Consider the following 55,977-nt stretch of genomic DNA (forward strand, 5'->3'; position numbering starts at 1 on the left):
ATATGGAGCATATATTTTCCACCCCTCTGGCCGAGCGCCCGAAAAAGCCCGAGTAAGTCATGGCTGATATTTTTGAACTGGAAGCCCGCGATCCAGATACCTATCGGCAGCAAACGCGTAAAAGTACGCTGGTTCTGATTGTGATTTTTGTCGTGCTGGCGATGGGGTTGTCAACCTTGAGCGTGTCCTGGTTTGGCCATCCTGAAGGCAATAATTTTGTCTGGAATGTGGCCGGAGTCTTTGCCGGTTTTGTGTTGACCACAATTATCTTCAAACAGCTGCTCTGGCATCATCCACTGATGAATGCATCTGTCTATGGCTGGAAACTCAAGCGTAGTTTGATGAGTATTACCAATAATATGCATCATATTGAAGCGGGCGTGGCGCAGGACAATATAACGGCGATCCAATTGCTGCGCTTCTACCATCTGGCGCTGTCGCAGATGCACAAGCTGGAAGGCAATGATACGGGGATCAGTGAACTTCAGAAACCGATTCAGGCGCTGTTGCTGAAAATTGAGGCGCAGGGGCTGGACCCGCAACAGAACCGCTTTGATCCGGAATGGATAGATGCAGTCAAGCAGCAGGTCAGTTAGACTCAGGGATCTGAGTATTTAACCTGCCTATGACTGCACGGAGTGACCAGTGACCTCTACCCCTCATCCATTTGAAGCCCTGACGCCGGATTTTATTCTGGACGCCATTGAGGCCCAGGGCTTTCTGTCGGATGGTCGCATCCTGGCGCTGAATAGCTATGAAAACCGAGTCTATCAGGTTGGCATTGAGGACAGTGTGCCTCTGATCGCCAAGTTTTATCGACCTGGTCGCTGGTCTGATGCCCAGATTCTGGAAGAGCACCAGTTCTGCTATGAACTGGAAGCCCAGGAGCTGTCAGTCGTGACCCCCCTGCGTAATACGGAGGGGGAGAGCCTGCTGCATTATCAGGATTTCCGGTTGGCCTTGTTCCCACGGCGTGGTGGGCGTGCGCCTGACCTGGATAACCCCGACCATCTGTATCAGTTGGGCTATACCCTGGGGCGCATGCATCTGGTGGGGGCGGCGCATCCCTTTGTCGAGCGCCCTGTGCTGGATCTGGCGTCGTTTGGTTACAACAGTATCGAACTGATCGCGCGTGATTTTATACCTGCGTCATTGCGTGAAGCCTATCTCTCCCTGACCCGTGATCTGATGCTGAAAGTTGAAGCCGCTTTCTCTCTGTTTGATGACTTGCGTTACATCCGTGTACATGGTGATTGTCATGGCGGGAATCTGTTGTGGCGTGATGATGTCGCACATTTTGTCGATTTTGATGATTCGCGTATGGCTCCCGCCGTACAGGACCTGTGGATGTTGCTCAGTGAAAGTGAGCGCTCACAAAGGGAGTTGCAGCTGGCCGAGGTGCTGGCGGGTTATCAGGAGTTTGCTGATTTTGATCCCCGTGAGCTGCATTTAGTCGAGCCGCTGCGGACGTTGCGCATGTTGCATTACAGCGCCTGGTTGGCACGGCGTTGGCAAGACCCGGCCTTCCCGCTGAGCTTTCCCTGGTTCAATACCGAGCGCTACTGGGGGGAGCATATTCTTCAATTGCGTGAACAGTTGTCCGCACTGGATGAACCCGTGTTGCGGATGTTGTAAGGATGAAAACGCTGCAGTATCCGGTCGAGTCGGATTTCGAGATTAAAAAATCCCGCTTTATTGGGCGGGTAGAAACGATCCACAGTCATGCCGAGGGGCTTGCCCGCATTGCAGCACTGTGGCAGCAGCACCCGGAGGCCCGGCATGTCTGTTATGTCATGCTGGTAAGGGGCCAGGTACGTCAATCCGATGATGGTGAGCCGTCCGGGACCGCAGCGCGCCCTATGCTGAATGTATTGCAGCACAAAGGTCTGGATAATGTCCTGGCCAGCGTGGTGCGTTATTTTGGGGGTATAAAGCTGGGTGCCGGTGGACTGGTCAGGGCGTACTCTCAGGCGATCAGCGATCCATTAAATACCGCCGAGTTGATTGAGGTGCGTCCTCAATCAACGGTGGTTATCCATTTTCAGTATGAACATGAATCGCTGGTCAGGCATTTAGCTGATCAGTATGGTCTGAACCTGGATGTTCAGTACGCTGAAAGAGTTACCGCACAGGTCTCTGGTGAGATACAGGCACTTGAGCCATTCCTGGAGATGGCCAACAGCCAGCTGCGCGGTGAACTGATTCATGACGGGGCTTGTCTTAACGCCCCCTGATCCGCTCCAGCACAGTCTGGGTGGCAAAACCGTCAGGTACTAACCCCTGGTCTCTCTGGTAGGCACTCAAGCCTCTGCGTGTATTTGGTCCCAGAATACCATCTGCCTCACCGACGTTATAACCCAGCGCATTGAGTGCCTGCTGAAGTTCACGTACCTGGGCGCGGGTCAGTGGCAACTGATCACGAGGCCAGGGTTGCTGAATGCCTGGGCGTCCGGCAATTGCATCACTCAAGGTGGCTACCGCCAGTGCGTAACTGGTGGCGTTGTTGTAGCGCAGAATAGCGTGGAAATTGGGTCCGACCATAAATGCAGGCCCTTGAGCACCCGCTGGAACGATCACTGTCGCGCTGGAGAAATCCGGCAGAGTGCCGTTCAAAGCCTGTACCCCTTGAGCGGCCCATTCAGCACTGCTGCGGCGCTCGGTCTGGCTATAGTCAAAACCGGGTGGCAACTGGACCTCTACGCCCCAGGGCTCCCCTGTCTGCCACCCTGATCTGGCCAGGTAATTGGCAGTTGATGCCATGACGTCGGGAATGCTGCCCCAGATATCGCGGCGGCCATCACCATCGCCATCTTTGGCAAAGGTTTCAAAACTTGAAGGAATAAACTGGGTGTGTCCCATGGCGCCTGCCCAGGAGCCAATCATTTCTTCTGCTGCAATTTCACCACTATCAATAATCCGTAACGCGGCCAGTAGCTCGCCACGGGCAAAGGCAGCACGCCGACCATCATAGGCGAGTGTGGCAAAGGCGCTCAGTGCCGAAAAACTGCCAAAGTTGCTGCCATAATTGCTTTCAATTCCCCAGATAGCGACGATGATTTCAGCAGGTACGCCATAACGCTGCTCCATCATCATCGCTGTCTGGCGATGTTCGGCCAGCTTGGCCTGGCCGTTGTTGATGCGCGCTTGCGATACGGCGCTATCCAGGTACTCCCAGATAGGACGCACAAATTCCGGTTGGAAACGGTCGAGCTCGATCACACGTTCCAGATAGCGCACCGTGTCCAGTGCCGAGAGCGCTCGTGGGCTGATGCCTTGAGCTGCAGCGTCGCGACGGAAGTCCATCAGCCAGGTATTAAAGTCCGTATGTTTTGATTGTTGCTGAACTTGCTGCTGGCGGCTTTGTTCCGCCACCAGAGGTGCTTCCTGGTGGGTGTCGGTTGCCGCAAGGGTTGCCTGCGCAGAGGGTGTCGAGGCGCAGGCCGGGAGCAAAGCAAGTGGTAGTAACAAACTTGTGCCCAGTAAGAATGACTGGCAGGAGCGCAGAGTGTGAGTATAACGTGTCATGCTGAAGTCCTTTGATAAGTCGGTACCATTCTACTCTCCTGAGCGCAGGGTTTGTATGCTGTTATTTAGGCGCACCATGCCGTCTTTTGGTGCATAAATCTACTGCTTGTATCCAGAATTCGGGCTCAGATTACCGAATAGTCCAAATTTATTTTTTCACTTCATTGATCTTAAAGATGTTTTTGTTATTTATCTTTCCGGTTGGTTTTTTGGCACTTTTGTTGCAGAAAAGATCACGTGTGAATCAAAAGTTGCAATAACGACCAACCTGACTGAGGATAGATAGATGAAAACAACCTTTAACACCTTAAAACGTGGATTGCTGGCCAGCATCGCGGCGGTAGGGGTCACCCTGTCATTGAGTGCTCAAGCGAATCTGCTGAGCGAAATAGAGGATCGTGGTGTGATTCGTGTGGCAGTACCACAGGACTTTCCTCCATTTGGCTCAGTGGGTACGGATCTGCAGCCACGTGGTTATGATATCGATATGGCTAATTATATCGGTGAACAGTTGGGTGTGTCTGTTGAGTTGATTACCGTGACCAGTGCCAACCGTATTCCTTATCTACAGACGGGGCGTGCCGATCTGGTGATCTCCAGTCTGGGCAAGAATGAGGAGCGTGAGCGTGCCATCGACTTCAGTAATGCCTATGCGCCATTCTTTCTGGGCGTGTTTGGCAATTCGGACATAGAAGTATCTTCCCCTGAAGATCTGAGTGGCCACACGGTGGGTGTAACACGTGGTGCTGTCGAAGATATGGAGCTGGAAAAGGTTCTGCCAGCAGATGCAATGCTGCAGCGGTTCGAGGATAACAACACCACGCTGTCGGCTTATCTGTCTGGACAGGTCCAGCTGATTGCAACCGGGAATCTGGTTGCTACTGAAATCGCCGAGCGTCGTCCGAATCAGGCTCCGGTGACCAAGTTCATGCTGCGCGACTCTCCTTGCTACATCGGTTTGAAAAAAGGTGAGGCCGAGCTGCAGGCGCGAGTGAATGAGATTATCGCTCAGGCACTGGAAGACGGTACGCTGAACCGTATTTCAGAAACCTGGCTGCGTGCGCCTTTACCTGAAGGTTTTGGTAGCTGAGGTCACCCGGATGTTGAATTTCAGTGACCTGTTGCCTTATAGCCACCTGTTGTTGCAGGGGTTGTGGGTCACCGTGGTACTGACCTTGTATGCCACACTTGGCGGTGTGGCAATAGGTACGGCCTGCGCAGCAGGTCGTCACTACGGTGGCAAAGCGTTACGGGGTGTGATTGGTGGCTACGTGGAGCTGATTCGCAACACACCTTTTATTGTGCAGTTGTTTTTTATCTTTTTTGGACTTCCGGCTATCGGCATCAAGCTGACCGCCTGGGAAGCAGGATTGTTAGCCATGCTGATTAACCTGGGCGCCTACAGTACGGAAATTATCCGTGCCGGTCTGGCTGCTACACCTAAAGCTCAGGTGGAGGCCGCTCGGGTGCTGGGACTGAACCCACGCCAGGTATTTTTTCGGGTGGTGCTCATCCCTGCTTTTGAAAAGATTTATCCGGCACTGACCAGTCAGTGCATTATCGTGATGTTGGGGTCTGCTGTGGTTTCGCAAATATCTGTGATGGATTTGACCTATGCGGCGAATCTGATTCAGTCACGTAACTTCAGAAGCTTTGAGGCCTATCTGGTGGTAGCAGCGATCTATCTGCTGTTTGCTATCCTGATGCGCCAGGTGTTTGAGTGGATCGGACGGCGAGTATTTCGTCATCGGAGGAAGGCCTCATGATTGAGTTCACTAACTGGGACCTGCTGCGCAACTTGTTGCTTGCCACGCGCTGGACGATTGCACTGTCTTTGACCGCCTTTATCGGAGGGGCATTGGTGGGGTTGTTGCTGACTGCGATGCGTTTGAGTGGGCGACGGCCGTTACAGTGGCTGGTACGCGGTTATGTCGAGGTATTTCAAGGTACACCGTTATTGATGCAGCTGTTTCTGGTCTTTTTCGGTCTGTCATTACTTGGGCTTGATATATCAGCCTGGAGTGCTGCTGCATTTGCACTGACCTTTTTTACCAGTGCGTTTCTGACGGAAATCTGGCGTGGCTGTATCGATACCCTGCCGAAAGGGCAGTGGGAAGCGTCACGTTGTTTGGGGCTGAGTTTTCAGCAAACCCTGGGTCGGGTGATTCTGCCGCAAGCCATACGGGTAGCCCTGGCACCGACAGTCGGCTTTTCTGTACAGGTGATCAAGGGTACGGCGCTGGCATCCATTATTGGATTTGTCGAGCTGACCAAGGCTGGCACCATGCTTAACAATGCCACTTTCGAACCGTTTAAAATATTTGCCATGGTAGCGTTGATCTATTTTGCCCTCTGCTATCCGCTGTCCCTGGCCAGCCAACGTTTGGAGAAAAAATTCAATGGCGCTCGTTAATATTGACCAGGTCCATAAGTATTATGGTGATCTGCATGTGCTGAAAGGTGTTGACCTGAAAATTAATGCCGGAGAAGTCGTGTCGATCATCGGACGCAGTGGCTCCGGTAAAAGTACACTGTTGCGGTGTATGAATGGTCTGGAGGCCTATCAGGAAGGCGCAATTATTGTGGATAACAAGGAAGTCAGCAGTGATGAAAAACAGGTGCGCCTGCTGGCCCGGAGCGTTGGCATGGTGTTTCAGAGCTTTAATCTGTTCCCTCACCTGACGGTGGGCGAAAACATTATGCTGGCACCCAAGCTGGTATTGAAACTGTCCTCCAAAGAGGCGCGTGAGTTGGCGCTGGATAAGCTGACAAAAGTCGGATTAGCCGAAAAAATAGATGAGTATCCAGATTGTCTGTCAGGTGGTCAGCAGCAGCGTGTAGCTATTGCGCGGGCGCTGGCAATGTCGCCCAAAGTGTTGCTCTGTGATGAAATTACATCAGCGCTTGATCCTGAACTGGTCGGCGAAGTGCTACGTGTTCTGGAGCAGCTGGCCGCAGATGGCATGACCTTGATTCTGGTGACGCATGAAATGAATTTTGCCCGGGATGTCGGGGACCGCGTAGTGTTCATGCATCAGGGAAAAGTCTGGGAAAGTGGGCCTGCTAAGGCTGTGTTTGCCCAACCGTCCACACCGGAACTACAAAGCTTTATCAGCGCCGTGTTATAAGGAAACGCCATGCGTCGGATCACCGAGGTCATACGTCAGCATTATGAACACCTCTCGCCCAGCGAGCGCCGGGTTGCCGGGTTTATTATCGATCACCTGGATGATCTGGCGACCTACAATTCAGTAGAGCTGAGCCGTCAGTGTGATACCTCCAAGGCGACGATCAGCCGGCTGTTCCGGCGTCTGGGTTACAGCAGTTTCAAGGAAGCGCGTGAAGAGTTGCGGCGTCTCCGGCAATCCGGTGTCCCCATGCCCGGACCCGGTCTGCAGGCTGGTGGCAGCCTGATTGAACGGCACTTTGCCAGTGAGTCGCAACATCTACAGCGTGTGATGCAGCTGGCACAAACACCCTTGCTCGCCCAGGTGACCGAGCGCCTTGCTGATGCGCAGCGGGTGGCCGTGATCGGTTTTCGTAACAGCTATCCGGTGGCGCTGCATTTGCGGCAGCAACTGATGCAGATACGTCCTGCCGTACAACTGCTACCGCAGCCCGGGCAAACCCTGGCCGAAGAGCTGGCGGACCTGACTGACCGTGATCTGGTGGTCCTCATGGCATTCCATCGACGACCGGCAGGTTTCAAAACGCTGCTGAAGACCTTGCTGGATCGCAATATCCCGGTGTTGCTGCTCTGTGAACAGGATAGTGGCCTGGTAACACTCAAACCGACCTGGATGCTTGAATTGCCCTTGAACAGTGTCTCGGCCTTTGACAGTTATGCGTTGCCGATGAGCCTGGTCAGCCTGATCAGTAATCTGTTACTACACTACCAGTTGGATCACGGACGTGCGCGGATTGAGCAGATCAATCAGCTGTATGAGCAGACCGGAGAACTGGATCTGAACCTTAATGTTTTGTAACCCATAATGAGAGATGATGATGCAAGCCGCCGATAACCCCTATAAGCGCAGTATTAACCTGGCCGATGCCCGTTTGGGAACGCGTGCCATTTTTGTCACCGATGACTGGTTTGCCGAGGTGAACCGAATGCTGCAACCTGAACCTCCGGTATGGAAAGAAGGGGTGTTTGACGATAACGGCAAATGGATGGATGGCTGGGAAAGTCGTCGCAAACGTTTTGAGGGCTATGACTATACGGTGATTCGACTGGGTGTGCCGGGATATGTTCAGGGTGTCGACATAGATACTGCGTACTTTACCGGCAACTATCCCCCCTCGGCATCGCTGGAGGCCTGCTTCTGCGACAGCGGCGATCCGGATGAACGCACGCGCTGGACACAAATACTACCCTCGGTTGATCTGCAGGGTAACAGTCATCATCTGCATGCAACCTTGCACAGTGATCAGCCCTGGACGCATTTGCGCTTTAATATCTACCCCGATGGTGGTGTTGCCCGGCTGCGTGTTTATGGTGTGCCTTACCGGGACTGGTCTGCTGTGAGTGATACCGAGCAGCTGGATCTGGCATCTGTTCTGAATGGTGGCCGCGCACTGGCGTGTTCCGATGAGCACTATGGCAGTATCAGTAATCTGATTAATCCGGGGCGTGGTATCAATATGGGTGATGGCTGGGAAACTGCACGCCGCCGGACCCCCGGGTATGACTGGGTGATACTGTCGCTGGGGCATCCAGGCGTGGTGGAAAAAATTGTTGTGGATACGCTGCATTTCAAAGGAAACTATCCTGACAGTTGCTCAATTCAGGCTGCCTATGTTCAGGGAGGCACTGAAAGCCAGATTGAAACCCAGAGCCTGTACTGGAAAGAGTTACTGCCTTCACAGAAGTTGCAGATGCATCAGGAGCATCACTTCGCCGCAGAGCTGCAGGATTTGGGCCCCATTACCCATGTACGTTTGAACATTTTCCCGGATGGTGGTGTCAGCCGCTTACGCCTGCTGGGGCATATCGTGAGGCGTTGATCATGTCCAGACAACTCAAGGCAACCCCTTTAACTGCTGAGCAGTTTGCGCCCTTTGGCCAGGTCATTGATCGCTCCCAGCACAGTCATTTCCTGATTAATTCAGGCACGACTGAGCGCTATCACCGGATGGCCCAGGTCGATACCGGTCCTGACGATGGGCAGGCGATTATCAGTATTTTTCGCAAACCCAAGGCAGATCAGTTTCCACTGTCGATTGCGATGCTGGAGCGTCATCCGCACGGCTCTCAGGCGTTTATCCCTTTGCGGGGAAAACCGTTTTTGATCGTGGTGGCTCCGGCCGGTGATCGGCCTGACCCGCAACAGATGCGCTTGTTCATCAGCAATGGTCAGCAGGGGGTCAATTATGCGCCAGGGGTGTGGCATCACCCGCTGATTGTGACCTGTGATGAAGATGAGCTGCTGGTGGTAGACCGTGCGGGTCAACTTGCCAATTGTGATGAATATGCCTTTGACGCTGATCAGATCCATTGGATCGATTGGCCGTAAGCAGGAGACGCTATGCGAAATACTCAGCCTTACCCCCGTGACCTGATAGGCTATGGTGCACAGCCACCACACCCACGCTGGCCCAATCAGGCACGTCTGGCATTAAACTTCGTGCTCAATTATGAAGAAGGCGCCGAAATGTCGGTGCTGCATGGCGATGCGCATGCCGAGACGTTCCTGTCTGAAATTGCGGGAGCTTCACCCTATTCGGATCGCCATCTGAGCATGGAGTCGATCTACGAATATGGATCGCGTGCCGGTGTCTGGCGTATTTTGCGCGAGTTCGAACGTCGCGGATTACCGATGACCATTTTTGGGGTGGCCATGGCAATGGCGCGTCATCCCGAGGTCACGGCAGAATTTCAGCGGCTGGGATATGATATCTGTTGTCATGGATTGCGCTGGATTCACTATCAGGAGATGCCTGAAGCCAAAGAACGTGCTCACCTTCAGGAAGCGATCCAGATTTTTGAATCCTTGACCGGGCAGTCACCGCTGGGCTGGTATACCGGCCGCGACTCCCCCAATACCCGTCGCCTGGTGGTGGAGCAGGGTGGTTTTCTCTATGACTCTGACTATTACGGAGACGACCTGCCGTTCTGGACACAGGTGGAAACAGCGGCAGGTGAGCGCAAGTCACATCTGGTGATTCCGTACACGCTGGACTGCAACGACATGCGTTTCTCTTCACCCACCGGGTTTGCTGAAGGTGAAGATTTCTTCAACTATCTGCGCGACAGCTTTGATGTGCTTTATGCAGAAGGGGCAGAGGCTCCGAAAATGATGTCTGTTGGGTTGCATTGTCGCCTGGTCGGCAGACCTGGGCGCTTTCGCGCGCTGCAACGTTTTCTCGACTATGTGCAGCAGCACGAAGGGGTGTGGATTACCCGTCGAGAAGATATTGCACGCCACTGGATCACAGAGCACCCAGCATCCTGACCGGCTTACGCATTTGCTGGCTTGCGCATCCAGTGCCAGGCCAGCATGCCCGCCAATAATCCCCAAAAGGCACTGCCAATACCGAACAGGGTCATCCCGGATGCCGTTGCCAGAAAGGTAATGAGTGCTGCTTCACGGGTATCCGCATTGCCAACAGCAACGGATAGGCTGTTGCCGATAGTGGATAGCAGCGCCAGACCTGCCAGCGTCAGTACCAGCGCCTGAGGGAAAGCAAAGAGCAGTGTGGCGACCGTGGCGGCAAGCAAACCGCTGATGATATAAAAGATACTCGCTGCAATGGCGGCCGTGTAACGTCGTTGCTTATCCGGATGGGCTTCTTCGCTCATACAAATAGCGGCTGTGATCGCGGCCAGGTTGAGCGCAAATGCGCCCAGTGGGGCCAGAACTAATGTCGTGACACCGGTCCAGCTGATCAGAGGTGACAGCGGGGTTGAGTAGCCGGATGCCCGGATGACAGCAATGCCGGGCATATTTTGAGACGCCATGGTGACAATAAACAGCGGAATGCCGATGCCGATCAATGCGGTCAGTGAAAAACTGGGCAGCGTGAACACAGGAGTGGCCAACTGCCAGCGCACATTCTCCAGTTGCAGCAGGCCGCTGAGTGCAGCGATCAGTGTGCCGCCTGCCAGTACCAGCAAAATGGCATAGCGGGGTAGCCAGCGCTTAGCCAGCAGGTACAGCACAAACATGCCCAGAACCAGTAGCAGCTGTTCTTCGGCTGAGCTGAAGGCTGCCAGGCCGAACTGCAACAGGACGCCTGCCAGCATTGCTGTCGCCAGCTCCTGAGGCAGGTATTTCATTATCCGCTCAAACAGCCCGGTGATGCCAAAGATGATCATCAGTAATGCACTGAACATGAAAGCACCAATGGCTTCAGCCATACTGAAACCCGGCAGGCTGGTGACCAGCAGAGCGGCACCGGGGGTCGACCAGGCAGTCAGAATGGGGGCCCGATAGCACAGCGTCAGTCCCAGCGTTGACAGACCCATGCCAATACCGAGCGCAAAAAACCAGGATGTCACCTCTGCCTGAGAGGCACCTGCTGCTGCGGCTGCCTGGAAGATAATTACGGCGGAGCTGGTGAAACCGACCAGAACAGCCACAAATCCAGCGGTGATGGATGACAGGGAAAAATCTTTGATCAGGTGCATCAAGCCGCTCCAGCGTGAAGGTACAGGTATCAAATGCGATGTGACAACGTGCGTTAAAACGCACAAATGGCAAGCATAGCACTCACTGGTTATACTGTATAGCGTCAATAAACAGCTGGGTGATAGCGAATGGTGACAGTCACGCAACAACTGGGAAATCGACTTCGAGAGCTGCGTCAAGGGCGTGGCTGGAGTCTGGATCAGGCGGCTGAGGCCACTCAGGTGAGTAAGGCCATGCTGGGGCAGATTGAGCGTGGCGAGTCGAGTCCAACACTCGCTACCCTGTGGAAAATTGCTACTGGATTTCGGGTGTCGTTTACCTGGCTGGTCAGTGGATTGTCCTTTAATCCGGGGTTGCTGGAGAAAGGGGAGCGCTTGCAGCACCTGTCAACGACCCAGGATCTTGAGCTGGTGGTACGCTTTCCGTTTGATCCTGCGGTTGGTTTTGAATGGGTCGAGTTAACCTTGGCACCGGGTGCGCAATCCATGTCTGATGCACATGAACCTGGCGTTACTGAGCATTTGCTGGTTATTCAGGGTGTACTGGAGTTACAGCTGGATGGTCAGTGGCACCGGTATGAAACAGGTGATACCGTCCGTTTTGATGCCAATCAGCCACACGGTTACCGAAATCCCGGTCCGGATCTGCTGGTGTTTGAGGATGTGATCCATTATCGGGGTGTTTAGTCAGTTATCCTGTGGGCGATGTTTTATCTGAGCTTGACGCAGGTGTGATGGTGGAAACCCGCGGAACTGACGAAAGCGGTTTGAAAAATGACTGGATGAGCTGAATCCGCATTGTTGGGCAATGTCAGTCAAAGACTTGTCTGTCTGTTGCAGTAACCTTTCTGCATTGAGTAAGCGCCGCTGCAAAACGTATTGATGTGGCGAAATCCCCAGACTCTGGCTGAACATTCTGGAAAAATGGTATTCGCTCAGGCATGCCTGCTCGGCCAGGTCGCGCAACAGTAGAGGTTGATCCAGACAGGCTTCGATATGCTCCTGAACACGCCGCAGTTGGCTGGGTGACAGTCCGCCGGTGACGCGTGGCAACTGCCATTGGCATTGTGTATAGGTTCTGAGCAGGTGTATCAACAAAAGGTTGCTGGCACTGCTGAGCGCCAGCTGATGGCTGGATTCCTGCCAGTCAAGTGTCAGTAGAAACTGCTGGTAGAGTGCTGTAATACTGGTATCTTCAGCAAAGTAGTGTTCATTCAGCTGCAGGGTGGAGGGTACTTTGTCCCATATTTGCTCTGCCAAATTGAGCAGGTGCTGGTCGGTGAAGTACAGGTGAACAAATTCCAGCGGTCCCCGTACATCCCAGGCGCTTTCGAGTCCCTTGGGCATCAGGCAGAAACGTCCCGGTGCTCCACCATTCCGCCAGCCGCCGGGTGTACGTCTGTAGCACTCCAGGCCATCGGCAACATACAGGCTTAACGTATGATGGCTGGGACACTCCAGCTCGATCAGATCATGATTGTTGTGCCAGTGTGCCAATCCCAGGTCATTACTGAGCTTGGCATCGGCCTTGAGAACGGGCTTGTGCCTGAGCATTTGCTCAATGACTTGGTAATGGGCTGACATATTTCCTCCTGATCGTCATCTTTGGATAGTAATCAGCCGCGTACGTCTTGCCAAGTCAGCAAAATGGAGCTGCCGTAAAAATGCGCAAGAATGTGCAAGTACCTGCTGAGAAACTGCAAGCGGTTAAGCGTTTCTCCGGGCAAAATGCTGAGCTGCAACAGATAACTGGCAGTTCGGGGAAGACGAATGAATGCATTACTGTACATCACCACGGTACTGATTTGGGGAACCACCTGGATAGCCATAGCTTTTCAGTTGGGTGAAGTGCCTGTGACCTTGTCGGTTTTTTATCGCTTCGCACTGGCTGGTGCGATACTGCTGGCGTGCCTTGCCCTGCTGGGCAGGCTTCGGCGGATAGCTGGTAAGGACCATCTTTTTTGCGTGCTTCAGGGAATGTGTGTCTTTTGTTTTAACTTTTTGTTGTTTTATACCGCGACCCACTACGTCACCTCGGGATTGATCTCAGTGGTGTTTTCGATGGCAGTACTGTTTAACGCAATCAATAGTGCACTGTTTTTTCGAATCGCGATTACACCACGTATCTATCTTGCAAACGGGATAGGTTTGTCGGGCATGCTGTTATTGTTCTGGCCAGATTTGATTAGTGACGGGTTTAATCCTGAGGTGCTGTTTGGGATGGCGTGCGCCTTCCTCGGCACCTACGGTTTCTCTCTCGGTAATATGATCAGTTTGCGTCATCAGCGTAAGGGCCTGGATCTTTTGTCCACCAATGCTTATGCCATGAGTTATGGGGCCTTGACCCTGCTGTGTATTGTATTGGTCAGTGGAACTCCCTTCGTGCTGGATACCCGGATGAGCTATTTGGGCGCATTATTCTATCTGGCCGTGTTTGGTTCTGTTATAGGGTTTGGGGCTTACTTTGCGCTGGTTGGACGCATAGGTGCAGGTCCTGCCGCTTATGCGACATTGCTGTTTCCATTGGTTGCACTGAGTATTTCGACTGTGTACGAAGGCTATGTCTGGAGCTTTTCTGCACTGACTGGTCTGGTCATGATCTTGCTTGGCAATGCAGTGATGTTTGTTAAGTGGCCTGTGCCAGTAAACGTCGCGAAGTGATCGCGTAGAAGTACACATAGCGAACAATGACGTATCCGACCACGAACGTGGCAATTGTCAACTGAGTACTGGCCAGAATTCCGGACAGCTGTATGACGGTTGAATCCAGTCCCCACGCGATACACTGGGCCTGTAGCTTGAACATGGCAGTGGCACCTATGACCAGCGGGAAGGTAAACGCAGCATAGCCCGGGCTGAATGGCAAGCGTAACAGGCGTCGTCCCAGGCGATAAATGGTGGCCGTTTTCAGCAGTGACAGGGCTGTCAGCAGTGCGACGAATCCCGGAGCGGGAGTGTCTGTCACCGTCAGGTATCCGGCTAGACAGACACTGGCAGGTGCGGCGAGGATCGCCAGAGTTGGCTTGGCGTTGTCTGGCAGTTCACTGCAGCCTAGCAAGCGATAGAGCATCCAGGGCAACAGCGCCGCATAGCACACAAGTCCGAACCAGAAAATGGCGTGTGCCAGTGGCTGAAACGCGGCTGTTGGATAACAGATGGCGGCAACGATGATACCGACAGGTGGTACAAACCAGCTGGGAACCATATCCGTCAGTGAGAAGGATTGGCATCGGTGGTATATAAAAATCACCAGAAAGGTCAGATGTATCGCTATGGCCAGCAGCCAGAGTGTCATGGCAAATCGGGGCAGAGCCGTCTGCAGCGACAGGGTGATCACCATCAGGGTCATGGCAAAGGTTGGTGTCACACTGCCGACCACAGGGTGCTGCAATTCCTGCAGCAGTCGTTTGGGGTACAGCGCAAACTTTCCGCTCAGAAGCAGTAGTAACGCCGTGGCCAGTATGGCTGCCGCTGCAGGTATCAGAGCCTTGTCCGGAACAACAAAGTGCCAGCTATACCCCAGGCTGGCGATGCCCAGGGCGAGTCCTGCCAGAGGTGTCGGTACGGCGGCCAAACCCTGGCGCAGTCTGTTTCGCATAGCCTGACTCCAGATTGCCGGTTAACAGTCAGACTATGGTAAAAACAATGGTGTGATTATAAAATCTAAATGTTTTTTACATATTGTTTAGTTTTTATAAACACCTTCTCATCAGCAGCGATAGCGCCACTTAACGTATTGCTGCCAGCAGGGTTTACAGCGTGCGAATTACATTACAGCAGATTCGGGTGTTTGCGGCGGTTGCCCGCCATGGCAACTTAACGGCCGCGGCGGCAGCGTTGTACCTGACCAAGGGCGCAGTGTCCCAGTCACTGCAGCAGCTTGAAAGCCATCTGGATACCCCGCTGTTTGATCGTGTACACCCCCGGTTGCAGCTAAATCAACAGGGCAGGCGTCTCTTGCCGATGGCCGATGAGTTAATTGAGCGGGTGGGTGATATTGAGCATCTGTTTGGTCAGCGGGCGGATAATTTGGGTGCGCTGCATATTGGTGCCAGTCAGACTATCGGTAATTACCTGCTGCCGCACCTATTGGCTGAGCAGGGTGTCAATCAGCATCAGTCCACCCAGGTTACCGTGACCAATACACAAAACTTGTGTCAGATGCTGATGAATTTTGAGCTGGATATGGCACTGATTGAAGGGCAACACACCTATCAGGAACTGGTCACGACCCCCTGGATTCAGGATACCATGATCATGATTGCCGCGGTTGACCATCCGTTGGCCCAGCGCCAGTCGCTGAGTCTGGATGATCTGAATCATCAGGCCTGGGTCTTGAGAGAAGCGGCATCGGGCAGTCGTCAGCAATTCGAGCGACGTGTGCGACCAGAGCTGCAACAGATTGACTCGGTACTGGAACTGAGCAGTCTGGAGTCGGTGTTACTGGCGGTGGAGCGCGGACTGGGGATCAGCTTTATTTCCAATCTGGCCGCTCAGGACAAGTTATCGATGGGGCGTATTCGTGCCTTGAACATCACTCAGCGCTTTCCGCGGCAGTTGCACCTGGTCTGGCACAAACAAAAATACCTGACTGGGCGATTGCAGTTTTTTTGTGAGTTTCTTCAGCAGTGGGGTGCCAGTCAGGGTCAGGGTTCATCGCCTGAGTGAACGGGCCCAGCCGCTGTAGACTTTGGTGAGTGGCGGCGCATAGCTTCCCTGTTTCCCGGTTGAAAGTCCGCAGCGTATCAGCATTTCGGCCAGGCCCAGAGCGCTGGCGACGCCATCAATAACTGGAATGCCCAGTGCATGAGTCAGGTTTTTCTGTAGATCTGCCATCCCGGCACAGCCTAGCACAATAGCGTCGGCCTTATCTTGCTGCACTGCTTTATGGCAGGCTTCCAGAATACGGCGATAGGCATCGGATTCCGGGTTGTGCAGATCAAGAACAGCGATATCAACCGCGCGTACGCTGCTGCACTGGTGTTCCATGCCATATTTGACCAACAAGTGTTCGGTCATTGCCACTGTGCGACAGAGGCTGGTGACAACGCTGAATCGGTGGCCCAGCAGAGTGGCAGTATGCATGGCCGCTTCCGCGATACCGATGACCGGGGCCTGTGCGACTTCACGTGCAGCGTCCAGGCCAGGATCACCGAAACAGGCAATGATGTGGGCCTGGCATCCTGCTGCTTCTCCCTGACAGACCTGTTCAACCACACCGGTCGCCGCGACCAGTTCATCCAGATAACCTTCAATTGAGGCAACACCTGTTTCCGGGTGTACACAACGTAGTTGTGTGTCCGGTGCTGCGACTGCCTGAGCGGCATTACCAATGCAGTGTGTCATGGAACTGGATGTGTTTGGGTTGATGAGATTGATCAGCATTGTTTCTGCCTTTTGTATACATTAATTAAATTTAAGATATACAAAAAAAATAAAAGTTCCTAGTGTCTGGGTTAAAAATCTCTTGGGGATAGCTAGTCTGATAGTGCTTCAATCAGCGAGTTTATGCACGGTTTTTGTGCGTTTCAGCCAGATTGGAGTCTGAAGTGGTGCAATGTTTTGAGATTTTTGCCTGGGTTTTAATGTATTTTTTTGTATTCTGTTTTGTATACAGCATGAGTAAATCAATGTTTTTATTGTGTACAGATGAAAATACAAAATTGATTACGGTTTTTGGCACGTAGTATGCAAAAGATTCTGTAACTCACACACAGGAGCGTCGTTATGAAATTCAGTTCAACTTTTGCACACAACTCCAGAAAATCGTCTTTCCCACTAAAATCGCTTGCTGTTGCAACGCTGGCAGCACTGATCCCGATTACGGCGATGGCACAGGGTGGCACGGTACGAATCGGCATGACAGCTTCAGATATTCCACTCACCTCCGGAGCGCCCAACTCAGGTTTTGAGGGTGTGCGTTTTACCGGTATGACACTCTATGATGCATTGGTCAGCTGGGATCTGTCTGTCGAGGATCGAGTCGCACCGCTGGTACCACAGCTGGCGTCATCCTGGCATGTTGATGAAAGCGATCCGCGCAAGTGGATCTTTCAGTTGCGTGAAGGAGTGAAATTCCACGATGGCTCCGAGTTTAATGCCGATGCGGTGGTGTTTAACTTTGACAAGGTATTCAACGACCAGTCACCCCAGTACGATGCGCGCCAGGCGGCACAGGTGGTTGCACGATTACCTGCCTATGAAAGCATTCGCAAACTGGATGACTATACGGTAGAGATTACCACCAAAACGCCGAATGCCATGTTTATCAATCAGCTGCCCTTTATGTTCATGTCCAGTCCCGCACACTGGGAAGCCTTGAATGGTGACTGGGAAGCGTTCGAGAAGAACCCGTCCGGTACCGGTCCATTCAAGCTGGATGTGCTGGTGCCGCGAGAGCGTGCTGAACTGGTGCCGTTTGCTGAATACTGGGATGAATCCCGTCGAGCCAAGGCGGATCGTTTGGTGCTGATTCCGATTCCGGAAGCCAATACCCGAGCCAATGCACTCTTGTCCCGACAGGTTGACTGGATTGAAAACCCGCCTGCGGACACCCTGCCGATGCTGCAAAGCCGTGGCTATCAGATCACCAGCAACGGTTACCCGCATATCTGGCCTTGGCAGTTCAGTTTCCTGGACGGCTCACCCTGGCTGGATCAGCGCGTACGTCAGGCAGCCAACCTGGCAGTAGATCGTGAATCCATTCAGCAACTTCTGGGTGGCTATATGGTGCCAGCACAGGGTCTGTTGTTGCCGGATGACAGCGCCTTTGGTGAGCCTGCATTCACCATTGGCTATGACCCGGATGCTGCCAGAGCCCTGCTTGCCGAAGCTGGCTATGGGCCCGGTAATCCGCTGAAGGCCAAGGTACTGATCTCGGCTTCCGGCTCTGGCCAGATGCAACCCCTGCAGATGAATGAATTGATTCAGCAGCAACTCAAAGAGGTGGGTATCGAGATTGAGTTTGAAGTACTGGTTTGGGAAACCCTGTTCAATAACTGGCGTCAGGGTGCTGCTGATCCGGCTTCACTGGGGGCACATGCCACTAATATCACCTTTGCCACGCATGATCCGTTTGCAGCGATGATCCGTTTCATCGACTCTAAAAATGTCGCACCTGTCTCGCTGAACTGGGGGCATTACAGCAATGTTGAAGTCGATGGCTTGATCACTGAGCTGCAGACCGCCTTCGATCCGGAAGAGAATCTGCGTATTTACCGTCAGTTGCATGAAACACTGGTGGAGGATGCACCCTTCCTGTTTGTTGGCCACGATACAGGCCCCCGTGCCATGGGACCGAAGGTGGCAGGTTTTGTGCAGGCTAAAAGCTGGTTCCAGGATCTGACACCTGTCTACATGGCGGATTGATCCCGCTTGAATGAAGGCGGTCAGTGGCTGTTTGGCTGACCGCCTCGATAACTGCAGGTAACAACTATGTTTGTATTCATCATCCGGCGTTTTCTCTACGCCATCCCTATCGCGCTGGCGGTTGCAGCGGTTTGCTTCTCTCTGGTGCATCTGGCACCAGGTGATCCGCTCACGGCGATTATTCCGGCAGATGCTCCTGCGGAGGTTGTGATTGCGATTCAACAGGCCTATGGCATGGATCGACCCCTGATTGTGCAGTTTGGCAGCTGGATTCAGCGTGCGTTGCAGGGAGACCTGGGGGTTTCAGTGGCGACTGGGCGTCCGGTTATGGGTGATATTGCCCTGGCGCTGAGTAATACGCTGTTACTGGCCTTTGCTGCTGCATTACTGGGATTTTTCGGTGGTATTCTGCTGGGAGGTCTGGCTGCCATCTACAACGGCACCTGGATCGACAAGCTGGCAACAGCACTGGCGATTACCGGTGTGTCGATTCCACACTACTGGCTGGGTCTGCTGTTGGTGATCATTTTCTCGGTACAGCTCGACTGGCTGCCTTCCATGGGGGCTGGTCCGGGTGGATCGTCAGATTGGCGTCTTGACTGGGCCCACCTGCGTCACCTGGTATTGCCTGCTGTTACCATGTGCTTTATCCCCATGGGTATTGTCACCCGTACTGTCCGTGCCACCGTGTCTGAAATTCTCAATTCCGAATTTGTGACTGCACTCTACGCCCGTGGCTTGCGCGGTCGCCGTATTGCCCTGCATGTCGCCAAGAACGCCGCGCCGACTGTGCTGTCCGTGATGGGGTTGCAGTTTGGTTACCTGTTGGGTGGCTCCATTCTGGTGGAAACCGTGTTTTCCTGGCCCGGTACCGGTTACTTGTTGAACACCGCTATTTTCCAGCGTGATATTCCCTTGTTGCAGGGCATTATTCTGGTGCTGGCGATGTTTTTTGTTGGCCTGAATCTATTGGTGGATGTACTCCAGACACTGATGGATCCACGCATCAAGCGAGGATAAGCGGATGACTTCCATGACATCTCCGGGCGCAAAGGAAAACTTTGCCCTGGCGGCTGAAACCGCCGCTGTTTCCAGAGGCTACTGGACAACTGTCTGGACACGCCTGGTCCGTGATCCGGTATCGGTTGGCTGTGCGCTGGTATTGCTGTTGATGGTGTTGATCGCCGTCTTCGCGCCCTGGCTGGCACCCTATGATCCGAGTCAGGGCACCATGCTGAAACGTTTATCCCCAATTGGCACTGAAGGCCATTGGCTGGGGACTGATGAGCTGGGACGTGACATGCTTTCACGCCTGATGCATGGTGGCCAGATGAGCCTGCTGATGGGGCTGATGCCGGTATTTATCGCGTTTCTGGTGGGCACGTCACTGGGGTTGATTGCCGGCTTCTTTGGTGGCTGGATCAATTCGTTGATCATGCGCACCACCGATGTGTTTTTTGCATTTCCGGCGGTACTGCTGGCGATTGCGATCTCTGGCGCGCTGGGTGCAGGTTTCGTCAACGCCATTATTTCGCTCACCCTGGTGTTTATTCCGCCGATTGCCCGTGTGGCAGAAAGCGTTACCACCTCTGTACGTAACCTGGACTTTGTTGAAGCAGCGCGTGCATCCGGTGCCGGTAACTTCACGATTATCCGGGTGCATGTATTGGGTAATGTGCTGGGGCCAGTGTTTATCTATGCCACCAGTCTGGTCTCGGTCTGCATGATCCTGGCGGCAGGTCTGAGCTTTCTCGGACTGGGTGTCCGTCCACCGGTACCGGAGTGGGGGCTCATGCTGAATACCCTGCGGCAATCCATTTATATCCAGCCCTGGATTTCGGTACTGCCGGGTCTGATGATCTTTATCACCTCTCTGTGTTTTAACCTGCTGTCTGACGGGTTGCGCAGTGCCATGGATATCAAGAGGTAGTCACCATGAGTGCATTATTACGTGTCCAGGATCTGAAAAAGTACTTTCCCGTTGGTAAAGACCTGCTTGGACGTCCGACCCAGGTGGTACAGGCTGTGGATGGTGTCAGTTTCAGTGTTGAAAAGGGGCGGACTCTGGGAATTGTCGGTGAGTCAGGTTGTGGCAAGTCCACTACGGCACGTTTGCTGATGCACCTGATTGAGCCGGATGAAGGACGTATCAGTATTCGAGGCAAGGAGTTTGGCCGTATCGGCGGACGTCATCCGGTTGCCGAGCTGCGTCGACAAATGCAGATGGTGTTCCAGGATTCCTATGCGTCACTTAACCCGCGCCTGACCATTGAAGACAGTATCGCTTTTGGACCACAGATTCATGGCGTCAGCGAGCGTGAAGCACGTCAGCAGGCGCGGGATTTGCTGGATAAGGTTGGCCTGAATCCGAATATTTTTATCCGCCGCTATCCTCATGAACTCTCAGGTGGTCAGCGTCAGCGGGTCAATATTGCCCGGGCGCTGGCGATCAAGCCGGAGATAGTGATTCTGGATGAGGCGGTGTCCGCACTGGATAAGTCGGTGCAGGCACAGGTATTGAACCTGTTGGCAGACCTGAAGAAAGAGTTCGGTTTGACCTACCTGTTTATCTCCCATGACTTGAACGTGGTGCAATATATCAGTGACGACGTCATGGTGATGTATCTGGGGCAGGTGGTTGAATCAGGTCCGGTGGAGCAGCTGTACCAGAATCCTTCTCACCCCTACACCCGCGCGTTACTGAGTTCAGTGCCGTCGCAGACACCGCATCAGCGCAAGCAGCATAAAGTACTGGAAGGTGATCCGCCAAATCCCATAGCACCACCGTCAGGCTGTCGTTTCCATCCGCGTTGCGAGCTGGCGCGTCCCATTTGTGCAGCCAGACAGCCGGATAATGTGCGGGTCTCCGGTGCGCATCAGGCGGCCTGTTTTGCGCTGCCTGACAGCAGTGGCTACAGCGAATATATCCAGTTGCAGGAGGTGTGCGCATGAGTGCTGAAAAACTGGTGGAAGTCCGCAATCTGAATGTCACCTTCAAGGCAGAAGAAGGGCCTGTATATGCTGTCTCTGATGTCAGCTTTGATCTGGCTGCCGGTGAAACCCTGGCATTGCTGGGTGAGTCCGGGTGTGGCAAAAGCGTTACCATGAAATCGCTGATGCGCCTGCATCCTGCACATAAGACCCGTATAGAAGGCCAAGTCAAAATTGATGGTGTTGACCTGTTGGCGATGCGTCCGGCAGCCTTGTCTGCCCTGCGTGGTAAAACAGTCTCGATGGTGTTTCAGGAACCAATGCTGGCGTTTGACCCGGTGTTTACCATCGGTGATCAGATTGCTGAATCGGTGCGTCGCCATGAGGGGTGTAGCTATGCGGAAGGACGCAAGCGGGCACTGGAAATGCTGGAGCGGGTGCGTATTCCCTCTGCTGCCAAGCGCCTGGACGCTTATCCGCATGAAATGTCAGGCGGCATGCGTCAGCGTGCCATGATTGCACTGGCGTTGGCGTGCAAGCCGAAAATTCTGCTGGCCGATGAGCCCACGACGGCACTGGATGCCACGGTGCAGATTCAGGTACTGCTGTTACTGAAAGAGTTGCAGCGTGAACTGGGCATGAGCATGATTTTTGTGACCCACGATGTCGGCGTGGCGATAGAGGTCGCGGATCGAACAGCGGTGATGTATGCCGGTCGTATTATAGAGGAAGGACCTGTGGATCAGGTGTTGTCTCAGCCCTGGCATCCTTATACACAAGGGCTGCTGGCCGCCACAGTACATCCCGGCATGAATCGCAGCGAAGCCTTGCCCGCCATTCCGGGATCACCACCACAGCTGACCCGGCAGATACAGGAGTGTGCCTTTGCGCCACGCTGTCGCTACCGCAGTGACGCCTGTCTGGAGCCAATGCCAGCAGCCTATCAGGCTGATAACCGTGCGGTGCGCTGTATCCATGCATTAACGGCAGAAGCCGTGTAAAAGCTATTAAGACCTGGCCCGTCTTGGTGTATTCTGAACGGGTCGTCTGAAGAAGGAAATCATGTGTGGCCAAGGTAAAAAGCGTCAGTGATAACCAGAGTATTTATGATCTGATGTTTGCTGCGATTGCCAATCGTAAATTGCCGCCTGGACTGAAGCTGTCTGAAGAGCGGCTCTGTCGGGTATTCGGGGTCAGCCGCACCCGTTTGCGTGAGGTGTTTTTCCGTTTGGCCCAGGACCGGATTATCACGCTGAAGCATAACCGGGGAGCCTATGTTACCCGGCCTACTGCACGTGATGCTGTTGAAGTCTTTGCAGCCCGGCGTGCGATTGAAGTGTCGGTGGTTGAGCAACTGGCCAGCACAGCGGGTACTCAGGTGCTGGCGCGTTTGCAGCAGCATCTGGCTGAAGAGGCTGCTGCCCGGGCAGATAAGGATCATGCCCGTCTGACCCAGCTAACCGGGGATTTTCACCTGCTGCTTGCCCAATTGACGGGTAACACTCTTTTTTGTGACATTGTGCGCCGCCTGACCGCCTTGTCCAGCCTGATTATCTGTCTGTATGACTCACCTTCAGCCTCGGCCTGCAAGGATGATGAGCATGCGGCCATTGTGGATGCAATTACCTCAGGTGATGCGGCGAAAGCACGAGCGTTGATGCTGGAACATCTTGAGCATGTGGAAAAGTCCCTCAAAATCGATGATGAAGAACAGGACGATTTTGATATCGAGTCAGTGTTCAAAGAGATGATTGGTTAGCATTTTCCTCAATGGGTCAGGCAGTTTTTCATGGTGTCCAGCACCCATTGGCAGCGTCGTGGCAGCGGCCATTCGGCACGGTGGATGACCCAGAGTGTATCTACGACAGGGCGTTGGCATTGGCAAACAGCTATTTCATCCTGACGCAAAAAGGCTTGCCGGGCATAGCGTGGCAAAATGGTAAAGCCCAGACCTCGCGCGACCGGTTCCAGTAACAGGCTGACCTGGTTACTGTAGCCTTTGCTGGGCAAGGTGGCAGCCCCGGGTTGGCCTGGAAAATGTCGACTGAGAAGCTTGTCTGCCATGGCACGTCCATCCGGGTGATCAATAAAACCCAACTCTACCAGGTCCTGCCATTCCTTGACGCGTGTACCGCGTGGGTGAACCAGCTCCAGGGGTTCCTCGGCAATTGCCTGAGCCTTCAAACGTTTATCCTGTGGAGCAAACGTCAAGAGTCCCAGCTCGTACTGATTATTCAGAACAGCTTGCAGCACCTCCTGATCCGGTGCAAAACGGTGACGTATTACCAGACCGGGATGCTGTTGTTGCAGTGCCAGCAGAGCGGGGTAGATCAGCAAGCCGCTACTGCCGGGGGTGATCAGGCTGACCTCTCCTTCAAGGCTGTCAGACAGGTTCAGACGATGCTGAAACCGGGCATCGGCTTCGGACAGTTCCAGCGCATAGCAGAGCAGTTCCTGACCGATCGGTGTCAGTTCCAGGGGGCGTGATTTCCTCACAACCAGCAGGCCATATTGATCTTCCAGAAAACGTACGTGCTGACTGACGGCTGCCTGCGTGAGTCCCAATGCATCGGCTGCCCGGGTAAAGCTGCCTTGTTCGGCCAATGCACGGAAGCTTTGAAGCCAGTGAGGATTGATCATAATGATATATTATAAAGCCTATAATGATTTTGCTGTGTTTATTATGATTCATTGCACCTAAACTGCCAAGCTATCAATCACCCGATCATCGGAGATGTCATGAATCACCTGTTTACCCCTTTTACATTAAAGTCGATTACCCTGCGTAACCGTATCGCCGTGCCACCCATGTGTCAGTACAGTGCTGAAGATGGCTTTACCAATGACTGGCATCGTTCTCATTATGCTGGTTTGGCGCGTGGTGGTGCGGGTCTGGTCATTGTAGAGGCTACCGCTGTATCGCCCGAAGGACGTATCTCACCGGCCTGTACCGGACTCTGGAAAGATGAACAACAGGCGGGTATGGCTGACATAGCCCGCGAGATCAAGGCAGCGGGTGCGGTGCCCGGTATTCAGCTGGCGCATGCGGGCCGCAAGGCCAGTGCCAATCGTCCCTGGGATGGCGATGATCATATTGCCAGTGATGATCCCCGTGGCTGGTCAACCCTGTCGCCTTCAGCCATCGCGTTTGGTGGCGGCCTCTGGAAGGAACCCGAAGCCATGACATTGGCTGATATTCAGCGAGTGCAGGCAGACTTTGTAGCGGCAGCCCGTCGTGCCAGAGAGGCTGGCTTTGAATGGCTGGAACTGCATTTTGCTCATGGGTATCTGGCGCAGAGCTTCTTTTCAGTGCATGCCAATCAGCGAACCGATGCCTATGGCGGTGACTTCGACGGACGCAGTCGCTTCCTGCTGGAAACCCTGCGTGCCGTGCGTCAGGAATGGCCTGAGCATTTGCCACTGACAGCCCGTTTTGGTGTCATCGAATTCGATGGTCGTGATGAACAAACCCTGCAGGATGCCATCCGTCTGGTACAGTTAATGAAAGCCGAAGGATTGGACTTCCTGAGTGTCAGCATCGGATTCTCGACCCCTCAGGCCAAGATCCCTTGGGGACCTGCATTTCTGGCACCCTTTGCTGAGCGGGTCAAACAGGAAGCCCAGCTACCGGTAGCATCTTCCTGGTATATCGATACCCCGGAACTGGCAGAGCAGGTGCTGGCTGCAGGGCAGATGGATCTGGTCATGGTGGGGCGGGCGCATCTGGTTAACCCCCGATGGACCTATGAGGCGGCCAAAGCACTAGGGCAGCCTGATGCTGCGTGGGTGTTGCCAGCTCCTTATGCACATTGGCTGGCACGTTATACGCCCAGCCAATGATGCGTTTTCAGGTCGCCCAGATCCTCGGCAGACAGGCGCTCCGCCCCATTACTTGAGGCCTGACCGCCTGCCAGATGGCGGTCATGAGCTGCAGTAAAGGCTCGGTCTGGGGGCCCAGCAGCCGGACAACAATCAGCTGCTCAAGGCGAGTGGCGCCACTGAGGATATCCATGTGCCCCGGTTGTTGCAGGATGTCTCTGATCTGCTCAAGCAGTGCGTCATCTGCCGGAGTGATCAGCAGTGTGGCCTGCATCGGATAATTGCGTAACCCGGCACGGGCACGTTGTAAGTGGTCTGCATCTGTATTGAAATGCTCGATCAGGAGTGGCTTGCCATCCAGATTCAGTTGCAGTGATGCACGAATCTGGCCCTGATCGAAATGTTCCTGAATCACCGGGCGTCCCAGACATTGCATTTCCCAGCCGATAAAGCGCGCGCCCTGGCTGAGGTGGATGTGGGTTTGCATGCGTAGTTGGCTGTCAGGGAAAAAAATATTCTCCTGTGGCAGCCATTCCAGTGCGCCCTGAGCATCGACATTGAGAATTTGCTGATACGTCGCCAGGCGCCCACCGGAACGGTAGAACTTGGTTGCACCCGGTGTGGTGATCAGCGCATGGGCATGGGCTTCGACATCGACCTTTACCTCCAGACGATCACCACCGACCACACCGCCCGGCGGGTGCAGCAAGTAACTGTGACAGACAGGTCCTTCAGGGTAAAAGGCTCGCTGCACCGACAGCGGGCCGAGGCGTTGTGAAGCGATGACCCGGGTTTTTTCCCGACGCACGCCAAAGCTTAGTGCAATACGCGCACGCCAGCCCTCTGCTTGCTCAGTGTCCTTTGGGGTGATGCCGGAAAGGTGCATGTCGGTCATTCTAAAGTCCCGGTATCAGGCGGCATCCAGCATGCCTTGTTTCACCACGAAATCGATGATGACATCCAGGCCGATCCCTTCCTTGAGATTGGTAAACACATAGGGACGATTGGGTCGCATGCGCTGGGTATCGGATTCCATGACTTCCAGGCTGGCGCCTACATAGGGAGCCAGATCTATTTTGTTAATCACCAGCAGGTCGGATTTGGTAATTCCCGGACCACCTTTGCGCGGAATTTTTTCACCTTCGGCCACATCGATCACGTAAATGGTCAGGTCAGCCAGCTCCGGGCTGAAGGTCGCACTGAGGTTATCGCCACCGCTTTCGACAAACACCACATCCAGATCCTTGTGCAGCTTGGCCAGTTCTTCGACAGCCGCCAGGTTCATGGAGGCATCTTCACGAATAGCCGTATGTGGACAGCCGCCGGTTTCCACACCGACGATGCGATCGGCGGGCAAGGCTTCTGCACGGGTCAGAATCTTGGCATCTTCCTGGGTATAAATATCGTTAGTGACCACGGCAATGCTGTAGCGGTCGCGAATGGCCTTGCATAATACTTCCAGCAAGGCTGTTTTGCCGGAGCCGACCGGGCCGCCGACACCGATACGTAAAGGAGATTTATAGTCACTCATGAGGCAGATCCTGTTATCAGATTAAGAGCGGAATAATCGCGTATATTGGGTTTCATGTTGTGCACTGGCGATGGCCAGAGCCGGGGTGCAGCCAGCAACATCGGCGTTGGGTGTCTGCAGGGCTTGCTGTTGTAAGGCAGGCAGAATCTCTGACAGGGACAGCAACAACTGTTGTCCCTGGGTTTGTCCCAAGGGCACCAGTTTTACCCCCGCCATGACGCTGTTTTCCAGCCAGCTCCAGAGGTAGCCGCTGCAGAGTGCATCCAGCGGGATCTGCCAGCGATGGGCCGCCAGTGCCATACCGGCCAGCTGGGTACGCTGCAGTGCGGCAGCATAACTGGCGGGGATGTCGACTTGCAGTGCTGGCAACAACACCGCCAGCGCCTTGCCTCGTTGACGTTCTTCTGCACGCAGCTCGGCGGTTTCACGACTGGCATACAGGTAGGTGGACCAATAATCCAGTTGTTCTGCATCGGCTGACGCACAGGCATGATAGAGCCTTGCCAGTACTGGAAGCTCCAGCGTGGCGACGCTGTGTTGCAGTACATCCCGTAGCCACTCCTGCAGTTCGGCTGCCGTGTTGACCCAGCCAGCCTCAATCGCCCATTCCAGCCCTTGCGAGTAGGTGAATGCGCCTACCGGCAGGGATGGACTGATCAGCTGAAATAGACGCAGGCTGGGTAACATGCGATTAACCCAGCAGTGTAATCAGTAGGGCAGCCGCACCACTGCCAGCACCCAGCCACTTGGGCTGGAAGGTTTTACCCAGTGCATAGCCTGCCGTCATGATCACGGAGGCCATGATCAGCATGCCGGGCATAAAGGTGAACACGCCACCCCCTGGCATTTCCAGGCCATGAGCCCAGCCGTGGAACATCACCAGTGCCAGTGCTGCGAGCATGGGCAACAGGCCACGTGCAGAGAAAAACAGTGCCACGGCGATCAGGAACATCGAGGCCAGAATCATAACTTCAATACCGCTTTCAAAACCGGTCAGCAGCCCCAGAATTGCACCAGCGAACAGGATGCCCAGCGTACCAGTATAGAGTTGAGAGCGTTGTTTGGCCGTTTGCCAGGCTCCCAGTGCGCCAATACCCAGCAGCATCGCCAGATGATCCAGGCCTGTCAGAGGGTGCAGCAAACCCGAGATAAAGTTGCTCTGGATAGGATCATGGCCGGGATGTGCCAGTAGCAGGGGAGAACAAAACAGCAGTGCCAAACCGGTCAAGTAAACATTACGAGTCTTCATGGTCAGTTCCTTATCATGTCTTTAAAATCAATGCGCGTGTGGGTGGTCATGATCATGGTCGTGGTCATGACTGTGGTGATGACCGCCGCCTTCACTGCTGTAAGCGCCGGCTTCCGGTTCAAAGGGTTGCTGCTCGCATACCACCTGAGCACCCAGTCCCTTAACCATGGCGTCGAGTACATGGTCGTGCTGGTAACGGACAAAGCCCGGCGCAATTTGCAGCGGTACATGCCGATTACCAAGATGGTAGCTGACCCGTGCTAACAGCAGGGTGTCTTCACAGTGCACCGTTGAAACGGTTTCGGCAGAGGCCTTGATTTCAACAATCAGGCCGCAGTCACTGCGTAAACAGTCGCCACCACGCAGAATCAGGCCGCGTGGCAGAAATACACCGGCATCACGACCATCATCCAACGTCACTTTCAGACGGCTGCGAATGCGTTGGTCGATGGTCAGGCTCAGGCTGGCATCAGCGACCTGGGGAGTGTCCAGTTTTTCGGTTAAGCGAATCATGGGGCATTTCCAGTTATAGTGGTTATGACAAACAGTTAGAACAGATAGTAACGCTGCGCCAGCGGCAGTTCGGTAGCTGGCTCGCAGGTTAACAGCTGCCCATCAGCCAGAACTTCGTACGTTTGCGGATCAACACTGATCTCGGGCTGATAGCTGTTATGGATCATTTTGTCCTTGGTGGCTGTGCGACAGTCGCGGACTTCGCCTATCAGACTCTGCAATCCGAGCTGCTCCGGTACGCCTGCTGCAATGGCCGCTTTGGACAGAAACAGCATGGATGTTCTCTGACACGCCTTGCCATAGCTGCCAAACATGGGTCGGTAATGTACCGGCTGAGGGGTCGGAATCGAAGCGTTCGGATCACCCATCGGGGCCATCGCAATAAAACCGCCCTTCAGAATCAGGCTGGGCTTGGTACCAAAAAATGCCGGTTTCCAGAGCACCAGATCGGCCAGCTTGCCCGCCTCAATCGAACCCACTTCATGGCTGATGCCCTGTGCAATGGCAGGATTGATGGTGTACTTGGCGATATAGCGCTTGATACGGAAATTATCATGTTCTGCGGAGTCTTCCGGCAGCGGACCACGCTGGCATTTCATCTTGTGAGCCGTTTGCCAGGTGCGCGTGACCACTTCACCGACACGCCCCATCGCCTGAGAATCCGAAGAGATCATGGAGAAGGCCCCGAGGTCATGCAGAATATCTTCCGAGGCAATGGTTTCACGACGAATCCGGGATTCAGCAAAAGCGACATCTTCTGCAATCGACGGGTCCAGGTGGTGACACACCATCAGCATGTCCAGATGCTCATCAACCGTATTCACGGTATAAGGACGAGTCGGATTGGTTGAAGAGGGCAGCACATTGTTCTCACCACAGGCCTTGATGATATCCGGGGCATGACCGCCGCCAGCACCTTCAGTATGGTAAGTGTGAATCACCCGGCCATTGATCGCTGCCAGTGTCGATTCGACAAAACCGGATTCATTCAGCGTATCGGTATGGATGGCGACCTGCACATCCATCTCGTCGGCCACCGTCAGACAGCAATCAATCGCTGCTGGCGTGGTACCCCAGTCTTCATGCAGTTTCAGCCCCATGGCACCGGCGGCAATCTGCTCACGCAGTCCTTCCGGCAAACTGGCATTACCCTTGCCAAGAAACCCAAGATTCATCGGCAGTTGATCACCCGCCTCGAGCATCCTGTGGATATTCCAGGGGCCGGGCGTACAGGTGGTGGCATTGGTGCCGGTGGCCGGTCCGGTGCCGCCACCAATCATTGTGGTTACCCCGGAACAGAGTGCCTCCTCAACCTGCTGCGGGCAGATGAAATGGATATGCGCATCGATACCGCCTGCGGTGAGTATCTGGCCTTCACCGGCAATTACTTCAGTGCCGGGGCCGATGACAATATCGACGCCGGGCTGGGTATCCGGGTTACCGGCCTTGCCGATATGCAGAATACGCCCATCCTTGACGCCAACATCGGCTTTGATAATGCCCCAGTGATCGATAATCAGTGCATTGGTGATCACCAGATCCGCTGTTTTGGCGCTGGGACACTGTGCCTGCCCCATGCCGTCGCGAATGACCTTACCGCCACCGAACTTGACCTCATCACCGTAAACGGTCAGATCATCTTCTACCATTAGCCACAGATCGGTATCGGCCAGTCGTAGCCGGTCACCTGTGGTCGGGCCGAACATTTCGGCATAGGCTTGTCGTGAAATCGTTGCCATGAGTTGCTCCTGCCTGCTTAAAGGTCGCCCTGAACCTTGCCCTGAAATCCGAATACCCGTCGTGAGCCCGCATAGGCCACCAGCTCTACCGTGCGACTCTGACCGGGTTCAAAACGCACCGCAGTCCCTGCAGCAATATTCAGACGAAACCCGCGCGTTGCCTCACGATCAAAGATCAACGCCTGATTGGCTTCATAGAAGTGATAGTGAGAACCTATCTGGATGGGTCGATCGCCTGTATTGGCAACACTGACCTGACAGGTTTCACGCCCGGCGTTCAGCTCAATTTCGCCAGGTGCTACCTTCATTTCTCCGGGAATCATGGTGGGCTCCTTCAAACGATAGGGTCGTGAATGGTGACCAGCTTGGTGCCGTCTGGAAAGGTGGCTTCAATCTGCACTTCTGGCAGCATATCGGGAATACCATCCATCACATCATCACTGCTGAGCAGCGTCCGGCCATAGTCCATCAGCTCGGCAACAGTACGTCCATCACGAGCACCTTCCATAATCGCCGCACTGATATAGGCAACAGCCTCCGGATAGTTCAGCTTGACGCCACGCGCCTTGCGCCGCTCAGCCACCAGTGCAGCGGTAAACAATAACAGCTTGTCTTTTTCGCGGGGTGATAATTCCATCGTAGCGATTCTCTTGAACGTATGGCGCTCTGCAGGTGTTTGCATCACGCGAGGTAACTGTTCCGCTGAATTTTGCAAGGAGTGTGCCAGCTATCCTGTCCGTACAAACAGGGCGGTCACGCTCGGAAGAGGTGCAGAGTGTGCACCTTGTTGGTTCCATCTGGGTGTTATTGCACCGTAATGGTGCTTTTGGCATTCAGAGACGCTTGAGAACTTGCACAGTGATGCGTGTTATCGCACTTTATCTGGCGTAACAGGTAACATGCTTTGGTTTATGATGAAATCATTCCATCCCAAAGTGCGGTGGTTGATTTGGGTGGATGTATATGAGAGACCTGATTCCAGGTAGTGATGGGTGCGGTTTGTCAGTTACTGCACGGTGTATTAAATACAGGAAGGTGTATTGATGAAAATTTACGGCGATCTACAGTCCGGGAACTGCTATAAAATCAAGCTGCTGTGTTCGCTGCTGGATATAAAGCATGAGTGGATTCATGTGGATATCCTGGCAGGAGATACATCGAGCGCTGCATTTTTACAGAAGAATCCTGTTGGAAAAATCCCACTTCTTGAACTGGCAGATGGCCGGTACCTGTCCGAGTCCAATGCGATACTTAACTTTTTGGCTGCTGGCAGTGAGCTGTTACCGGCAGATAGTTTCGACCTTGCCAAGGTACAGCAGTGGCAGTTTTTCGAGCAGTACAGTCACGAGCCATACATTGCGGTTGCACGCTTTATTGCCAAGTATCTTGGTTTGCCTGAAGAGCGTAGGGCTGAGTATCAAGCCAAGCAGTCTGGCGGGCATAAGGCACTGGCGGTGATGGAGAAACAGCTGTCCGTGACCCCTTACTTAACCGGAAACACTCTCACCACCGCAGATATCAGTCTGTATGGCTACACCCATGTTGCGCATGAAGGAGGCTTTGATCTGCGGGATTACCCTTCAGTGATGGCGTGGCTGGACAGGGTGCAGGCGCATAAAAAGTACATAGGTATGGCATAGACGAGTACTTAAGAGTTTTCTGCAAGCATCAAATATAACGGATCGCTTTATCAATAAACGCTTGATACTCCTCCCTCGGGACAAAAGACCCGCCGGTTGTCCAAATCAGATGTGTACTCTTGTCCATTACTTCATCCAATTGATGATCCCGAATCCATGCCCTAGCCTCGGGTGTATTCAGCATCTGAGGCCCTAAGCACCCAATCGCCGCTGACGGCTCCACCTCGATATTTTCAAGCCTCTTCAATTGCAGTAAATGTTGGTACAAAGCGGCATCCTCCGCCGTATAGACACCTGCCAATTGGTCTCGAATCGCATCACAAACCCATTGAGACGCCTGCCCTACGGCCAAGCCATCGGCTTCGGTATCAATCGTTAAGTCGAACTCGTACACACTGACGGGCTCCGCGCTTGGTCTGCCCGCCATACCCAGCAACATACAAGGAGCCTGAACGGGCTCAGCAAAAAAGCAATGCACATGCTCACCAAACATTGCTTTCAAACCAAAGGTTATTCCTCCTGGTGCTCCACCCACACCCGCGGGGAGATAGACAAACAAAGGATGATCCGAGTCAACCGAAATCTGCTGCTCCTCCAACTGTGCCTTTAAGCGCAATGCGGCAACAGCATATCCCATAAATAATCGTGGTGAGTTCTCATCATCCACAAAATAACTGCGAGGGTTTGCGTCTGCCTCTGCCCGTCCGGCGGCAACTGCAGCTCCGTAGTCTGCATTGTGCTCTATTACTTTCACCCCCCGCTTGCGCAGGCGTTCTTTTTTCCACTCTTTTGCATCTATCGACATATGCACGGTTGCCTGAAAACCGAGGGCAGCACCAATAATGCCAATGCTAAGTCCAAGATTTCCCGTGCTACCCACCGCAATTTCATACTGACCGAAAAGCGACCGAACCTCTGGCTGCAGTAATTTTTGATAATCGTCATGGATGTCTTTTAGGGCTTGATGATCTAGCGCCAACTGTTCAGCAAAACACAGCACCTCATGAATACCGCCTCGCGCTTTTATCGAGCCTGCAACGGGCAAACTATGATCGGCTTTAATCAGGGTGCGTGCCCCCATGGGCGTTATTGCCTGATGTAAATGAGGCGCAGGCATCAATGGCGACTCGATAATCCCGTCGCTAACGGCAAGCTCAGGAAACAACTGGGATAATAAAGGTGCAAAACGCGCTAAACGTGCTTCTGCTTCATAAATTGATAGAACATCTGGTTTTGCAGGTGCAGACGAAGAATCTTGATACTGTCGGTTTAGCCAGAGTAATGGCTTACCCTGTCTGATCAGGCTTTGCTGTTCTTGGGTTATCGAGAGGTGAAACATGAATACTGGCCTACATTTAGAGAGTTAATACACCTAGTATTGCTTGATTTAACGTGATCATCAAACGATAGTTATTAAACCAACTTTTAGTTTTTCTAAATCGAATAGTGGCCTAAAAAGGCTTTACTCACACGGATGGCCTACGAATTATTGGAGCCAATTGAATGTTAAACGCCAGAACCCTAACCGCATTAAGAATTTTTGAGGTAGTGGGGCGTGTAATGAGTTTTTCTCGCGCGGCTGACGAGCTTTTTGTGACCACAGGGGCTGTCAGCCAACAAATTCGTAAGCTGGAGGAAGAATTGGGTTCGCCTTTATTTGTTCGTGGTGCTCGTTCGCTCAGGATGACAGCAACCGGAGAAACCCTATTCGCAAACATTGTGCAACCGCTTAACAAACTCTCTCTTGCGGTCGAGTCTGTTAAAAGCCAGGACACCGAACGTATCCTTCGCCTTAAAGCTACGCCCTCCTTTGCGTTTCATTGGCTGATTCCTCGTTTAACCGAGTTTCATCGGACTCATCCCTTAATCAGGGTAGAAGTACTCGCTGCTCTCAGTGTTTTAGACGATGCACCCTTAGACTACGATATCGCGATTGACTACAGCCCAACCTATCGAGGGGCTGAACATAACGTACGGTTTATGATGAATGAATATTTACTTCCCGTTATGTCACCCCATTATCGCGGCAACCGGGATTGGGCTGCATCAGAGTCTTGGCAAGATATTGCCTTCCTCCACGACACCGAAGCATGGGCGAATGCTGATCGACATAGCGAATGGAACGTCTGGCTTACACAAATGCAAATCCAGCCACTTCAGAATGCAGATCATTACTACTTTAACCGTGTCGATATGGCTATTGAAGCCGCTGCTGCAGGCCTTGGCGTTGCAATGGCTCGCTTCTCTCTTGTACAAGATAACTTGAAGTCGGGTCGACTAATCGCACCCTGCGAAAGCGTAATATCACCCGCCAGTTATTGGCTAAGAATTTCTGAAACTCGAATGGAAGATCCTCATATACTTGCCTTGGTTCAATGGATTAAGTTGCAATGTGAGATGTAGAAGCTGCTCGATTGCAACAGAGCAACGAGTCCATCATGAAGCGATACATCACCCCGCATGGCACCCTTATACCGTCAAATACTGCTTAATCAGGGTATCGTCCAGGCCCGCCATGTCGCCCTCAGCCACCTTACGCCCCCGGTCGAGGATACAGAAGCGATCTCCGACTTTGCGGGCAAAGGGCAGTTTTTGTTCGACCAGCAATACCGTGAGTCCCATCTCCCGATTGAGTTTGCGAATGATGTCGCCGATCTCCTGCACCACATTGGGCTGAATCCCTTCGGTGGGTTCATCGAGGATCAGCAGCTTGGGGTCAACGACCAGTGCGCGACCGATGGCCAGCTGCTGTTGCTGGCCACCGGACAGATCGCCGCCACGGCGGTGCATCATGTCTGCCAGCACCGGAAAGAGTTCGAAAATATAGTCTGGAATCCTGCGCTGGCCTCGCGGCAGAACCGGCAGGCCGATTTGCAGGTTTTCTTCGACTGTCAGCAGGGGGAAGATCTGTCGCCCCTGAGGTACGTAGCCGATCCCCAGTCGTGGCCGCTGTTCCACCGAGGTTTTGACCAGGTCCTTGTCTGCGGGGTTCAGCTGAATGCTGCCGGAGGCCACTTTCTGGTGACCCATAATGCATTGCAGCAGGGTGGTTTTGCCGACGCCATTACGCCCCATGAGAACGGTGCATTGTCCTTCAGGTATCTGCATATCAATATCCCAGAGGGTGTGGCTTTCACCATAGAATTGATTGAGGCCCTGAATACTGATCATTGTGACTCTCCCAGATAGACTTCAATCACTTTTTGGTTGTTTTGTACCTGATCCATACTGCCTTCTGCCAGTACACTGCCCTGATGCAGGACGGTGACCGTACGCTCTTTGCCAGCCAGCTGACGCACGAAGTCCATGTCGTGCTCGACCACCACCACCGAATGGCTTCCTGACAGAGACACCAGCAGTTCTGCGGTGCGGTCCATCTCCTGATGTGTCATGCCGGCGACGGGTTCATCGACCAGTAGCAGGCGGGGTTTCTGCATCAGCAGCATGCCGATCTCCAGCCATTGCTTCTGCCCGTGTGACAGGCTGCCTGCACGCATAGCCGAATGATCTTGCAGTCCGATCAGTGTCATTACTTCATCGATGCGATCCCGCTGTTCACCCTTGAGCCTTGCAAACAGCAGGCTGAATACCAGGCGTTCATCCGGCATGGCCAGCACCAGGTTGTCGTACACACTCAGCGACTCGAATACCGTCGGTTTCTGGAACTTGCGGCCAATACCTGCCTGGGCAATGGCCGGTTCGTCCAGCTCCAGCAGATTGATGGTTTGTCCAAACCAGGCTGAACCTGTGTCCGGTTTGGTTTTGCCGGTGATGATATCCATCATGGTGGTTTTACCGGCCCCGTTCGGGCCGATAATGCAGCGCAGTTCACCATCACGGATATACAGGTTGAGATCATTGATGGCCTTGAAGCCATCGAAGCTGACCGACAGACCCTCGAGGTAGAGCAGTATCTGTTTATCCACATTCAGCACGGGTGACGCTTGCGACTGCATGAAGGAGAACACATGGTGCTTGTCTTTGATTTCAGACAGCAGGGATGGCTGGCTCATGCGTTACCCTCCTTGCGACGTAGCAGTCCGACAATACCTTTGGGCATGAGTACTGTGACCAGTATAAAGATGGCACCCAGAGCGAACAGCCAGACATCCGGCAGTTCGGTGGTAAACCAGGTTTTTGCGTAGTTGATAAAGATGGCGCCTGCCACAGCACCATAAAGTGTTGCACGGCCACCGACAGCGACCCAGACAACAATTTCGATGGAGTTCAGCGGCGAGAACTCGTTCGGGTTGATGATGCCGACCTGAGGTACATAAAGTGCACCGGCGACACCGGCAATCATGGCCGAGAGGGTAAACACCCATAGTTTGACGTTTTCAACCCGGTAACCCATAAAACGGGAGCGGGATTCGGCATCACGTACTGCGACACAGACCTTGCCGAGACGGCTTTGGGTGACAGAGCGGCAGAGCAGATAGCCCAGCGCCAGTGCGATAGCCGAGGCGATGAACAGGCCAACACGGGTTTCACGGGCTTGCAGATTAAAGCCGAGCAGGTCTTTAAAGTCAGTCAGGCCGTTGTTACCGCCAAAGCCCATCTCGTTGCGGAAAAATGCCAGCATCAAGGCAAAGGTGAGTGCCTGGGTGATAATCGACAGATACACGCCGGATACACGGGAACGAAAGGCCAGTGCGCCAAAAATGAAGGCCAGCAGGCCCGGCACCAGGACGATCAGAATGGCAGCAAACCAGAACTGGTCCAGTCCCTGCCAGTACCAGGGCAGGCTGTCCCAGTTCAGAAACACCATGAAGTCTGGCAACTCCGGATGCCCGTATACACCCCGGTCACCGATCTGACGCATCAGGTACATTCCCATCACATAGCCACCTAGTGCGAAGAAGGCACCGTGACCCAGCGTGAGGATACCGAGATAGCCCCAGACCAGGTCAACCGACAGTGCCAGCAGGGCCAGTGTCAGGTATTTGCCCATGACTGCCACCATATAGGTGGGGATATGCAGAGGGTGATCGGATGGCAGACCGTTCAGGATCGGCACGATGATAATGGCCAGTGCCAGCAGTGCCAGTAATATCTGTCCGCCACGGTCTTGCTTGATAAGATTCCATAACAACATGTCTTAATCCTCGGCGGCACGGCCACGTTGCGGGAAGAGCCCGCGTGGCTTTTTCTGAATGAAAAAGATGATAAATACCAGTACCAGAATCTTGGCCAGTACCGCGCCAGTCCAGGGTTCGACCAGCTTGGTGGCAATGCCCAGTGTCATCCCCGCGACCAGGGTGCCCCAGAGGTTACCGACACCACCAAATACCACCACCATAAAGGAGTCGATGATGTAGGACTGACCCAGATTGGGGCCAACGTTGGTGATTTGTGACAGTGCTACCCCGGCGATTCCGGCAACCCCGGAGCCCAGACCAAAGGTCAGCATATCCACACGCTCGGAGCGTACCCCCATGGCACGCGCCATGGCACGGTTCTGGGATACGGCACGTACCTGCAGACCCAGCGCGGTGCGTTTCAGAATCAACAGCAGGGCGAAAAACACCAGGAAACAGAACAGGATGATATACAGCCGGTTCAGGGTGATGGCGAATACCGGGTTGAACTCCAGCATGCCGCTCATCCAGCCGGGTGTTTCCACGGTGCGGTTCAGTGGTGAGAAAATGGAGCGTACGGCCTGTTGCAGTACCAGACTGATACCGAAGGTGGCCAGCAGGGTTTCCAGCGGTCGGCCATAGAGAAAACGAATGACGCCGCGTTCGATGGCAATGCCCACCAGGCCCGAGACGACAAAGGCTGCGGGGATGGCAACAAAGATCGACAGACCAATGTGATCGGGCATCAGCTGTTGAATTACAAAGGTGGTATAGGCGCCGATCATGATCAGCTCACCATGCGCCATGTTGATCACCCCCATCACACCAAACGTGATGGTCAGGCCGATGGCTGCCAGTACCAGTACAGAACCCAGACTGATACCAAAATAGAGCGTTTCCAGTCCTTTATAGAACTGTACCTTGTGGTCGATCTGAGTCAGTGCACGCTGGCTGAGTTCCTGTAAGGCCGGGTTCTCGGTGGATTGGGCAAACTGTGCCAGGCTGTTGCGTGCGCGAGGTTCCAGCGATTCAGACAGGGTGTCGATGGCATCACGTTGCAGCACTTCGTTATCACTGTCGGCCAGGGTGTGAATCGCCAGGGCGACCGCCATCAGTTCACGTACCCGGTTATTCTCTTCGGTGGGGTAAGCGTCCTGTATCAGGGCGATGGTGGCGCTGTCGGCATCTCGCATCAGTTGCCGCACCGCCTGAAGTCGGATGGCCGAGGACTCGGCATTGAGGCCGGTCAGAGCCATCACACGTCGTATCTGGGTGCGCTGGGCATTGTTGACAGCAACCCGGCGGAAGTCGCGGACACGTTCAATGGTCAGTGTTTCGCCATCCAGCAGACGTTCGGCAGCACGCCCTTCTTCATGTCGTGGTACACGATAGAGGTGGCTGTCACCACGGAAGGTATAGAGCTGTCCCTCCAGCAGTTCAGCGAGTAATGACAGGGTGTCAGGGTGCATCGAATCGGCGAGAAGACTGATGGCTCGCGCTCTATCCGGTGCAGCGGAAGAGGATAACAGCGCTTCAAACTCTGCCAGGACGGGGTCACTGTCAGCGGCCTGTAAACTGGTCAGGCTGCTCAGCAGAATCAGGGTCAAGAGTCCCAGGCTGCGCAGTTGGCGCATGATTCGGCATATCATAATGGTGTTTCCTGAAGCTGGACTGGAAGTGACCGGCCTGGCTGAATCCAGGCCGGTATTTCAAGCGATGTACTTACTCGTAGCTCTGCCCGGAACAGGTCTTGGTGACGACGTTGTAGTTACCGCAGAGCAGCGGTTTGCGCCAGTCAGAGATGATGTCCTTGGAGCCTTCCAGGTAGTCAGACCAGGCATCACCGACCACGGTGCTGGGGGTTTGCCAGACTACTTCGAACTGACCATCTGCCTGAATTTCACCAATCAGCACCGGCTTGGTGATGTGGTGGTTTGGCATCAACGCAGCATAGCTGCCAGTCAGGTTGGGTACGGTGACGCCAATAATCGCTTCCTGTACCGCTTCGGTGTCGGTGGTACCGGCTTTGTTCACTGCCTCAACCCAGAGGTTGAAACCGATGTAGTGTGCTTCCATCGGGTCATTAGTGACGCGATTGGTGTCGCCGATGAAGTCATGCCATTTTTCGATAAAGGCATCATTTTCTTCGGTGTCGACGCTCATGAAGTAGTTCCAGGCTGCCAGGTGCCCGACCAGCGGAGCCGTATCGATACCGGAAAGCTCTTCTTCACCTACGGAGAAGGCGATGACCGGAATATCTTCAGCAGAGACACCCTGAGCACCGAGTTCACGGTAAAAAGGTACGTTGGCATCACCGTTGATGGTGGATACAACGGCTGTTTTCTTGCCTGCAGAGCCGAAGCGACGGATATCGGAGACAATAGTCTGCCAGTCAGAATGACCGAAAGGCGTGTAGTTGATCATGATGTCATCTTCAGCCACACCCATCTGCTTCAGATAGGCTTCCAGAATACGGTTGGTGGTACGCGGGTAAACATAGTCAGTACCCGCCAGCACCCAGCGCTCGATACCGAGTTCGTTCATCAGGTAATCCACTGCCGGGATCGCCTGCTGGTTAGGTGCTGCACCGGTATAGATGACGTTGCGTGAGGATTCTTCACCCTCATACTGGACAGGGTAGAACAGCAGACCGTTCAGCTCTTCCACAACCGGCAGTACGGATTTGCGTGAAACCGATGTCCAGGTACCGAAAATCGCAGCAACCTGATCACGCTCCAGCAACTCACGTGCACGCTCTGCAAATAACGGCCAGTCGGATGCCGGGTCAACCACAACGGCTTCCAACTGTTTGCCCAGCAGGCCGCCTTTGGCGTTCTGTTCTTCAATCAGCATCAGCATGGTGTCTTTGAGCGTGGTTTCACTAATCGCCATGGTGCCCGACAGCGAGTGCAGTACACCCACTTTGATCGTATCCGCCTGAGCGGTGATGGCAGCAATGGACAGTGCAAGTGCGCAGGAAGCGGTTGCCAGTTTGGTCTTGATCTGTTTCATCGGTCTGATCCTATTTGATTGATACGTCGAATCAGATCAGAGCAGAATCTGTGCCAACTCCTGAAACGCCAGTTTTATCAGGGTGTCGTGGATGTCGCTCAGACTTTGGCAAGGGTCGTTTTCAGTGAAGGGGCGGGGTGTGCTGTGCAAAAATGGTGCGGCGCAGCAGCGTTAAGCGCACCGTCAGGCATCATGCTGGTGCATTAAGGCAGGCTGGCTTCCAGGTAGCTGCCGATCTGGATGTCGCGTTGGCTGAACCAGCCCTGATGCGTTTCCAGGGCGAAGCTGGCTGTTTGTTCGGCACAGTGCAGTTCGTCCGACAAGGGGGTCATGTCATTGAATTGCAGAATACGAAAATCCTGATCGAGGAACGCCAGTGTCAACGGAATATAGGTATTGCGCATCCAGAAACACTGGCGAGGTTGTGGGTCGAGAATAAACAGCATACCGCCGTTTTCCGGCATTTCGGTACGCCACATCAGCCCTTGTGAGCGTTGGCTGGGTGTCAGGGCGACTTCGGCAAGCAGTTGATGTTCGCCCTGTTTGAACACAATGAATTCGTTGGCCAGCAGGGTTGCAGGTAACAGCCAGAGCCATAACCAGAGCAGTCGTTTCATTCTGTTTTCCGTTTCGCTGCAGCTTTACGTGCCAGTTTTTCTGCCCGGTGGCGTGCTGCGGCAGCAACCGCTTCGGCACCCAGATGGGCTTCTCCGCGCGCCTTGGCCAGCTGTATCTGCTGCTGACGAGCGGCATGGCGCTGACGTTGCGCTTCACTTTGCTGATCATGACAGTGATGACAGCTGACACCTTCCTGATAATGCGGATGCTGACGGTCCGCTTCGGACAGCGGCATGCGGCAGCCAGCGCAGAGTGCATAGTGACCCGGTTGCAGCTGGTGGTCAACGCTGACACGGTTATCGAATACAAAACATTCACCTTGCCACAGGGATTCGCTTTCCGGTACTTCCTCCAGGTATTTCAGGATGCCACCCTGCAGATGGTAGACCTCTTCAAAACCCTGCTGTTTCAGGTAGGCGGTACTTTTTTCGCAACGGATACCACCGGTACAGAACATGGCTACTTTTTTATGCTGTGCCGGGTTGAGCTGTTGCGCGACGTATTCGGGGAACTCACGAAAGCTGTCTGTCTGCGGGTCGACAGCGCCTTTAAAAGTACCCAGGGCAATTTCATACTGATTACGGGTATCTACCAGTACTACATCCGGGTCCGAGATCAGCGCATTCCAGTCAGCCGGTTTTACATAGGTGCCTACGACCTGACGCGGATCGATACCTTCAACCCCCAGTGTCACGATCTCTTTCTTCAGCTTCACTTTGGTGCGATAGAAGGGCTGGTTGTCACTGACGGATTCCTTGTAATCGATTCCGTCAAAGCGTGTGTCTGCTGCAAACCAGTCTTTCAAGGCTGCAATCGCCGATGCGGAGCCTGCTACTGTGCCGTTGACGCCCTCTTGAGCCAGCAGCAAAGTGCCGCGGATCTGTTGCTGTTCCAACAAATTCAGCAGCCTTGGACGCAGCGTCTGGTAGTCATCCAGACGGACAAATTTATACAGTGCACAGACAAGAATTTCGGACATGGAGCTACTCGTGGTTGATGATACCGGCAGGATCCTGGGCCGGATCAAATAGTTGATCATTTCTGTCTGCTATTATATCACGCTGTCAGCCAATTGTGCGGTTTGTGCCTGGTGCCAGAGCTGGTCCAGTTGTGTCAGCCAGATGCTGACCTGCATCCAGGGATCGGCATGCGCCAGCCTCGGGAGCTGGCCTTGCAGTAGCCGCTTTTCTGCCGGACTGAGTGACAGCATGCGGTCCAGTGCCACGGCATCAATCCAGGGGTTGCCGCAGACGGCATATTCCCAGTCGATCAGTTGTATCCCCTGGTCGGTCAACAACAGGTTACCTGGATGAATATCCTGATGAATCAGACAGAAATGCTGAGGGTTCCAGTGTTGAGCAACATCAAGGAGTGCTGCTGTCACCGGGCAGGCGAGGCGATCTGCCAGGCTGGCATAGTGCTGGATCAGTGCCGGGTAATCCTGTGCCGGAGCCTCAATGGGCTGTTGCCAGAGGGTCAACACGGCGCTTAAAAGCTGGCTGCGCTGTGTGCCGGAAAGCGGTATTTGCAGTGGCTGTGCGCCGGGTGAGGCACGGAACAGTAAACCCTCCGGCAGGTCGAGCAACAGCTCCGGTACCCAGGTATGGCCCTGGAGTTGCGCCAGCACACGACGTTCCAGATTCCGGTTGGCACCGGGAGGTGTTGGGCCAAACTCTCGCCAGATACAGGTCATGTCGGCTGTGCTCAGGCGCCAGTGTCGGTTACGGCTGCCTTGACCCAGATACTCAATGGTTATCGGTGCCGACAGATAGTGGTGCAGGGCATTGGGCAGTACTGCAGCAGGGGTCGTGGAGGAAAGATGGTGACTCAGTTGGGTCATGCTATACTCTGCCAATCTCATCGGGGTGCCGTCAGGCTGAGAGTTTACCCGTTGAACCTGATCCAGTTAATACTGGCGTAGGAAATGAGGCGGCTGTCATTGGACAGCTCATCCTGTGCCAGTATCTGATGATACCGGAGTCCTGAGTGAATTACCTGACCTCTGCTGTTTCTGTTGTGAGCCTGATGGCTCTGCTGTTGTTTAGCGGCACTTTGTCTGCAGGTACCCTGAATGTGTATACCTACAGCAGCTTTACCAGTAGTTGGGGACCTGGTCCTGAATTGAAAACGCGCTTTGAAGCCGTCTGTGACTGTGAGCTGCGCTTTACCAGCAGTGATGATGGTGTTTCCCTGCTAAACCGTTTGCAGCTGGAAGGGGACCGTACCCGTGCAGATGTGGTACTGGGGCTGGATACCATGCTGATGCCTCAGGCACGTCGGCTGGGTCTGGTGCAGTCACATGGTTTAATACTTGAGGACTGGCCACTCAAAGCATCGCTGGATTGGCAGGATGCCCAGTTTATTCCGTTTGACTATGGTTACTTTGCATTTATCTACAACCGTCATCAGGTGGATGATCCGGTCGACTCACTGGAGGCGTTATTGTCCAGTGATGCCAGTGTGTTGTATCAGGACCCGCGTACCAGTACACCGGGACAGGGGCTGATGCACTGGATACAGGCTGTCTATGGCGATCGTTCTGCCGATGCCTGGCAGCGTTTGGCGCGGAACACTGTGACGGTGACCAAAGGCTGGTCTGAGGCCTATGGCATGTTCCTGCAGGGTGAAGCAGATTATGTGCTCAGCTATACCACCTCTCCGGCGTATCATCAGCTGGTTGAATCCAGTGATGTCTATGTTGCCACCCGCTTTGCTGAAGGCCATATTGCCCAGGTTGAAGTGGCTGCGATTTCTGCTTATAGCCAGAATGTAGCGCTGGCACAGGCTTTTCTGGCATTTTTGCTGGAGGCCGAGGTGCAGGCTGTTATTGCCCAGCATAACTGGATGTTGCCGGTGCGTGATGATGTGACGTTACCGGAGGTTTTTCAGCAAGCGGAACGTGACGTGATTCAGGTGTCTGCAGATCTGGCTGACCGTCAGCGACGGGAATGGTTACAGGTTTGGCGCAGTGCTGTCAGCCGTTAATGTGACGACTGCCCGACGTCTGGGGCAGCAATGGCCCGGTTTGCTGAGCCTTGGACTGATTCTGTTGATCAGCCTGCTGGCTTTTGGTGCCCTGGCAGGCTGGGGGCGCAGTGATGTTGCCACCGAGCTGTGGCAAGAGCCCTGGTTTTGGCAACTGTTGCGCTTTTCGCTCTGGCAGGCACTGCTCAGTGCGCTGTTCTCAGTGGTGCTGGCTTTACCTCTGTCCCGTGCCTTGGCGCTGGATAGTGCACTGCCGGGCACCGAGCGTTTTCTGAGCTGGTGTCTGCTCTGCTTCGTCATGCCTTCCTTGATTTTGATAACCGGTCTGGTGGCGCTGTTTGGTCGTTCAGGTCTGCTGACTCCCTGGTTGGGAGACAGTTGGCGCTTGTATGGGTTAAACGGTATTTTGCTGGCGCATGTGTTTCTCAATCTGCCGTTCGCCGTGCGGGTACTGACTTTCCAGTGGCGCTCGATCCCCCCCTCAGCCTGGAAGCTGGCGTCACAGTTGGGCATTACCGGCTGGCAACGCTTTCGGCTGGTGGAGTGGCCTGTGTTGCAGGGGGTGTTGCCTGCGGTGGCCGGATTTATTTTCCTGCTCTGTTTCAACAGCTTTGCGGTGGTGTTGGCACTGGGGGGTGGGCCTGCTGCCAGTACTCTGGAAGTGGCCATCTATCAGGCACTCAAGTATGACTTTAACCCATCTGAGGCGCTGTTTCTGGCCTGGGTTCAGCTACTCCTGGCTGGCAGTATCTACCTGTTGTTCAGTCGTTTGGGGCGGTTTCAATGGCTGGCCCCGGTTGAAGCGCCACAACAACACTGGTTGCCACGTCAGCCCATCTGGTTGATCTGGGGTGGTCGCTGCAGTTATCTGTTGATCGGATTGTTTCTGATGCTACCGGTCTGGGTGCTGGTACCGCTTGCGTTCCGGGCAGATATTGGCTTTTTGCTGCAGACCGGGTTGCCTGGCATTATAGGGCGTTCTTTATTATTGGCGTGTGGTGCCGCGCTGTTGTCGCTGCTGCTGTCCTTGTCGTTGCTGTCGCTCTGGCGTGCATTGCCGCAGGGTTTTTGGCGACAGGGGGTGGCGGCTGCGGCCTTGTATCCATTGATTGTTCCGGCGATGGTACTGTCGGTGGGGCTTTATATTCTGTTGATGCCACATCTGGACTGGCAGGTTTGGGGCTGGCTGGCCATTATGCTGATCAACGCACTGATAGCACTGCCTTTCGCGTTTCAGCAGTTGCGCCCGGCTGTATCCAATTATCAAGCCAGCTATGCCCGACTGCTGGCAGACCTGCATCCTGGACGGTTGACTGAGTGGCGGTTGATCTATCTGCCCTATCTGCGTCCGGTCTTGCAGCGTGTGCTGGCTATCTGCTTTGTACTGGCTCTGGGGGATATGTCTGTCTTTGCAATTTTTGGCAGTGATACCTGGCGCACTTTGCCCTGGTTGATCTACAGTCTGGCGGGCAGTTATCGCGTGGCGGAAGCAGCGCTGGCCTCTCTGATGTTATTATTCCTGGCATTTGCCGTATTACGATGGCTGGAGACACGTCATGCCTGATTGGCAGGTTGAACTCAGGGTCAGGCAGTTGGCTGTGCGCCGTGGTGAGCTACAACGGCAGTATGATTTTACGGTGGCATCGGGAGAGCTGCTGGTGTTGATGGGGCCGAGCGGGTCGGGCAAAAGCAGTTTGCTGGAGTGTCTCGGTGGTTTTCTTCCGGCAGATCAAGGCAGTATCTGGCTATCGGAACAGCGCCTGGACAGCCTGACACCTGAGCAACGCCCGGTATCGTCACTGTTTCAGCAATATAACCTGTTTGAACATGTGGACGTGGCGACAAATCTGCGTTTGGGATTTACGCGCGGCTCGCCGACGCCGCTGCAGTGGCAGAAGGTCGAAGCCGCCTGTGAACAACTGGGTGTCGCGGGCCTGGAGCAGCGTTTGCCTGCAGAACTGTCGGGTGGGCAGCGTCAGCGTATTGCGCTGATTCGGACAGTGTTACGGGAGCAGCCGATACTCTTGCTGGATGAGCCCTTCAGCGCACTGGATGAGCACTCTCGGTATCTGGCCGGTGACTGGATAGGTGAATGTCTGAAGCAGACAGGACAGTTGGCACTGTTGGTAACACATCAGCCGCTGGATGCTGAGCGTTGGGCCGATCAGACCTTGAAGATCTGACCGGCCGGAGGATTACTTCAGTTCTACACCAACGCCGAATTCAATACCGGCACCGTCAATACCGATCCAGAACTCGGTTTTTTCGTAGAGTTCAGCCATGTACAACAGTTCTGCTGTATCCAGGCCATCGGTATTCGGCAGCTGAGTGCTTAACTCTGCCAGAATGGCAAAAATTTCACTGCCCAGGTGTCCATAGGTCAGCAGGCCGGAACGACCATTGGTGTTCTTCAGCTCAGACTTCAGTTGCTCAGGTGTGTCCAGGCCAACACCCAGGATAATGGATTTATCCGACATCGCGGCATGCACGCTGGGAACCTCTGGTGGAAGCAGCTGAGGATCAACCTGCTTCACATCACCATTGCTCTGCAGATTCAGAGTGGCAATTTGCGGAACGAACATGCTGACCGCAGAAATCAGGCCCTGTGCGTTTGGTGAAGCAAAGGTCATGACGCCACTGCCACCCGGTTGCATGGGATCAGCCTGAAGACTGTCGATACGAATATTCATACCGCTCAGCGCCGGGCCGAGCATCATGGTCATGGGATGGTTGGTCAGCAGACCCAGTTCATTCCAGGCTTCATTGATACCCTGCAGTTCCGGACAGGTAAAGGGTGTGGTGCGAACCTGGCCTGCGTATTTTTGCAAAGCACGGGTGACCGCCTGTACATCCAGAGCGATACCCAGGCTGGCAATCCCCTGACCGCTGCCCAGTCCAGGAACGGCTGTGGTGAAGGTAGTCAGATCATCGGCCAGCTCGGCACCGGTGGCCAGGCGCATGCTGCCGGTAATACGATCCGTCGACAGTTCATGAACGCCCATGACCAGTGCCGGGAACAGAGCAGTCAAACGGTCAATATCGGTACGGCACGCTTCAATGTCCAGAGTTTCCGGGCCGCCCAGCGCCATTAATGCACGGCTGGCCGGGTGTTCCGGTGCGATCACTTCACGCACTATGGCTTTGGTAGAGAAACGACCACTGCCGTAGGGGCTGTAATTGTAACGCTGCTCCAGTTGTTGCATCTCGCCACTTTGCAGCAGGCTCATGGTGGGTGGCGTGATACCGAACAGCTGTTCCAACAGTGCCTGCTCGGCGGTGCTGGGCAGCATCCCCATAATCACTTGCTCATCGCGAATGGTGATCAGGGTTTGCATCGGTGATTCAACAGAGGTGTACCAGTATTCCGTATCACCCAGTTGCGCGCGCTGCATCTCGACTGGCAGCTCTGTCAGCAGGTTTTCGAAGAAGGCCTTGAACAGCGCTTCATCATGCAGTTCCATACGCGCGGCAGGTAGCAGACCTAAACCATATATAGCGGAACGTGCATTGGGCAGCATGCCCAGTCGGTGGTAGTCCTCGACAGTGCGTACTTCATCCAGCGTTTTCAGCAGGGTGGTCATAATGTCGAGGAACTGATGCATGGCCTCGTCATCGGTCGTCTGGCGCAGCTGTTCCAGATCAGCCAGTTGGGTCTCAATGGAATCCAGGGTACCGAGCTTTTCAATCAGCAGCATCGCATCGTCTTCAGACAGACGCTCACGACTGGCGAAAAAGTAGGGTGTATCTGCCGGAATCAGGCTCAGCAGACGATCTTCGACAACCGCCGGTGGGCTGCTGGGAGTACTGGCTTGTTCTGGTTCATCATTACTGCAACCCGTCAGCAGCAGTGTTGCGCTGAGCAAGGAGGTTGCGGCGTAGGTCGAAAATTTGAGGGCTGAGCGTTTGCTAGGCATGAGAGGTCTTCCTGTGATCCCTGTCCGTGGTTCAATGTAAGGCGGATAGTAAACCACCTCAGCATAAATCTGGCAATCCGATTGGCGCAGTTAAGCCGAATTTAGTTGACTTTAATGCAATATCTGACTCTGTTTTTGAGTCACTCCGTGGCTGGACAATGCATCTCTATTCAAGGATTATGCAGGCTGTTTTCCTTCAGTTAATGGCGTGGCGTCATGGCAATCCTGCTTTCAATCAGTTTCAAGTTTGTGTTTCTGTTTGCACCCTTCTTTGTGGTATCGATGTTCCTGTCGCTGACCCGCAGTGACAGCCGTCGTACGCGACAGTCGATAGCCAACCGTGCGGTGTTTGCTGCACTGTGTATCAGTCTGATCCTGTTCTTCTTTGGGGCGCAGCTGTTTGAGGTGCTGGGCATTACACTGGATTCTTTTCGTATCGGTGCAGGCATTCTGCTGTTTCTCTCCGGGGTCAGCCTGGTTCGGGATGGTGTGAGAGCCAATGCCGAAGTCCCTCAGGAGCAGCGTGATGATATTTCAGTCGTGCCTTTGGCCATTCCGACCATCATAGGGCCCGCTTCAATTGGTGCGATACTGGTATATGGTGCCGAGCTGGAAGGTATGGATCTGTTGTTTGGGGTCATCGGTCTGGTGCTGGCGCTGCTGTTTTTACTGGCCTGTTTGCACCTGGCCTCCTGGCTGGAAAAAATCCTGGGTCGTACCGGGCTGAATGTGCTGAGTAAGGTGACAGGTCTGGTATTGGCGGCGATGGCGTCACAAATTATCCTGACCGGTATCCATGGCTTTATGGCGAGTATGAACTGATGAAAATCGGTGTATTGGGCGTTGGCGCACTGACGGAGGCATTGATACGCGGTGTGCAACAGTCTGCAGCACCCTTCGAATGGGTATTGTCGCCCCGTTCAGCGGAACGTGTTGCCGGATTGCGGCAGTTGCCGGGTGTACGTGTGGCGCCGGACAACACCTCAGTCGTGGCCGAGTGTCAGACGCTGATTATTGGCGTGCGCCCGGAGCAGCTGGGCACATTGCTGGCCACAGTGCAGTTGAGAGCTGAGCATCATCTGATCAGCCTGGTTGCCGGTGTGAAGCAGTCGGAACTGGCTGATCGCTGTTATCCTGCTCAGGTGACACGCATGATGGCAAGTATTGCGGTGGCGTACCCTGGCGCCAGTGTGTTTTTTTATCCACAGCAATCAGCGCTGTCGATTCCGTTTCAGCAAGCCGGGTATGGTGTACAAAGCTTTGCAACGGAACAGGCTTTTGAGGCATCCATGTTGAGCGTCTGCGTGAATGCCTGGTGGCTGGAACAGATTCAGGCGCTTGCGGATACACTGGTTGCGCAAACCGGCATGCAGCTGCAGGAGGCGGTGTCGTTGCTGGCAGCTGCGCAGCAGGAATCCGCTGTGTTGTTGCAGCAGCATCCCGATCGAACTCCTGCTGCATTGGCTCGTGAGATAGGCACACCGGGTACCTATACGGCGCGTGGTCTGGATTATCTCAAAGCGCAGCAGGCTGAGCAGCCCTGGGTGGAGATACTCAACCAGTTACTGGGCGAACTCAAGCCGCGCCCTTGATGCCTGCTACTGAAACAGGAAGTTACTGATCAGCTCTTTGCCACCTTCGGTGGCAAAGGATTCCGGATGAAACTGGATCCCCTGAATGGGATGCGTTTTATGCCGGACCCCCATAATCTCGAACTCTCCACCCTGACGAATAACACTGTGGTTGGTGAAGGCGCTGCTGGGCAGGTCGCCAACACTGGCTGTGACTTCCAGACAGTCAGGCAGGCTCTGTGGCTCGGCAATCAGTGAGTGATAACGCATAATTTCCAGCTGATCAGGAATGTCTTTGAACATGTCCTGGCTGTTATGCTGAATCGGGCTGATCTTGCCGTGCATTGGCAGGGCTGCCTTGACGACCCTGCCACCAAACACATGCACAATACCCTGCATGCCGAGGCAGACGCCCAATAGCGGAATCTGCGGGCCCAGCTCACGAATGACCTCAGCACAGATGCCGAAATACTGCTCATCGTCGGGTGAGCCAGGTCCGGGCGAGATAATAATCCGGTCCGGGTTCAGCGCCTGGACCTGTTCCAGCGTTATCTGGTCGTTGCGTTTTACCGTGATATCAAAGTGTTGCAGCTGTCCGTGACTCTGTGCTGTCGACAGAATCTCGCCGATGTACTGATACAGGTTGTAGGTGAACGAGTCGTAGTTATCAATAATCAGGATGTTCATGCCTGTGACTCCTCGTCTGCCACCAGAAATGGCTCCAGCGCCTTGCGTGTTCCGGCAAACTTGCGCCGTATCTCTTCGTATTCATCTTCCGGATTGGAGTCGTAGACATTGCCACCACAGGTTTGCACATAGGCCTGATCGCCCTTGGCAAACACCGTACGAATCGGAATGGCAAAGGTACAGTCACCGTTAAAGGAAAAGTTGCCGACAGCGCCACCATAGGGGCCGCGACCGTCTGTTTCCAGCGCGTCAATAATCTTCATGGCCTCAATCTTGGGTGCTCCGGTCAGGGTGCCAGCCGGGAAGTTGCTCGCCAATGCAGAGAACATGTCTTCTTTTTCAGAGATAATGCCGACAATTTCGCTGGAGATATGCTGTACATGGCTAAACCGCTTGATATCCATCAGACTCCGTACCTTAACGGTTCCGAAGCGTGCGACACGGCCAATATCGTTACGATGCAAGTCAACAATCATATTGTGTTCAGCAATCTCTTTGGGATCATTCAGCAGTGCACGGGCAAGCTGAGTATCTTCCTGGGCATCTTTGCCGCGGCGTGTAGTCCCTGCCAGCGGGAAGGTTTCCATTTCTCCCTGGCGCAGACGGAACAGCAGCTCCGGACTGGCACCAATCAGCTTTTGGTCAGCAAACTTCAGGTAATACATCTGCGGGGACGGGTTGACCTCTCGCAACTGCTGATAGATGTTCAGCGTGTCACCCTTCAGGTTGAGGTACTTCTTGAAGCCCACTTCACACTGAAAAATCTTTCCTTCAATAATGTCCTGCTTCACTTTCATTACTGCTGAGGCGTGTTCTTCACGGCTCATGGTTTCACCGGTAAAGCGAATCTGCAGCGGGTCATTCTTCGGGCTGGGTGCCTGGATCAGTTCTGTGACCAGATCCATACGGTTTTCAGCATAGTGGAAGTAGATGATCTCGCCGGTCATTTTGTCGAGAATCAGACCGTCCTTGTACAGACCAAAGCGGAAGGCATCGAACCAGTCACTGGTTTTCAGTTTCAGGCTGGGTTCAAAATAGCTCATGGCATCGTAGCCAATATAGCCTGTCAGTCCCCCGGCATATTTTCGTGAAATAATATTCTGCGGCATGATTTCACGCAGCAGATAGTAGGGATTCTCACTGGTGTAATGCTCACATTCACCAGCGCGGGATTCGATGGTGAGCTGTTGGCCGTTGGCGTAGATCAGTTGCTCAGGATCAAAGCCGATAATGGAGTAGCGCGAGATATGGCTGTCTTCGCCCAGAGACTCCAGCATGAAGCAGACATCGAAACGTTTCTCGATTTTGCGGAATAGCTCAAAGAAATCGCAGTCCGCCGTCAGGGTCACGTAACGGGGTTTGCGCGGTAACGTAATTTTTTCGGGTCGACGGGTCATAGTGGGCTCTTAAAGGTCACGCTTCAGCGCACGTGCGCCGCGTGAGACAGTCGCGATTCCCACACCCAGCTCTTCAGCAATTTTGCGTTGAGGTTCGCCTGCTTGCAGCCGTTTCAGAATTTGCAGGCGCTTGGGAATCTCATGCAGTTCTGCCGGCGTCAGCAGGCTTTGCAGCAGTTGCAACAGAGCCTGACGATCCTGGGCCGCCAACAGTGTATCGAGCAATTCTTGAGTGTGAGGGTCTAATGTATTCATGTACTAGTACACTATCACACGCAAGGATAAAGTCAATTGCTGTCGATCATTTGGCGAATAATTGGCCGATATCCTTGAATGCCTTGAATTCCAGGGCATTACCGCAAGGATCATAAAGAAACATGGTGGCTTGTTCGCCCACCTGACCCTGAAAACGAATATAGGGTTCGATGACAAACTGAATGCCGTGCTCTTTCAGACGCTCTGCCAGCGTTTCCCATTGAGACCATTCCAGCACGATACCAAAGTGAGGCACCGGGACATCATGGCCATCCACCGCATTGGTATGCGCCTGGGTTTGCGTGTCAGTCTTGGGATGTTCATGGATCACCAGTTGATGGCCAAAAAAGTTGAAATCGACCCAGTGTTCACTGGAGCGTCCCTCTTCCAGACCAAAAATATCAGCGTAAAAATGGCGTGCAGCCGCTAAATCATACACGGGAATCGCTAAGTGGAAAGGTGACAGACTCATGCATAGGCTCCGATCAGGTTGTGATTCAATCGGCTTCAGTATAACTGACGATAGCGCTGATGGAGTATGGCAACGCGTTCGGTATAGGCCTGGGTTTCTGCAAAGGGTGGTATGCCTCCGTAACGCTGTACGGCACCGGGTCCGGCATTATAGGCCGCTGTGGCAAGGCGTGTATCGCCATTGAAACGGTCGAGCATCCAGGACAGGTACTTCACCCCGCCATAGATGTTCTGGCTGACATCCATGGCATTGGTGACGCCCAGATCCTCGGCCGTCGGGGGCATGAGTTGCATCAGTCCTTGCGCGCCTTTGGGTGAAATAGCCCGGGGATTGAAGGCGGATTCGGCATGAATGACAGCGCGGACCAGGGCCGGATCTACATTGAACCGACGTGCTTCACGCTCAATTTCAGCGGCGTACTGGCTGGTAAACAAACGGGTATTGTGCCAGTCAACCGAGGAGCCCGGACGACAGGCATAACAGTCAAAGCGCATGATGTCATAGCGAATGCCGGCTTCTGGCCGTTGATCGGAAAAGCTCAGGGTGCCGTTGGGAGAACGGTAACTGTAAATGGTCTGGCTGCGTGTTGCCGGGCGTGTTGGCGCGGCGGCTGTACCGACATTGGTAAACTCCACCCGCCCATCGGGATGGACAATACGACGGATACCCGAGTCAGCCAGGCTCAGGGTCGGCAAGATCAGGCTCGCTGTCAGCGTCAAGGCCACAAGCAGGGATGATACACGGTGCATGGCGTATCCGGTTTACAGGTGAGTTAGAGACATTATGGCACAGGCCGTGGTCAGCGTTAAGACCCTGTGATCAGCGCGGCATTACGCGTACGCTGTGCAGGGATTCGAGTGGCTCCGGGCGGCCAATATAGTAACCCTGTACATAATCCACGCCGATTTGACGTAGCAGATCCAGCGTGGTGGCATCTTCAACAAATTCGGCGATGGTTTTCAGTCCCATGATATGGCCGATATTGTTGATGGACGCAACCATAGCCTGGTCAATACGGTTGCTGGCCAGTTCCTGAATAAAAATGCCGTCAATCTTGAGGTAATCAACCGGTAGCTGTTTCAGGTAGCCAAAGGAGGACAGGCCGCTGCCAAAATCATCCAGTGCAAACTGACATCCCAGTTGTTTCAGTTCACGAATAAAGCGCCCGGCATTGGCCGGGTCTGCTATGGCAGCCGTTTCGGTCACTTCGAAGCAGATATTTTGGGCAGGTACACGGTGTTTTTCCAGTTGTTCACGAATCAGGACCAGGCAGTCTTCCCGGCCAATCGACGCGCCTGAGAGATTGATGGCGCAGAACACCGGTTGTTTGTTCTGTCGTAACTGATCACCCATCCAGGCCAGGGTGTTACAGATGACCCATTTATCAATCTTGGACATCAGCCCAAACCGTTCCGCTGCCGGGATAAAAGCACCGGGAGGAATCAACTCGCCCTTGTCATCAATCATGCGGGTCAGAATCTCATAGTGGGGCATCTGTTCAGTATCGGTTTCCAACGGTTGTATCGGCTGGAAAAACAGTCGGAACAGGTCGCGGTCCAGCGCTTCCTGTAGTCGGCTGGCCCATTGAATCTGCCCCTGACGCGCCAGTGTGTCCTGGTCGTCTGGCTGAAATAGCTGAACCCGATTACGCCCCAGGTCCTTGGCAGCATAGCAGGCGGCATCTGCATGGCTGAGCACTTCGTCCAGTGTGCCGCAGGCCTCGGTGATGCTGACCAGACCTATACTGACCCCTACCGAGAAAATCTGTCCTTCCCAGGAGAAACGGAAAGCCGTGATGGTTTTGCGCAGAGCCTCGGCTATCTCCAGTCCTTTCTCAACCGGGCAGTGGCTCAGCAGTACCCCAAATTCATCACCACCCAGGCGCGCGAGGGTGTCACTTTGGCGCAACACTGGCTTCAGCAGCCCGGACAGTTGTTTCAACAGTGCATCTCCTGCACGGTGGCCGCAGGTATCATTGACTAGCTTGAACTGATCAAGATCCAGATAGCAGAGCAGATGTGTGACCTGTTCCTGATGTGCTTCATAAATGAGTTGTTCCAGGCGCTTTTCAAATTCACGACGGTTGATCAGGCCCGTCAGTGTGTCGTGGACAGCCTGAAAGGTGAGCAACTCCTGTAATCGGTTGTTTTGGGTGATGTCCTGGAGGGCGATGACCCAGCCCATGCTCTGTCGGTTGGTGTCCAGCAAAGGGGCGCAGTTGAGCTGCACCTCAAACAGTTCACCGCGATGATTGATGAGGGTAAACATCTGTTTTTGCGGAATACGCGGGATTGTGTTGGTGGGGGCTGACAGGCATAAGGATGCCACGCTCACGATTGTATTGTCCGCCCCCTCGATACGAATCAACTGGTCAATTGGCAGACCAAAAGCCTGTTCCGCTGTCATCCCCAGCAGTTCACAGGCCATGGGGTTGAGGTACACGGTATTGTGTGCGGCATCACACGTGATGACGGCTTCGGTGATCGCCTCAAGGGTAACCTGAGCCAGTTCTGAATGGCGGTGCAGGCGTGCTTCCATGCGTTTGCGTTCACTGATGTCGCGCAGTATGGCGCTGTACTGCACACCCTCGTCCGTCGGGCTGGCGGTGGTGGTTACTTCCAGCGTTAAAGGTTCACCAAGGCTGTCGCGAGCCACTATTTCATAGGGTTCTGATTGCAGACTGCTGGCCAGTGTCACAAACAAGCGCTCAGGTGGGGTGGCTGAATAGGTTTGCTGGTTGCTGTCATGCAGCAGTAGCCTAGTCGGCTGACCGACCAGTTGGTGTACAGGTGTTTTGAACAGGATTTCGGTGCCTGGGTTGGCGCTGGTAATAATACCCTGATCGGAGAAGGTGATAATGCCATCACGCATATCACGCACAATGAGTCGTGTGCGGGTGACCATGCGATTCAGGTTGGCCATGACCCGGTTGTATTGTGATGCAATCTGACCGACTTCTGTAAACGGCTCGACCGGTACCCGTTGGCTGAGATCGCCACTGCGTTCCTGTGTCTGCATGGCCGAAAGCAGATCCGTCAGTTCGGTTTTGGCACCGTGCTCTGATACATTCAGGCCTTGTTGTTCCGCTTCCAGGCTGACACGCAACGGTAAGATTCGGTTGAGTAGCATCAGCAGGGTTAAGGCCAGTGGAAACACAAACAGGGCGCAGGCGACAATGCCGAGTGTTTGTATCCCCAGTTGTTGCAAGCGTGACAGGCCGGTATCAATCAGGTTCAGGTCGCCGAACAGTGCGACGGCCAGAGTCCCCCAGATGCCAGCAGCCAGATGCACAGGGACAGCTGAAATCGCATCATCCAGTTGCAGTCGATGCATCTGCTGTTCAGCCAGGTACATGCACAGCGCACCTATCGCACCAATCAGTGCGGCGGTAGGGGTGCTGACGACATGGCAGCCAGCTGTGATGGCGACCAGTCCGGCGAGGGTGCCATTGATTGTCAGCGCGGTGGTCTGGCTTTTGTCGGTATTCAGTAAAGACAGCAGGATGGCGGTAATGCCTCCTGCTGATCCGGCAATGATGGTGTTGACGATAATGCCAGCAATGGCGGTGGAAAACTCCAGAGTGCTGCCGCCATTAAAGCCGATCCAGCCGATCATGAAAAACAGCATGCCTAGAATCGCCAAAGGCAGGTTGCTGCCGGGAATCGATTGCACGCGACCCTCGACGAAGCGTCCGGTGCGCGGGCCGATCACCAGAATGGCAGCCAGTGCCACCCAGCCGCCGAGGCTGTGAACCACAGTGCTGCCAGCGAAATCAATAAACCCCAGTGCCTCCAGCCAGCCAGATTGAAGGTTGACGGCACCACTCCAGGACCAGTGCCCGAACACAGGGTAAAACACCAGGCTGATCATGGCGGTGATGATCAAGTACACGATAAACCGGCTACGTTCAGCAATGGCACCGGAGACGATGGTTGCGGCGGTGGCACAGAAGGTCAGTTGAAAAAAGAAAAAACTGGCGTGCCAGAACTCATCCTGAGTGAAGTCAGCAACAAACCAGCGGCTGTCCAGTTGCATGCCCTGAT

The 55,977-nt window shown here is 54.0% G+C and carries 59 protein-coding genes and 1 riboswitch (2 of these 60 running past the window's edge); of the genes, 29 read left to right on the top strand and 30 right to left on the bottom strand.

Annotation, left to right across the window (positions count from 1 at the left end):
- The 4 genes in view from gpt to ADINL_RS16430 are tightly spaced (at most 49 nt apart) and all read left to right on the top strand, a layout consistent with a single transcriptional unit that may run on beyond the window.
- Positions 1-56 carry the end of a xanthine phosphoribosyltransferase gene (gpt, locus tag ADINL_RS03795; RefSeq protein ID WP_036544144.1) on the top strand. 454 nt of this gene lie to the left of the window's left edge, so only the last 56 of its 510 coding nucleotides appear in the window; the start codon falls outside the window, past its left edge; the stop codon is at positions 54-56.
- Positions 57-59: 3 nt separating this feature from the next.
- On the top strand, positions 60-596 hold the full coding sequence (locus ADINL_RS03800; protein WP_204368189.1) for a DUF3087 family protein: 537 nt from the start codon (positions 60-62) through the stop codon (positions 594-596).
- 49 nt (positions 597-645) lie between these two features.
- Positions 646-1,635 (top strand): serine/threonine protein kinase, encoded by a 990-nt coding sequence (locus tag ADINL_RS03805; protein WP_036544145.1) that lies wholly within the window; start codon positions 646-648, stop codon positions 1,633-1,635.
- Positions 1,636-1,637: 2 nt separating this feature from the next.
- A complete protein-coding gene (locus ADINL_RS16430; protein WP_051632540.1) occupies positions 1,638-2,234 on the top strand; it encodes an IMPACT family protein in 597 nt (198 codons plus the stop codon).
- Here the strand turns inward: ADINL_RS16430 and ADINL_RS03815 are convergent.
- Positions 2,221-3,525 carry a lytic murein transglycosylase gene (locus ADINL_RS03815; protein ID WP_051632541.1) on the bottom strand — a complete coding sequence of 435 codons (1,305 nt, stop codon included), beginning with the start codon at positions 3,523-3,525 and terminating at the stop codon, positions 2,221-2,223. The genes ADINL_RS16430 and ADINL_RS03815 overlap by 14 nt on opposite strands.
- A 286-nt stretch (positions 3,526-3,811) precedes the next feature.
- On the opposite strand from ADINL_RS03815, the gene ADINL_RS03820 reads away from it, so the two are divergent.
- The 8 genes from ADINL_RS03820 to puuE are packed head-to-tail and all read left to right on the top strand — an operon-like array spanning position 3,812 to position 9,980.
- On the top strand, positions 3,812-4,615 hold the full coding sequence (locus tag ADINL_RS03820; RefSeq protein ID WP_051632542.1) for a transporter substrate-binding domain-containing protein: 804 nt from the start codon (positions 3,812-3,814) through the stop codon (positions 4,613-4,615).
- A 10-nt stretch (positions 4,616-4,625) separates the two neighbouring features.
- Positions 4,626-5,291 (top strand): amino acid ABC transporter permease, encoded by a 666-nt coding sequence (locus tag ADINL_RS03825; RefSeq protein ID WP_036544147.1) that lies wholly within the window; start codon positions 4,626-4,628, stop codon positions 5,289-5,291.
- Positions 5,288-5,938, top strand: coding sequence for an amino acid ABC transporter permease (locus tag ADINL_RS03830; protein ID WP_036544148.1), 651 nt, complete (start codon positions 5,288-5,290; stop codon positions 5,936-5,938). Before ADINL_RS03825 ends, ADINL_RS03830 begins: the two co-directional genes overlap by 4 nt.
- On the top strand, positions 5,925-6,653 hold the full coding sequence (locus ADINL_RS03835) for an amino acid ABC transporter ATP-binding protein (RefSeq protein ID WP_036544150.1): 729 nt from the start codon (positions 5,925-5,927) through the stop codon (positions 6,651-6,653). Before ADINL_RS03830 ends, ADINL_RS03835 begins: the two co-directional genes overlap by 14 nt.
- Before the next feature lie 9 nt (positions 6,654-6,662).
- Positions 6,663-7,511 (top strand): MurR/RpiR family transcriptional regulator, encoded by an 849-nt coding sequence (locus ADINL_RS03840; protein WP_036544152.1) that lies wholly within the window; start codon positions 6,663-6,665, stop codon positions 7,509-7,511.
- A 19-nt stretch (positions 7,512-7,530) separates the two neighbouring features.
- Positions 7,531-8,532: an allantoicase gene (gene alc, locus ADINL_RS03845; protein WP_036545377.1), complete on the top strand. Its 1,002-nt coding sequence runs from the start codon at positions 7,531-7,533 to the stop codon at positions 8,530-8,532.
- A gap of 2 nt (positions 8,533-8,534) precedes the next feature.
- Positions 8,535-9,041 (top strand): ureidoglycolate lyase, encoded by a 507-nt coding sequence (locus tag ADINL_RS03850; RefSeq protein ID WP_036544155.1) that lies wholly within the window; start codon positions 8,535-8,537, stop codon positions 9,039-9,041.
- Between the two features lie 12 nt (positions 9,042-9,053).
- Positions 9,054-9,980, top strand: coding sequence for an allantoinase PuuE (puuE, locus tag ADINL_RS03855; RefSeq protein ID WP_036544157.1), 927 nt, complete (start codon positions 9,054-9,056; stop codon positions 9,978-9,980).
- Positions 9,981-9,985: 5 nt separating this feature from the next.
- Here puuE and ADINL_RS03860 read toward each other — a convergent pair whose 3' ends face one another.
- Positions 9,986-11,155 carry a benzoate/H(+) symporter BenE family transporter gene (locus tag ADINL_RS03860; RefSeq protein ID WP_036544159.1) on the bottom strand — a complete coding sequence of 390 codons (1,170 nt, stop codon included), beginning with the start codon at positions 11,153-11,155 and terminating at the stop codon, positions 9,986-9,988.
- Between the two features lie 129 nt (positions 11,156-11,284).
- Between ADINL_RS03860 and ADINL_RS03865 the strand changes: the two genes are divergently transcribed.
- Positions 11,285-11,842, top strand: a complete 558-nt coding sequence (locus ADINL_RS03865) for a helix-turn-helix domain-containing protein (protein ID WP_036544161.1) — start codon at positions 11,285-11,287, stop codon at positions 11,840-11,842.
- Here the strand turns inward: ADINL_RS03865 and ADINL_RS03870 are convergent, their stop codons facing one another.
- The gene (locus ADINL_RS03870; protein WP_036544163.1) at positions 11,843-12,739 is read right to left on the bottom strand and encodes a helix-turn-helix domain-containing protein; all 897 of its coding nucleotides are present in this window, start codon (positions 12,737-12,739) and stop codon (positions 11,843-11,845) included.
- A 186-nt stretch (positions 12,740-12,925) separates the two neighbouring features.
- On the opposite strand from ADINL_RS03870, the gene ADINL_RS03875 reads away from it, so the two are divergent.
- Positions 12,926-13,816, top strand: a complete 891-nt coding sequence (locus ADINL_RS03875; protein WP_036544165.1) for a DMT family transporter — start codon at positions 12,926-12,928, stop codon at positions 13,814-13,816.
- On the opposite strand, the gene ADINL_RS03880 is transcribed toward ADINL_RS03875, so the two are convergent.
- Positions 13,782-14,753, bottom strand: a complete 972-nt coding sequence (locus ADINL_RS03880) for a TDT family transporter (protein ID WP_036544167.1) — start codon at positions 14,751-14,753, stop codon at positions 13,782-13,784. The genes ADINL_RS03875 and ADINL_RS03880 overlap by 35 nt on opposite strands.
- A gap of 161 nt (positions 14,754-14,914) precedes the next feature.
- On the opposite strand from ADINL_RS03880, the gene ADINL_RS03885 reads away from it, so the two are divergent.
- On the top strand, positions 14,915-15,823 hold the full coding sequence (locus tag ADINL_RS03885; protein ID WP_036544170.1) for a LysR substrate-binding domain-containing protein: 909 nt from the start codon (positions 14,915-14,917) through the stop codon (positions 15,821-15,823).
- Here the strand turns inward: ADINL_RS03885 and ADINL_RS03890 are convergent.
- Entirely contained in the window at positions 15,809-16,540 is a 732-nt protein-coding gene (locus tag ADINL_RS03890; protein WP_036544174.1) for an aspartate/glutamate racemase family protein, read from the bottom strand. The two genes, ADINL_RS03885 and ADINL_RS03890, sit on opposite strands and share 15 nt — an antisense overlap.
- Positions 16,541-16,882: 342 nt before the next feature.
- Between ADINL_RS03890 and ADINL_RS03895 the strand changes: the two genes are divergently transcribed.
- The 6 genes from ADINL_RS03895 (at position 16,883) to ADINL_RS03920 (ending at position 23,213) form a co-directional block, all read left to right on the top strand.
- Positions 16,883-18,523 carry an ABC transporter substrate-binding protein gene (locus ADINL_RS03895; RefSeq protein WP_051632543.1) on the top strand — a complete coding sequence of 547 codons (1,641 nt, stop codon included), beginning with the start codon at positions 16,883-16,885 and terminating at the stop codon, positions 18,521-18,523.
- A gap of 66 nt (positions 18,524-18,589) precedes the next feature.
- Complete coding sequence (locus ADINL_RS03900; protein WP_036544176.1) at positions 18,590-19,543, top strand: ABC transporter permease; 954 nt, start codon at positions 18,590-18,592, stop codon at positions 19,541-19,543.
- Positions 19,544-19,547: 4 nt separating this feature from the next.
- Positions 19,548-20,453, top strand: a complete 906-nt coding sequence (locus ADINL_RS03905) for an ABC transporter permease (protein WP_036544178.1) — start codon at positions 19,548-19,550, stop codon at positions 20,451-20,453.
- Positions 20,454-20,458: 5 nt separating this feature from the next.
- Positions 20,459-21,475, top strand: a complete 1,017-nt coding sequence (locus tag ADINL_RS03910; RefSeq protein ID WP_036544180.1) for an ABC transporter ATP-binding protein — start codon at positions 20,459-20,461, stop codon at positions 21,473-21,475.
- Positions 21,472-22,455, top strand: coding sequence for an ABC transporter ATP-binding protein (locus tag ADINL_RS03915; RefSeq protein ID WP_036544183.1), 984 nt, complete (start codon positions 21,472-21,474; stop codon positions 22,453-22,455). Before ADINL_RS03910 ends, ADINL_RS03915 begins: the two co-directional genes overlap by 4 nt.
- Before the next feature lie 65 nt (positions 22,456-22,520).
- On the top strand, positions 22,521-23,213 hold the full coding sequence (locus tag ADINL_RS03920) for a GntR family transcriptional regulator (protein ID WP_036544185.1): 693 nt from the start codon (positions 22,521-22,523) through the stop codon (positions 23,211-23,213).
- 8 nt (positions 23,214-23,221) lie between these two features.
- Here ADINL_RS03920 and ADINL_RS03925 read toward each other — a convergent pair whose 3' ends face one another.
- Positions 23,222-24,094 (bottom strand): LysR family transcriptional regulator, encoded by an 873-nt coding sequence (locus ADINL_RS03925; protein WP_036544187.1) that lies wholly within the window; start codon positions 24,092-24,094, stop codon positions 23,222-23,224.
- Positions 24,095-24,193: 99 nt separating this feature from the next.
- Here ADINL_RS03925 and ADINL_RS03930 point away from each other — a divergent pair, with 99 nt between their 5' ends.
- Positions 24,194-25,294 carry an NADH:flavin oxidoreductase/NADH oxidase gene (locus ADINL_RS03930; protein WP_036544188.1) on the top strand — a complete coding sequence of 367 codons (1,101 nt, stop codon included), beginning with the start codon at positions 24,194-24,196 and terminating at the stop codon, positions 25,292-25,294.
- Between the two features lie 7 nt (positions 25,295-25,301).
- Here the strand turns inward: ADINL_RS03930 and ADINL_RS03935 are convergent, their stop codons facing one another.
- The 8 genes from ADINL_RS03935 to ureA are packed head-to-tail and all read right to left on the bottom strand — an operon-like array spanning position 25,302 to position 30,942.
- On the bottom strand, positions 25,302-26,168 hold the full coding sequence (locus ADINL_RS03935) for an urease accessory protein UreD (RefSeq protein ID WP_204368190.1): 867 nt from the start codon (positions 26,166-26,168) through the stop codon (positions 25,302-25,304).
- 15 nt (positions 26,169-26,183) lie between these two features.
- Entirely contained in the window at positions 26,184-26,804 is a 621-nt protein-coding gene (gene ureG / locus ADINL_RS03940) for an urease accessory protein UreG (protein WP_036544190.1), read from the bottom strand.
- Positions 26,805-26,825: 21 nt separating this feature from the next.
- Entirely contained in the window at positions 26,826-27,491 is a 666-nt protein-coding gene (locus ADINL_RS03945; protein WP_036544193.1) for an urease accessory protein UreF, read from the bottom strand.
- A 4-nt stretch (positions 27,492-27,495) separates the two neighbouring features.
- The gene (locus ADINL_RS03950) at positions 27,496-28,053 is read right to left on the bottom strand and encodes a HupE/UreJ family protein (RefSeq protein WP_036544195.1); all 558 of its coding nucleotides are present in this window, start codon (positions 28,051-28,053) and stop codon (positions 27,496-27,498) included.
- 27 nt (positions 28,054-28,080) lie between these two features.
- A complete protein-coding gene (gene ureE, locus ADINL_RS03955) occupies positions 28,081-28,566 on the bottom strand; it encodes an urease accessory protein UreE (RefSeq protein WP_036544198.1) in 486 nt (161 codons plus the stop codon).
- 35 nt (positions 28,567-28,601) lie between these two features.
- Complete coding sequence (ureC, locus tag ADINL_RS03960) at positions 28,602-30,305, bottom strand: urease subunit alpha (protein WP_036544200.1); 1,704 nt, start codon at positions 30,303-30,305, stop codon at positions 28,602-28,604.
- Positions 30,306-30,322: 17 nt separating this feature from the next.
- Positions 30,323-30,628: an urease subunit beta gene (locus ADINL_RS03965; RefSeq protein WP_036544202.1), complete on the bottom strand. Its 306-nt coding sequence runs from the start codon at positions 30,626-30,628 to the stop codon at positions 30,323-30,325.
- 11 nt (positions 30,629-30,639) lie between these two features.
- Entirely contained in the window at positions 30,640-30,942 is a 303-nt protein-coding gene (gene ureA / locus ADINL_RS03970) for an urease subunit gamma (RefSeq protein WP_036544204.1), read from the bottom strand.
- Between the two features lie 406 nt (positions 30,943-31,348).
- On the opposite strand from ureA, the gene ADINL_RS03975 reads away from it, so the two are divergent.
- On the top strand, positions 31,349-31,945 hold the full coding sequence (locus tag ADINL_RS03975; protein WP_036544206.1) for a glutathione S-transferase family protein: 597 nt from the start codon (positions 31,349-31,351) through the stop codon (positions 31,943-31,945).
- 28 nt (positions 31,946-31,973) lie between these two features.
- Here the strand turns inward: ADINL_RS03975 and ADINL_RS03980 are convergent, their stop codons facing one another.
- Positions 31,974-33,284: a D-serine ammonia-lyase gene (locus ADINL_RS03980; protein ID WP_036544208.1), complete on the bottom strand. Its 1,311-nt coding sequence runs from the start codon at positions 33,282-33,284 to the stop codon at positions 31,974-31,976.
- A 164-nt stretch (positions 33,285-33,448) separates the two neighbouring features.
- On the opposite strand from ADINL_RS03980, the gene ADINL_RS03985 reads away from it, so the two are divergent.
- Positions 33,449-34,348 carry a LysR substrate-binding domain-containing protein gene (locus ADINL_RS03985; protein ID WP_036544210.1) on the top strand — a complete coding sequence of 300 codons (900 nt, stop codon included), beginning with the start codon at positions 33,449-33,451 and terminating at the stop codon, positions 34,346-34,348.
- A 66-nt stretch (positions 34,349-34,414) separates the two neighbouring features.
- Here ADINL_RS03985 and urtE read toward each other — a convergent pair whose 3' ends face one another.
- The 8 genes from urtE to ADINL_RS04025 form a co-directional block, all read right to left on the bottom strand.
- Positions 34,415-35,116: an urea ABC transporter ATP-binding subunit UrtE gene (gene urtE / locus ADINL_RS03990; protein ID WP_036544212.1), complete on the bottom strand. Its 702-nt coding sequence runs from the start codon at positions 35,114-35,116 to the stop codon at positions 34,415-34,417.
- Entirely contained in the window at positions 35,113-35,958 is an 846-nt protein-coding gene (urtD, locus tag ADINL_RS03995; RefSeq protein ID WP_036544215.1) for an urea ABC transporter ATP-binding protein UrtD, read from the bottom strand. The genes urtE and urtD overlap by 4 nt, the downstream gene beginning before the upstream one ends.
- Positions 35,955-37,040: an urea ABC transporter permease subunit UrtC gene (gene urtC, locus ADINL_RS04000; protein ID WP_036544217.1), complete on the bottom strand. Its 1,086-nt coding sequence runs from the start codon at positions 37,038-37,040 to the stop codon at positions 35,955-35,957. The genes urtD and urtC overlap by 4 nt, the downstream gene beginning before the upstream one ends.
- A gap of 3 nt (positions 37,041-37,043) precedes the next feature.
- Complete coding sequence (urtB, locus tag ADINL_RS04005) at positions 37,044-38,672, bottom strand: urea ABC transporter permease subunit UrtB (protein WP_036544219.1); 1,629 nt, start codon at positions 38,670-38,672, stop codon at positions 37,044-37,046.
- 73 nt (positions 38,673-38,745) lie between these two features.
- Positions 38,746-40,035 (bottom strand): urea ABC transporter substrate-binding protein, encoded by a 1,290-nt coding sequence (urtA, locus tag ADINL_RS04010; RefSeq protein ID WP_036544221.1) that lies wholly within the window; start codon positions 40,033-40,035, stop codon positions 38,746-38,748.
- 203 nt (positions 40,036-40,238) lie between these two features.
- Entirely contained in the window at positions 40,239-40,652 is a 414-nt protein-coding gene (locus ADINL_RS04015) for a DUF192 domain-containing protein (protein WP_036544223.1), read from the bottom strand.
- Positions 40,649-41,632: an oxygen-dependent tRNA uridine(34) hydroxylase TrhO gene (gene trhO / locus ADINL_RS04020; protein WP_036544225.1), complete on the bottom strand. Its 984-nt coding sequence runs from the start codon at positions 41,630-41,632 to the stop codon at positions 40,649-40,651. Before trhO ends, ADINL_RS04015 begins: the two co-directional genes overlap by 4 nt.
- Before the next feature lie 72 nt (positions 41,633-41,704).
- The gene (locus ADINL_RS04025) at positions 41,705-42,493 is read right to left on the bottom strand and encodes a phosphotransferase (RefSeq protein ID WP_036544226.1); all 789 of its coding nucleotides are present in this window, start codon (positions 42,491-42,493) and stop codon (positions 41,705-41,707) included.
- A gap of 11 nt (positions 42,494-42,504) precedes the next feature.
- A riboswitch (TPP riboswitch) is annotated at positions 42,505-42,594 on the top strand.
- Positions 42,595-42,639: 45 nt separating this feature from the next.
- Here ADINL_RS04025 and thiB point away from each other — a divergent pair.
- Genes thiB through ADINL_RS04040 form a run of 3 tightly spaced genes read left to right on the top strand, consistent with a single transcriptional unit; the run spans position 42,640 to position 45,821 of the window.
- Positions 42,640-43,638, top strand: coding sequence for a thiamine ABC transporter substrate binding subunit (gene thiB / locus ADINL_RS04030; protein ID WP_036544228.1), 999 nt, complete (start codon positions 42,640-42,642; stop codon positions 43,636-43,638).
- Positions 43,622-45,202 carry an ABC transporter permease family protein gene (locus ADINL_RS04035; protein WP_051632544.1) on the top strand — a complete coding sequence of 527 codons (1,581 nt, stop codon included), beginning with the start codon at positions 43,622-43,624 and terminating at the stop codon, positions 45,200-45,202. The genes thiB and ADINL_RS04035 overlap by 17 nt, the downstream gene beginning before the upstream one ends.
- Positions 45,195-45,821: an ATP-binding cassette domain-containing protein gene (locus ADINL_RS04040; RefSeq protein WP_036544230.1), complete on the top strand. Its 627-nt coding sequence runs from the start codon at positions 45,195-45,197 to the stop codon at positions 45,819-45,821. Before ADINL_RS04035 ends, ADINL_RS04040 begins: the two co-directional genes overlap by 8 nt.
- A 12-nt stretch (positions 45,822-45,833) precedes the next feature.
- Here ADINL_RS04040 and ADINL_RS04045 read toward each other — a convergent pair whose 3' ends face one another.
- Positions 45,834-47,552, bottom strand: a complete 1,719-nt coding sequence (locus ADINL_RS04045; protein ID WP_036544232.1) for a hypothetical protein — start codon at positions 47,550-47,552, stop codon at positions 45,834-45,836.
- 216 nt (positions 47,553-47,768) lie between these two features.
- Between ADINL_RS04045 and ADINL_RS04050 the strand changes: the two genes are divergently transcribed.
- Both ADINL_RS04050 and ADINL_RS15865 read left to right on the top strand, forming a co-directional pair.
- Complete coding sequence (locus ADINL_RS04050; protein ID WP_036544234.1) at positions 47,769-48,374, top strand: MarC family protein; 606 nt, start codon at positions 47,769-47,771, stop codon at positions 48,372-48,374.
- Positions 48,374-49,144 (top strand): pyrroline-5-carboxylate reductase family protein, encoded by a 771-nt coding sequence (locus ADINL_RS15865; protein WP_051632545.1) that lies wholly within the window; start codon positions 48,374-48,376, stop codon positions 49,142-49,144. The genes ADINL_RS04050 and ADINL_RS15865 overlap by 1 nt, the downstream gene beginning before the upstream one ends.
- A gap of 6 nt (positions 49,145-49,150) precedes the next feature.
- Here ADINL_RS15865 and ADINL_RS04060 read toward each other — a convergent pair whose 3' ends face one another.
- From ADINL_RS04060 to amt, 6 genes are all read right to left on the bottom strand, one after another.
- Positions 49,151-49,810, bottom strand: coding sequence for an anthranilate synthase component II (locus tag ADINL_RS04060; RefSeq protein ID WP_036544236.1), 660 nt, complete (start codon positions 49,808-49,810; stop codon positions 49,151-49,153).
- A complete protein-coding gene (locus tag ADINL_RS04065; protein WP_036544238.1) occupies positions 49,807-51,207 on the bottom strand; it encodes an anthranilate synthase component I family protein in 1,401 nt (466 codons plus the stop codon). The genes ADINL_RS04060 and ADINL_RS04065 overlap by 4 nt, the downstream gene beginning before the upstream one ends.
- 9 nt (positions 51,208-51,216) lie before the next feature.
- On the bottom strand, positions 51,217-51,462 hold the full coding sequence (locus ADINL_RS04070; protein ID WP_036544242.1) for a Trp family transcriptional regulator: 246 nt from the start codon (positions 51,460-51,462) through the stop codon (positions 51,217-51,219).
- Positions 51,463-51,508: 46 nt separating this feature from the next.
- Positions 51,509-51,934, bottom strand: coding sequence for a VOC family protein (locus ADINL_RS04075; RefSeq protein ID WP_036544244.1), 426 nt, complete (start codon positions 51,932-51,934; stop codon positions 51,509-51,511).
- 35 nt (positions 51,935-51,969) lie between these two features.
- Entirely contained in the window at positions 51,970-52,683 is a 714-nt protein-coding gene (locus ADINL_RS04080; RefSeq protein WP_036544246.1) for a lytic transglycosylase domain-containing protein, read from the bottom strand.
- Between the two features lie 70 nt (positions 52,684-52,753).
- A protein-coding gene (gene amt, locus ADINL_RS04085; protein WP_036544248.1) for an ammonium transporter crosses the window boundary here: on the bottom strand, positions 52,754-55,977 show its 3' portion. The gene runs 205 nt beyond the window's last position; 3,224 of the gene's 3,429 nt are visible here — the last part of the coding sequence; its start codon lies off the right edge, out of view; it ends in the stop codon at positions 52,754-52,756.

Origin of the sequence: Nitrincola lacisaponensis, from assembly GCF_000691225.1 — a bacterium.
Taxonomy (GTDB): Bacteria; Pseudomonadota; Gammaproteobacteria; order Pseudomonadales; family Balneatricaceae; genus Nitrincola; species Nitrincola lacisaponensis.

What these genes read in the sequence shown, in the direction of transcription:
- ADINL_RS03910 (WP_036544180.1), top strand. Translation starts at nt 20,459, where the DNA reads ATGAGTGCATTATTACGTGTCCAGGATCTGAAAAAGTACTTTCCCGTT.
- urtE (WP_036544212.1), bottom strand. Translation starts at nt 35,116, where the DNA reads ATGATCAGTATTCAGGGCCTCAATCAATTCTATGGTGAAAGCCACACC.
- ADINL_RS04060 (WP_036544236.1), bottom strand. Translation starts at nt 49,810, where the DNA reads ATGAACATCCTGATTATTGATAACTACGACTCGTTCACCTACAACCTG.
- ADINL_RS03985 (WP_036544210.1), top strand. Translation starts at nt 33,449, where the DNA reads ATGTTAAACGCCAGAACCCTAACCGCATTAAGAATTTTTGAGGTAGTG.
- ADINL_RS03935 (WP_204368190.1), bottom strand. Translation starts at nt 26,168, where the DNA reads ATGACCGACATGCACCTTTCCGGCATCACCCCAAAGGACACTGAGCAA.
- ADINL_RS03800 (WP_204368189.1), top strand. Translation starts at nt 60, where the DNA reads ATGGCTGATATTTTTGAACTGGAAGCCCGCGATCCAGATACCTATCGG.
- ADINL_RS03860 (WP_036544159.1), bottom strand. Translation starts at nt 11,155, where the DNA reads ATGCACCTGATCAAAGATTTTTCCCTGTCATCCATCACCGCTGGATTT.
- ADINL_RS04040 (WP_036544230.1), top strand. Translation starts at nt 45,195, where the DNA reads ATGCCTGATTGGCAGGTTGAACTCAGGGTCAGGCAGTTGGCTGTGCGC.
- ADINL_RS03815 (WP_051632541.1), bottom strand. Translation starts at nt 3,525, where the DNA reads ATGACACGTTATACTCACACTCTGCGCTCCTGCCAGTCATTCTTACTG.
- ADINL_RS03830 (WP_036544148.1), top strand. Translation starts at nt 5,288, where the DNA reads ATGATTGAGTTCACTAACTGGGACCTGCTGCGCAACTTGTTGCTTGCC.
- ADINL_RS03950 (WP_036544195.1), bottom strand. Translation starts at nt 28,053, where the DNA reads ATGAAGACTCGTAATGTTTACTTGACCGGTTTGGCACTGCTGTTTTGT.
- ADINL_RS03870 (WP_036544163.1), bottom strand. Translation starts at nt 12,739, where the DNA reads ATGTCAGCCCATTACCAAGTCATTGAGCAAATGCTCAGGCACAAGCCC.
- urtA (WP_036544221.1), bottom strand. Translation starts at nt 40,035, where the DNA reads ATGAAACAGATCAAGACCAAACTGGCAACCGCTTCCTGCGCACTTGCA.
- ADINL_RS03900 (WP_036544176.1), top strand. Translation starts at nt 18,590, where the DNA reads ATGTTTGTATTCATCATCCGGCGTTTTCTCTACGCCATCCCTATCGCG.
- ADINL_RS03850 (WP_036544155.1), top strand. Translation starts at nt 8,535, where the DNA reads ATGTCCAGACAACTCAAGGCAACCCCTTTAACTGCTGAGCAGTTTGCG.
- ADINL_RS03905 (WP_036544178.1), top strand. Translation starts at nt 19,548, where the DNA reads ATGACTTCCATGACATCTCCGGGCGCAAAGGAAAACTTTGCCCTGGCG.
- ureE (WP_036544198.1), bottom strand. Translation starts at nt 28,566, where the DNA reads ATGATTCGCTTAACCGAAAAACTGGACACTCCCCAGGTCGCTGATGCC.
- ADINL_RS03925 (WP_036544187.1), bottom strand. Translation starts at nt 24,094, where the DNA reads ATGATCAATCCTCACTGGCTTCAAAGCTTCCGTGCATTGGCCGAACAA.
- ADINL_RS16430 (WP_051632540.1), top strand. Translation starts at nt 1,638, where the DNA reads ATGAAAACGCTGCAGTATCCGGTCGAGTCGGATTTCGAGATTAAAAAA.
- urtD (WP_036544215.1), bottom strand. Translation starts at nt 35,958, where the DNA reads ATGAGCCAGCCATCCCTGCTGTCTGAAATCAAAGACAAGCACCATGTG.
- trhO (WP_036544225.1), bottom strand. Translation starts at nt 41,632, where the DNA reads ATGTCCGAAATTCTTGTCTGTGCACTGTATAAATTTGTCCGTCTGGAT.
- ADINL_RS04050 (WP_036544234.1), top strand. Translation starts at nt 47,769, where the DNA reads ATGGCAATCCTGCTTTCAATCAGTTTCAAGTTTGTGTTTCTGTTTGCA.
- urtC (WP_036544217.1), bottom strand. Translation starts at nt 37,040, where the DNA reads ATGTTGTTATGGAATCTTATCAAGCAAGACCGTGGCGGACAGATATTA.
- ADINL_RS03825 (WP_036544147.1), top strand. Translation starts at nt 4,626, where the DNA reads ATGTTGAATTTCAGTGACCTGTTGCCTTATAGCCACCTGTTGTTGCAG.
- ureA (WP_036544204.1), bottom strand. Translation starts at nt 30,942, where the DNA reads ATGGAATTATCACCCCGCGAAAAAGACAAGCTGTTATTGTTTACCGCT.
- ADINL_RS03875 (WP_036544165.1), top strand. Translation starts at nt 12,926, where the DNA reads ATGAATGCATTACTGTACATCACCACGGTACTGATTTGGGGAACCACC.
- ADINL_RS03930 (WP_036544188.1), top strand. Translation starts at nt 24,194, where the DNA reads ATGAATCACCTGTTTACCCCTTTTACATTAAAGTCGATTACCCTGCGT.
- ADINL_RS03965 (WP_036544202.1), bottom strand. Translation starts at nt 30,628, where the DNA reads ATGATTCCCGGAGAAATGAAGGTAGCACCTGGCGAAATTGAGCTGAAC.
- ADINL_RS04075 (WP_036544244.1), bottom strand. Translation starts at nt 51,934, where the DNA reads ATGAGTCTGTCACCTTTCCACTTAGCGATTCCCGTGTATGATTTAGCG.
- ADINL_RS04080 (WP_036544246.1), bottom strand. Translation starts at nt 52,683, where the DNA reads ATGCACCGTGTATCATCCCTGCTTGTGGCCTTGACGCTGACAGCGAGC.
- ADINL_RS04015 (WP_036544223.1), bottom strand. Translation starts at nt 40,652, where the DNA reads ATGAAACGACTGCTCTGGTTATGGCTCTGGCTGTTACCTGCAACCCTG.
- alc (WP_036545377.1), top strand. Translation starts at nt 7,531, where the DNA reads ATGCAAGCCGCCGATAACCCCTATAAGCGCAGTATTAACCTGGCCGAT.
- ADINL_RS04025 (WP_036544226.1), bottom strand. Translation starts at nt 42,493, where the DNA reads ATGACCCAACTGAGTCACCATCTTTCCTCCACGACCCCTGCTGCAGTA.
- ADINL_RS03880 (WP_036544167.1), bottom strand. Translation starts at nt 14,753, where the DNA reads ATGCGAAACAGACTGCGCCAGGGTTTGGCCGCCGTACCGACACCTCTG.
- ADINL_RS03915 (WP_036544183.1), top strand. Translation starts at nt 21,472, where the DNA reads ATGAGTGCTGAAAAACTGGTGGAAGTCCGCAATCTGAATGTCACCTTC.
- ADINL_RS03840 (WP_036544152.1), top strand. Translation starts at nt 6,663, where the DNA reads ATGCGTCGGATCACCGAGGTCATACGTCAGCATTATGAACACCTCTCG.
- ADINL_RS03835 (WP_036544150.1), top strand. Translation starts at nt 5,925, where the DNA reads ATGGCGCTCGTTAATATTGACCAGGTCCATAAGTATTATGGTGATCTG.
- ADINL_RS03975 (WP_036544206.1), top strand. Translation starts at nt 31,349, where the DNA reads ATGAAAATTTACGGCGATCTACAGTCCGGGAACTGCTATAAAATCAAG.
- puuE (WP_036544157.1), top strand. Translation starts at nt 9,054, where the DNA reads ATGCGAAATACTCAGCCTTACCCCCGTGACCTGATAGGCTATGGTGCA.
- ADINL_RS04070 (WP_036544242.1), bottom strand. Translation starts at nt 51,462, where the DNA reads ATGAATACATTAGACCCTCACACTCAAGAATTGCTCGATACACTGTTG.
- ADINL_RS03820 (WP_051632542.1), top strand. Translation starts at nt 3,812, where the DNA reads ATGAAAACAACCTTTAACACCTTAAAACGTGGATTGCTGGCCAGCATC.
- ADINL_RS15865 (WP_051632545.1), top strand. Translation starts at nt 48,374, where the DNA reads ATGAAAATCGGTGTATTGGGCGTTGGCGCACTGACGGAGGCATTGATA.
- ADINL_RS04045 (WP_036544232.1), bottom strand. Translation starts at nt 47,552, where the DNA reads ATGCCTAGCAAACGCTCAGCCCTCAAATTTTCGACCTACGCCGCAACC.
- ADINL_RS03865 (WP_036544161.1), top strand. Translation starts at nt 11,285, where the DNA reads ATGGTGACAGTCACGCAACAACTGGGAAATCGACTTCGAGAGCTGCGT.
- ureG (WP_036544190.1), bottom strand. Translation starts at nt 26,804, where the DNA reads ATGAGTGACTATAAATCTCCTTTACGTATCGGTGTCGGCGGCCCGGTC.
- ADINL_RS03890 (WP_036544174.1), bottom strand. Translation starts at nt 16,540, where the DNA reads ATGCTGATCAATCTCATCAACCCAAACACATCCAGTTCCATGACACAC.
- ADINL_RS03895 (WP_051632543.1), top strand. Translation starts at nt 16,883, where the DNA reads ATGAAATTCAGTTCAACTTTTGCACACAACTCCAGAAAATCGTCTTTC.
- ADINL_RS04065 (WP_036544238.1), bottom strand. Translation starts at nt 51,207, where the DNA reads ATGACCCGTCGACCCGAAAAAATTACGTTACCGCGCAAACCCCGTTAC.
- ADINL_RS03980 (WP_036544208.1), bottom strand. Translation starts at nt 33,284, where the DNA reads ATGTTTCACCTCTCGATAACCCAAGAACAGCAAAGCCTGATCAGACAG.
- urtB (WP_036544219.1), bottom strand. Translation starts at nt 38,672, where the DNA reads ATGATATGCCGAATCATGCGCCAACTGCGCAGCCTGGGACTCTTGACC.
- ureC (WP_036544200.1), bottom strand. Translation starts at nt 30,305, where the DNA reads ATGGCAACGATTTCACGACAAGCCTATGCCGAAATGTTCGGCCCGACC.
- ADINL_RS03945 (WP_036544193.1), bottom strand. Translation starts at nt 27,491, where the DNA reads ATGTTACCCAGCCTGCGTCTATTTCAGCTGATCAGTCCATCCCTGCCG.